The organism is Vibrio kyushuensis (genome assembly GCF_050337325.1).
In the GTDB taxonomy this organism is placed as follows: domain Bacteria; phylum Pseudomonadota; class Gammaproteobacteria; order Enterobacterales; family Vibrionaceae; genus Vibrio; species Vibrio kyushuensis.
In genome coordinates this window covers 230,687-288,357 of the sequence record NZ_JAKJSV010000008.1, presented here as the reverse complement: position 1 = coordinate 288,357, position 57,671 = coordinate 230,687, and the positions used below count along the sequence as shown (strand labels likewise).

Annotated in this window: 53 protein-coding genes, 1 pseudogene and 1 riboswitch (2 of these 55 running past the window's edge); of the genes and pseudogenes, 30 read left to right on the top strand and 24 right to left on the bottom strand. The window is 42.2% G+C overall.

What is annotated here, in order from left to right; all coding sequences use genetic code 11:
* A protein-coding gene (locus L4D20_RS18865) for a ParA family protein (RefSeq protein WP_428803132.1) crosses the window boundary here: on the bottom strand, positions 1-539 show its start. The gene continues 679 nt to the left of window position 1, outside the view; only the first 539 of its 1,218 coding nucleotides appear in the window; its start codon is at positions 537-539; its stop codon lies off the left edge, out of view.
* A gap of 1,296 nt (positions 540-1,835) precedes the next feature.
* Between L4D20_RS18865 and L4D20_RS18860 the strand changes: the two genes are divergently transcribed.
* Positions 1,836-3,806: a replication initiator protein RctB domain-containing protein gene (locus L4D20_RS18860; protein ID WP_428803131.1), complete on the top strand. Its 1,971-nt coding sequence runs from the start codon at positions 1,836-1,838 to the stop codon at positions 3,804-3,806.
* 428 nt (positions 3,807-4,234) lie between these two features.
* Here the strand turns inward: L4D20_RS18860 and L4D20_RS18855 are convergent, their stop codons facing one another.
* From L4D20_RS18855 to L4D20_RS18845, 3 genes are read right to left on the bottom strand one after another with little or no spacing between them, the layout of a single operon-like run.
* Positions 4,235-4,738 carry a transcriptional regulator gene (locus L4D20_RS18855; protein WP_428803130.1) on the bottom strand — a complete coding sequence of 168 codons (504 nt, stop codon included), beginning with the start codon at positions 4,736-4,738 and terminating at the stop codon, positions 4,235-4,237.
* Positions 4,735-5,667, bottom strand: coding sequence for an ATP-binding cassette domain-containing protein (locus tag L4D20_RS18850; protein ID WP_428803129.1), 933 nt, complete (start codon positions 5,665-5,667; stop codon positions 4,735-4,737). Before L4D20_RS18850 ends, L4D20_RS18855 begins: the two co-directional genes overlap by 4 nt.
* On the bottom strand, positions 5,664-6,548 hold the full coding sequence (locus L4D20_RS18845) for an ABC transporter ATP-binding protein (protein WP_428803128.1): 885 nt from the start codon (positions 6,546-6,548) through the stop codon (positions 5,664-5,666). Before L4D20_RS18845 ends, L4D20_RS18850 begins: the two co-directional genes overlap by 4 nt.
* A gap of 386 nt (positions 6,549-6,934) precedes the next feature.
* Here L4D20_RS18845 and L4D20_RS18840 point away from each other — a divergent pair, with 386 nt between their 5' ends.
* The 3 genes from L4D20_RS18840 to L4D20_RS18830 all read left to right on the top strand — a co-directional run bounded on the left by L4D20_RS18840 (position 6,935) and on the right by L4D20_RS18830 (position 8,336).
* Entirely contained in the window at positions 6,935-7,135 is a 201-nt protein-coding gene (locus L4D20_RS18840) for a PA3496 family putative envelope integrity protein (RefSeq protein ID WP_102402987.1), read from the top strand.
* 178 nt (positions 7,136-7,313) lie between these two features.
* Positions 7,314-7,523 carry a DUF3283 family protein gene (locus L4D20_RS18835; RefSeq protein WP_428803127.1) on the top strand — a complete coding sequence of 70 codons (210 nt, stop codon included), beginning with the start codon at positions 7,314-7,316 and terminating at the stop codon, positions 7,521-7,523.
* Between the two features lie 96 nt (positions 7,524-7,619).
* On the top strand, positions 7,620-8,336 hold the full coding sequence (locus L4D20_RS18830; RefSeq protein ID WP_428803126.1) for a YebC/PmpR family DNA-binding transcriptional regulator: 717 nt from the start codon (positions 7,620-7,622) through the stop codon (positions 8,334-8,336).
* A 199-nt stretch (positions 8,337-8,535) separates the two neighbouring features.
* Here L4D20_RS18830 and L4D20_RS18825 read toward each other — a convergent pair.
* Positions 8,536-8,781: pseudogene (locus L4D20_RS18825) on the bottom strand (DUF2798 domain-containing protein); the annotation flags it as partial.
* A gap of 99 nt (positions 8,782-8,880) precedes the next feature.
* On the opposite strand from L4D20_RS18825, the gene L4D20_RS18820 reads away from it, so the two are divergent.
* Positions 8,881-9,783, top strand: a complete 903-nt coding sequence (locus L4D20_RS18820) for a LysR family transcriptional regulator (protein ID WP_428803125.1) — start codon at positions 8,881-8,883, stop codon at positions 9,781-9,783.
* An 11-nt stretch (positions 9,784-9,794) separates the two neighbouring features.
* Positions 9,795-10,670 carry an NAD(P)-dependent oxidoreductase gene (locus L4D20_RS18815; RefSeq protein WP_428803124.1) on the top strand — a complete coding sequence of 292 codons (876 nt, stop codon included), beginning with the start codon at positions 9,795-9,797 and terminating at the stop codon, positions 10,668-10,670.
* Between the two features lie 132 nt (positions 10,671-10,802).
* On the opposite strand, the gene L4D20_RS18810 is transcribed toward L4D20_RS18815, so the two are convergent.
* From L4D20_RS18810 to L4D20_RS18775, 8 genes are all read right to left on the bottom strand, one after another.
* Complete coding sequence (locus L4D20_RS18810; RefSeq protein WP_428803123.1) at positions 10,803-11,417, bottom strand: DsbA family protein; 615 nt, start codon at positions 11,415-11,417, stop codon at positions 10,803-10,805.
* Positions 11,418-11,492: 75 nt separating this feature from the next.
* A complete protein-coding gene (locus L4D20_RS18805) occupies positions 11,493-11,795 on the bottom strand; it encodes a putative signal transducing protein (protein ID WP_428803122.1) in 303 nt (100 codons plus the stop codon).
* Positions 11,796-11,866: 71 nt separating this feature from the next.
* Positions 11,867-12,409 (bottom strand): DinB family protein, encoded by a 543-nt coding sequence (locus L4D20_RS18800; protein ID WP_428803121.1) that lies wholly within the window; start codon positions 12,407-12,409, stop codon positions 11,867-11,869.
* Positions 12,410-12,445: 36 nt separating this feature from the next.
* A complete protein-coding gene (locus tag L4D20_RS18795) occupies positions 12,446-12,859 on the bottom strand; it encodes a GFA family protein (protein ID WP_428803120.1) in 414 nt (137 codons plus the stop codon).
* A 151-nt stretch (positions 12,860-13,010) separates the two neighbouring features.
* Positions 13,011-13,331 carry a heavy metal-binding domain-containing protein gene (locus tag L4D20_RS18790; protein WP_428803119.1) on the bottom strand — a complete coding sequence of 107 codons (321 nt, stop codon included), beginning with the start codon at positions 13,329-13,331 and terminating at the stop codon, positions 13,011-13,013.
* Positions 13,332-13,536: 205 nt separating this feature from the next.
* Complete coding sequence (locus tag L4D20_RS18785; protein WP_428803118.1) at positions 13,537-16,719, bottom strand: discoidin domain-containing protein; 3,183 nt, start codon at positions 16,717-16,719, stop codon at positions 13,537-13,539.
* Positions 16,664-16,993, bottom strand: a complete 330-nt coding sequence (locus L4D20_RS18780; protein ID WP_428803117.1) for a hypothetical protein — start codon at positions 16,991-16,993, stop codon at positions 16,664-16,666. Before L4D20_RS18780 ends, L4D20_RS18785 begins: the two co-directional genes overlap by 56 nt.
* Positions 16,994-17,077: 84 nt before the next feature.
* Entirely contained in the window at positions 17,078-17,224 is a 147-nt protein-coding gene (locus L4D20_RS18775; RefSeq protein ID WP_428803116.1) for a hypothetical protein, read from the bottom strand.
* Between the two features lie 230 nt (positions 17,225-17,454).
* Between L4D20_RS18775 and L4D20_RS18770 the strand changes: the two genes are divergently transcribed.
* Together L4D20_RS18770 and L4D20_RS18765 are read left to right on the top strand one after the other, a co-directional pair.
* Entirely contained in the window at positions 17,455-19,224 is a 1,770-nt protein-coding gene (locus L4D20_RS18770; protein ID WP_428803115.1) for an SgrR family transcriptional regulator, read from the top strand.
* 139 nt (positions 19,225-19,363) lie between these two features.
* Positions 19,364-20,701 (top strand): helix-turn-helix transcriptional regulator, encoded by a 1,338-nt coding sequence (locus L4D20_RS18765; protein WP_428803114.1) that lies wholly within the window; start codon positions 19,364-19,366, stop codon positions 20,699-20,701.
* Positions 20,702-20,709: 8 nt separating this feature from the next.
* Here the strand turns inward: L4D20_RS18765 and L4D20_RS18760 are convergent, their stop codons facing one another.
* Positions 20,710-21,165 (bottom strand): DUF2141 domain-containing protein, encoded by a 456-nt coding sequence (locus L4D20_RS18760; protein WP_428803113.1) that lies wholly within the window; start codon positions 21,163-21,165, stop codon positions 20,710-20,712.
* Positions 21,166-22,281 carry an OpgC domain-containing protein gene (gene opgC / locus L4D20_RS18755; RefSeq protein WP_428803112.1) on the bottom strand — a complete coding sequence of 372 codons (1,116 nt, stop codon included), beginning with the start codon at positions 22,279-22,281 and terminating at the stop codon, positions 21,166-21,168.
* 254 nt (positions 22,282-22,535) lie between these two features.
* Here opgC and L4D20_RS18750 point away from each other — a divergent pair, with 254 nt between their 5' ends.
* From L4D20_RS18750 to L4D20_RS18735, 4 genes are all read left to right on the top strand, one after another.
* Positions 22,536-23,693, top strand: coding sequence for a DUF481 domain-containing protein (locus tag L4D20_RS18750; protein WP_428803111.1), 1,158 nt, complete (start codon positions 22,536-22,538; stop codon positions 23,691-23,693).
* A gap of 314 nt (positions 23,694-24,007) precedes the next feature.
* Positions 24,008-24,937: a hypothetical protein gene (locus L4D20_RS18745; RefSeq protein WP_428803110.1), complete on the top strand. Its 930-nt coding sequence runs from the start codon at positions 24,008-24,010 to the stop codon at positions 24,935-24,937.
* A 14-nt stretch (positions 24,938-24,951) separates the two neighbouring features.
* A complete protein-coding gene (adk, locus tag L4D20_RS18740; RefSeq protein WP_428803109.1) occupies positions 24,952-25,629 on the top strand; it encodes an adenylate kinase in 678 nt (225 codons plus the stop codon).
* Positions 25,630-25,807: 178 nt separating this feature from the next.
* Positions 25,808-26,812 carry a helix-turn-helix domain-containing protein gene (locus L4D20_RS18735; protein ID WP_428803108.1) on the top strand — a complete coding sequence of 335 codons (1,005 nt, stop codon included), beginning with the start codon at positions 25,808-25,810 and terminating at the stop codon, positions 26,810-26,812.
* Between the two features lie 117 nt (positions 26,813-26,929).
* On the opposite strand, the gene L4D20_RS18730 is transcribed toward L4D20_RS18735, so the two are convergent.
* The 3 genes from L4D20_RS18730 to L4D20_RS18720 form a co-directional block, all read right to left on the bottom strand.
* On the bottom strand, positions 26,930-28,408 hold the full coding sequence (locus tag L4D20_RS18730; protein ID WP_428803107.1) for an inorganic phosphate transporter: 1,479 nt from the start codon (positions 28,406-28,408) through the stop codon (positions 26,930-26,932).
* Positions 28,409-28,416: 8 nt separating this feature from the next.
* A complete protein-coding gene (locus L4D20_RS18725) occupies positions 28,417-29,094 on the bottom strand; it encodes a DUF47 domain-containing protein (protein ID WP_428803106.1) in 678 nt (225 codons plus the stop codon).
* 173 nt (positions 29,095-29,267) lie between these two features.
* Positions 29,268-30,845: an SLC13 family permease gene (locus L4D20_RS18720; RefSeq protein WP_428803105.1), complete on the bottom strand. Its 1,578-nt coding sequence runs from the start codon at positions 30,843-30,845 to the stop codon at positions 29,268-29,270.
* Positions 30,846-31,195: 350 nt separating this feature from the next.
* Between L4D20_RS18720 and L4D20_RS18715 the strand changes: the two genes are divergently transcribed.
* From L4D20_RS18715 to ribB, 6 genes are all read left to right on the top strand, one after another.
* A complete protein-coding gene (locus tag L4D20_RS18715) occupies positions 31,196-31,834 on the top strand; it encodes a hypothetical protein (protein WP_428803104.1) in 639 nt (212 codons plus the stop codon).
* Positions 31,835-31,843: 9 nt separating this feature from the next.
* Positions 31,844-32,326 carry a CYTH domain-containing protein gene (locus L4D20_RS18710; RefSeq protein WP_428803103.1) on the top strand — a complete coding sequence of 161 codons (483 nt, stop codon included), beginning with the start codon at positions 31,844-31,846 and terminating at the stop codon, positions 32,324-32,326.
* A gap of 185 nt (positions 32,327-32,511) precedes the next feature.
* Complete coding sequence (locus tag L4D20_RS18705) at positions 32,512-33,096, top strand: hypothetical protein (RefSeq protein ID WP_428803102.1); 585 nt, start codon at positions 32,512-32,514, stop codon at positions 33,094-33,096.
* Positions 33,097-33,222: 126 nt separating this feature from the next.
* Positions 33,223-33,801: a DUF4136 domain-containing protein gene (locus tag L4D20_RS18700; RefSeq protein ID WP_428803101.1), complete on the top strand. Its 579-nt coding sequence runs from the start codon at positions 33,223-33,225 to the stop codon at positions 33,799-33,801.
* Positions 33,802-33,866: 65 nt separating this feature from the next.
* Positions 33,867-35,291, top strand: coding sequence for a coniferyl aldehyde dehydrogenase (locus L4D20_RS18695; protein ID WP_428803100.1), 1,425 nt, complete (start codon positions 33,867-33,869; stop codon positions 35,289-35,291).
* 102 nt (positions 35,292-35,393) lie between these two features.
* Positions 35,394-35,548: riboswitch (FMN riboswitch) on the top strand.
* A 111-nt stretch (positions 35,549-35,659) separates the two neighbouring features.
* Complete coding sequence (gene ribB, locus L4D20_RS18690; protein ID WP_248009219.1) at positions 35,660-36,316, top strand: 3,4-dihydroxy-2-butanone-4-phosphate synthase; 657 nt, start codon at positions 35,660-35,662, stop codon at positions 36,314-36,316.
* Positions 36,317-36,412: 96 nt separating this feature from the next.
* On the opposite strand, the gene L4D20_RS18685 is transcribed toward ribB, so the two are convergent.
* Positions 36,413-37,300 (bottom strand): LysR family transcriptional regulator, encoded by an 888-nt coding sequence (locus L4D20_RS18685; RefSeq protein ID WP_428803099.1) that lies wholly within the window; start codon positions 37,298-37,300, stop codon positions 36,413-36,415.
* Positions 37,301-37,494: 194 nt separating this feature from the next.
* Between L4D20_RS18685 and L4D20_RS18680 the strand changes: the two genes are divergently transcribed.
* Together L4D20_RS18680 and L4D20_RS18675 are read left to right on the top strand one after the other, a co-directional pair.
* Positions 37,495-38,238, top strand: coding sequence for an SDR family oxidoreductase (locus tag L4D20_RS18680; RefSeq protein ID WP_428803098.1), 744 nt, complete (start codon positions 37,495-37,497; stop codon positions 38,236-38,238).
* A 164-nt stretch (positions 38,239-38,402) separates the two neighbouring features.
* Positions 38,403-39,218, top strand: coding sequence for a PilZ domain-containing protein (locus L4D20_RS18675; RefSeq protein WP_428803097.1), 816 nt, complete (start codon positions 38,403-38,405; stop codon positions 39,216-39,218).
* A gap of 69 nt (positions 39,219-39,287) precedes the next feature.
* Here the strand turns inward: L4D20_RS18675 and L4D20_RS18670 are convergent, their stop codons facing one another.
* Both L4D20_RS18670 and glgX read right to left on the bottom strand, forming a co-directional pair.
* The gene (locus tag L4D20_RS18670) at positions 39,288-40,991 is read right to left on the bottom strand and encodes a sensor domain-containing diguanylate cyclase (protein WP_428803096.1); all 1,704 of its coding nucleotides are present in this window, start codon (positions 40,989-40,991) and stop codon (positions 39,288-39,290) included.
* Between the two features lie 203 nt (positions 40,992-41,194).
* Positions 41,195-43,150, bottom strand: a complete 1,956-nt coding sequence (gene glgX / locus L4D20_RS18665; protein ID WP_428803095.1) for a glycogen debranching protein GlgX — start codon at positions 43,148-43,150, stop codon at positions 41,195-41,197.
* A 423-nt stretch (positions 43,151-43,573) separates the two neighbouring features.
* Between glgX and lamB the strand changes: the two genes are divergently transcribed.
* The 8 genes from lamB (at position 43,574) to L4D20_RS18625 (ending at position 52,714) form a co-directional block, all read left to right on the top strand.
* The gene (gene lamB / locus L4D20_RS18660) at positions 43,574-44,806 is read left to right on the top strand and encodes a maltoporin LamB (protein WP_428803094.1); all 1,233 of its coding nucleotides are present in this window, start codon (positions 43,574-43,576) and stop codon (positions 44,804-44,806) included.
* Positions 44,807-44,918: 112 nt separating this feature from the next.
* Positions 44,919-45,839 (top strand): MalM family protein, encoded by a 921-nt coding sequence (locus L4D20_RS18655; RefSeq protein WP_428803093.1) that lies wholly within the window; start codon positions 44,919-44,921, stop codon positions 45,837-45,839.
* Positions 45,840-46,050: 211 nt separating this feature from the next.
* Positions 46,051-46,944 carry a LysR family transcriptional regulator gene (locus tag L4D20_RS18650; protein WP_428803092.1) on the top strand — a complete coding sequence of 298 codons (894 nt, stop codon included), beginning with the start codon at positions 46,051-46,053 and terminating at the stop codon, positions 46,942-46,944.
* 125 nt (positions 46,945-47,069) lie between these two features.
* On the top strand, positions 47,070-48,446 hold the full coding sequence (locus tag L4D20_RS18645) for a DUF1254 domain-containing protein (RefSeq protein ID WP_428803091.1): 1,377 nt from the start codon (positions 47,070-47,072) through the stop codon (positions 48,444-48,446).
* An 87-nt stretch (positions 48,447-48,533) separates the two neighbouring features.
* Positions 48,534-49,697, top strand: coding sequence for an OmpP1/FadL family transporter (locus L4D20_RS18640; protein WP_428803090.1), 1,164 nt, complete (start codon positions 48,534-48,536; stop codon positions 49,695-49,697).
* Between the two features lie 449 nt (positions 49,698-50,146).
* Positions 50,147-51,178, top strand: a complete 1,032-nt coding sequence (locus tag L4D20_RS18635; protein WP_428803089.1) for a porin — start codon at positions 50,147-50,149, stop codon at positions 51,176-51,178.
* 49 nt (positions 51,179-51,227) lie between these two features.
* Positions 51,228-51,743, top strand: a complete 516-nt coding sequence (locus L4D20_RS18630; protein ID WP_428803088.1) for a hypothetical protein — start codon at positions 51,228-51,230, stop codon at positions 51,741-51,743.
* Positions 51,744-51,823: 80 nt separating this feature from the next.
* Entirely contained in the window at positions 51,824-52,714 is an 891-nt protein-coding gene (locus tag L4D20_RS18625; RefSeq protein ID WP_428803087.1) for a LysR family transcriptional regulator, read from the top strand.
* A 95-nt stretch (positions 52,715-52,809) separates the two neighbouring features.
* On the opposite strand, the gene L4D20_RS18620 is transcribed toward L4D20_RS18625, so the two are convergent.
* The 3 genes from L4D20_RS18620 to L4D20_RS18610 form a co-directional block, all read right to left on the bottom strand.
* Positions 52,810-53,592, bottom strand: coding sequence for a hypothetical protein (locus L4D20_RS18620; RefSeq protein ID WP_428803086.1), 783 nt, complete (start codon positions 53,590-53,592; stop codon positions 52,810-52,812).
* 82 nt (positions 53,593-53,674) lie between these two features.
* Entirely contained in the window at positions 53,675-55,111 is a 1,437-nt protein-coding gene (locus tag L4D20_RS18615; RefSeq protein ID WP_428803085.1) for a DUF1254 domain-containing protein, read from the bottom strand.
* 195 nt (positions 55,112-55,306) lie between these two features.
* Positions 55,307-56,194 carry a helix-turn-helix transcriptional regulator gene (locus L4D20_RS18610; RefSeq protein WP_428803084.1) on the bottom strand — a complete coding sequence of 296 codons (888 nt, stop codon included), beginning with the start codon at positions 56,192-56,194 and terminating at the stop codon, positions 55,307-55,309.
* Between the two features lie 161 nt (positions 56,195-56,355).
* Between L4D20_RS18610 and L4D20_RS18605 the strand changes: the two genes are divergently transcribed.
* Positions 56,356-56,562: a hypothetical protein gene (locus L4D20_RS18605; protein ID WP_428803083.1), complete on the top strand. Its 207-nt coding sequence runs from the start codon at positions 56,356-56,358 to the stop codon at positions 56,560-56,562.
* Between the two features lie 115 nt (positions 56,563-56,677).
* Positions 56,678-57,671 carry the 5' portion of an N-acetylglucosamine-specific PTS transporter subunit IIBC gene (nagE, locus tag L4D20_RS18600; protein ID WP_428803082.1) on the top strand. Its footprint extends 488 nt past the window's final position, so the window shows 994 of its 1,482 coding nt (coding positions 1-994); the start codon lies at positions 56,678-56,680; its stop codon lies beyond the right edge, outside the window.

The following is a 57,671-nucleotide window of genomic DNA, read 5'->3' as shown; positions in this document are numbered from 1 at the left end:
TTATCCAGCATAATATCGACAGCTGAATAAATATTCTCATGCTCCGCGATACTGATTTGAGGATTCAAAAATAGTCGCAAAGAGCCTTGTGGGTCTAAATCGATCAAACAAATACGGTAACGTTTATCCAAGTTCAATGCTAAACACGCAGCCAAATGAACAGCCGTCATCGACTTACCAGTACCGCCTTTTTGGTTCTGTACGTTAATAATCCATGGCTTGTTATCGCCATTTTTTTTACGTTGATGAAATTTAGCGACACCAGCTGCATCCATTAACATGTGTGCTTCTTGCAACGAAATTGAATAATGGTTAGCGTTATTTTTTGTAAACTGATGCCCTGCTGATTCTAGTTTGTTTATCGCTTCATCAAGTTTTCGTCTTGTTAATCCAGAGCGCGTTTCCATCAGAGCTTTTGACATAGCAGGAAAATGCTCATCACTTCTTTCTTCTAACACTATCTCAATACGGTCAGCTTGTACTTGCTGTGTTTGTTCAGCGAGCTGGTAGAGATTTTCTATCGTTTGTTCTCTTTTCATTGCTAAATTCCGTTATCAATTATCTAATTAACGAGTGTACAGCAATGTTTATTATACTCAAGTAAAAGGTGAACATTCACTTAAATATGACAATCACATCAACAAGACTATTATTGATGTTATTATTGATAATTGAAGTTTTTGATTGAAATATGCACAAATTTCTAGGGTAGCTACGTCAATAAATAACGCCAGAATAGAAGTGTTACCGCGTCACCTATTTACAATGTAAAATTAATATTTTGTTACTTATCAGCAATATTATGATTTAACACACGAAATATTGGCCATTTATCTCGGAACGATTATAAACATTGCTTGAATTACGGTCAGTGTCATTTGGATTTATCTCTCTATCGAAAATATCGATAGTTGTACAGAAAATACTTGGAACTGAAATGGAGTTCGCTATGGTCGACAGTGGTTGATGAACATTTAGCCAGTAACGGAAGAATGATCAAGACTATCATGGTGATCATTCTTCCGGTGATAAATTGAGTTTTCGGAATGATGATCAAGGGTAAACCATTCTGTCATTCACTATTGAATACGATCGTATATTAAGATCAATCAACGGAACGATGATCAAGTGATATTTACCATCGGAAGCATGTAAATTTGCTCTTACTTTACGGAAGAATGTAGATGGAGTAGTGCCTAACGCCATATATGGTCATTAATCCATGCTAAGCGTATCTTTACTGTCAAGCACGCGTTCAATCAGGAATACTCATGATCATGCTTTCAAAGATAAGAACTTATACCAACAATCACTCATAGTTAGAGCTAATCATGCAGTTCAACGCACTGTTGTATAAAAACCAAGCATATTAAGATGCTTTCGACACTTTCTTGATCATGTTTCCGTAGAGGGGAATTATATTTTGACCTTGCTTTGCATTGTTCAGAATGACATTTGGGCGAATGCTATCCAGTGCTTGTGGATAAGCTGTATAAAGATGATGATCATGCTTTCACTATTGCTTTGATCATCTATCCCTGTTGTTATTGATCATGCTTTGGTAATGGATTGATCATGCTTTCATGCTCAGTATGATCATCGTTTCGGGGTTCTTATGATCATGCTTTCAGCCACGTTTTTTTTATTTCGTTTTAATACAGTGGGTTACAAGCAATTTGTTGCCCGGATCATTAGATCATATAATCAATATAGATCATATTAATCAAATAGATCAGTTATTTAAARGCAATAAATTTTTCTTTATTTATGATCTTTTTTTCTTTATTCTTTTGGAACTATAGCAATATTACGGTCAGTGTGATCCGGATCTAATAATGAGTTCAGAAGAAAAACTATTGATTAAGGCTCCTCGAAGCCACAAGGGTGGGCACCTTTTTGAGGTTTCAGAAGCAGCAGTCAGCTGGGTTGAGCAGTATCAACATTTTAAAGGTGTGACTAAAAGTATTGTAGAGCTTCTGAATCTTATTTCATTGCAAGGTTTTCGTAGCAAGGATGGTTACGTATCAACGACTGAATTAATTGAAGCAACAGATGGCCAAATAACTCGCGCGGCGATACAGCAACGATTGAGAGCAGCAGTTAGTATTGGGCTTTTTAAGCAGATCCCCGTTCGCTTTGAAGAGGGGCTTGCTGGTAAAACGATGTTGCACCAATTTGTAAATCCAAACTTATTGATTTCAGTACTAGGTTCAACCAGTTTGGTTACTGAATCTGTTAAACAAAATGAAAAACAGAAACGTTCTAAAGCACTCGCTCAGACGCAAGTAAATAAACGATTATTGAATGAACATGGTTTGAACATTCCACCAACCATGAAAGATGAAGCGGATCAGTTTATTGTTTCACCAACAAACTGGGCTGGGATCATTGATCAAGCGCTCGCGCCACCAAGAACTCGTAAAAATTATCAAAAATCAATGGTTTCTATCTCTGGTACTCGCGCTGTCATCGAAACACGATCATCTAAAAATATTATGACCGTTGATGATCTGATGACTCTTTTTGCGTTGTTTACCCTAACTGTTCAGTATCATGATCATCATCGCGAAGACTATCAACTTGAAGCCGAGCAAGCACCGAACAAAACGCCGCTCTACATCACTGATATTTTATCGTTACGAGGCAAAAAAGACAGTGGCCCGGCACGGGACTCAATTCGCGATAGCATCGACCGTATTGAATTTACCGACTTCCAACTACATGAACTGACTGGTAGATGGCTCAGTGAGAACATGCCAGAAGGCTTTAAGAGCGACCGTTTCCGATTTCTTGCCCGTACTATCACTGCATCTGAAGAAGCGCCCACAGAGAACGCTGACGGCGAAATTCGTATCAAGCCGAATTTGTATATTTTGGTTTGGGAGCCTTCATTTTATGAAGAACTAATGACACGAGATTACTTCTTCTTGTTTCCACCAGAGATCTTGAAACAACATACTCTTGTTTTCCAATTGTACTCATATTTCCGTACTCGTATGTCACGTCGTCACACAGACTCAATGCTACTTACGGAATTAAATCAAAAGCTTGCTCGTAATATCGAATGGCGTCGATTCTCAATGGATCTGATCCGAGAGTTAAAAAAATTATCAGAAGGTAAGGGCGATGAGGATCTATTCGTGGTTAACCTTTGGGGGTATCATTTAACGATCACATCAATGATCGAGAAGGGAAAGATCACTGATTACCAAGTCGATATTAAATGTGATGCTGAAGAAGTTTTACGCTACTCGCGTGCTCGTACGACCAATGCCGGCAAACGCAATATGGCTCCAACATTGCCAAACCCATTAAGACACGAGATGGTGTCTAAACAGAAACTGGCCGAACTTTCTGAAATCATCGATGGTGAGTTTGAACCGATCCAGCGTAAAGCGCCATCGCCACGTGGTCGATTAGGTCGTCGTGTTAAGCTAAGAAAGCACCTAGTTGAGATTAATGCGGATGAAATAACGATAACGCTCTCTAAATATACCTCTGAGGAGGCCCTAGAGCGCGGTATAACCGCTTTAGCTGCTATGACAGGGCATTCACACTCTTCAATCAAAGAAGAGTGTACAGAGCTTCTAGACAAGCTTGACTGGCTTCGTGTTGGTGAAACACCACTCCCGTATGAAACGTTGAGTAAGTTGGTTGAGTTATATAACCAGCAACGAGAAAACAAACACTTGTCTATTGAGCGCCTTATCTCAGGTCTAGCGGTGAGAAGAAAAGTGTGCAAACAGGTCTTTGACGGTCATTTAGATGAAGCTGTCTTTAGGGCACTGGATGAAGTCGCAGTTTAAATTGCTCGCTATCGGACGTTAAGTGTAATCAGCTAGCATGATTATCACTTTGTTACGTTTGTTAAGCATTAGACATAATTAGTTAAATTTGGATGTAATTTAAACAGTTTTAAGACATTGAGCTGACGTAGTACTGACATTAGAGAGCAAAACCGAGGCTAGTATTAATCTCGAATAGACAACCTTTTGTCCCTTCTAATTAAATTAATAGATTGGCTCATATTGTTACATTCATTCTGAATTGTTTTGCGAGTTCTTATGGACTCGCATTTTTTTTGCCTAAAATTCAGTGGATCTTCTCTATATTCGAAAGCATGATCAAGGATGTTGATGATCATGCTTTCAGTGATCGAAGTTTAGGCCTCCATTCTTATTCACGAAAGTAGCAATTCAAGGAGGTTGTTATTCACAATTGTCGTTACTTGCGATCAATGAAAGACACTCGATCGACTTGTACCTTGATCATCGTTCTGTAAATTTGCATCATGATCATTCGCTGCCATGAAGTGTACATGTGCTTCAATTATTTGATGTGACTGAAGTTTCCAATCGCTTAACTCTTGTTTACTTGTCAAGCTCTGCTGATTACAAAACTCAAGCAGCAGTACCACCAAATGCTGTATTCGCTTCATTGACCAATCTTTTAGCTCGTATTCAGCCGTGGGATTGCAAACAACTTGTTGAAGCTTACTGTATGCGAGCTGAAGATACTGAAAGGCTTTTTCAGATGCTTCGTAACGATTGTTTTCAAATACTCGTAAACATGCATCTAACCAGCAGGCAATTGCTTTACTTTGTAGTGTGGTGATAGTTGGGCCCCATACTTGAGTTGGCGCTGCAATCACTAATGGTTCAAGAAGTTCCACTTGATCATGCTTTCGGAGTCCATACCAGGACTCCATTTGCTTAACCCAACTATCTAGTTCGTTCATGCTGCGTTATCCCATTGTTTTACGAAGTGATTATGTCCAATTTGTTGAGTGTCCGTTTGTAGTAAATTACAACGTTGGCGAACATTATCAGCGTCTATAGAGTAGTTTGGTTCACTTTGAACCAGTTTGCCAAACGGTAAGTCAGGATCGGGGACTGCTGAGATCAAAAGCTTTGTGTATGGATGTTGAGGGTTACTTAGAATGGATTGGGTGTCACCCCACTCAACAATTTGTCCTTTGTACATCACCGCTGTCTCTTCCGCGATATAGTGAGCCGTTGCGAGATCGTGGGTAATGTAAAGAAACCCGATACCCAGCTCTTTTTTCATTCTCTGCATAAGGTTGAGAACGCCAAGGCGGATTGAAACATCCAGCATTGAAGTTGGCTCATCCGCTAATATGACTTGCGCTCCAACCGCTAAAGCCCTAGCCAAATTGACCCTTTGTCTTTGACCACCACTTAATTCGTGTGGAAACTTTTTCAACGTATCAGGATCGAGTTCTACCATAGCAAGCAATTCTTGAAGTCGATCTGGAAGCTCATTGGCATGTTTGATCTGTTTGTGGATCTTTAATGGACGAGTTAAATGGTGCTCAATGGTATGAGTTGGGTTTAAGGATCCAAACGGGTCTTGAAACACCATTTGAACTTTACCTCTATATTCTAAGATCTCTTTTCTAGACGTTATTTCGTTGATATTTCTGCCATTAAATAGAATCTCCCCTTCCGTTGCCGGATACACTTTTGTCATTAATCGTGCACAAGTACTCTTGCCGCAACCAGACTCACCGACAAGCGCCAAAGTGCGCCCTGCATGTATATCAAAACTAATTCCTTGTAGAGCGCGAAAGATCTCTTGTTTACCAAACCCTCCACCAACAGTGAAGTCCTTGATAACATTCTTAACTTGCAAGATAGGCGGGTTCATAGTGATGTTCCTTGTATATGAGTCTCAGAGGCTGTGTGCGCGCTAACTTGACGGCTTTTAGGGCTTTCATGGATGTTAGGGAATGATGCCCACAACTTCTTCGTATAAGGGTGCTGAGGAGTATTTCGAATAGATTGAGAGGTATTCACTTCAACGATTTCACCATGGCGCATAATCGCAATGCGGTGGCATAGCTGACTCATCAGGGCCAAATCATGAGTAATAAACAGTATCGAGAAACCGAACTCTTCACGCAGCTGGTAGATTTGCTGCAATATTTCTCGTTGAACGACCACATCGAGGGCGGTTGTTGGTTCATCCATGACGATGAGTTTGGGGTTAAGAGACAGTGCAATGGCAATCACCAGACGCTGACGCATTCCACCACTAAATTGATGCGGATATTCGCCTAAACGTTCACGTGGAATGTTGACTAAATCCAATAACTTTTCAGCGCGGTCTTTCGCCTGCTCATCGCTCATGCCTTTATGATGGCGCAGTACGTCGCAAAATTGTTCTTTGATAGTGAGAACTGGGTTTAATGAGTTCATAGCACTTTGGAATACCATGGCGATCTCACTCCAGCGAAGGGTGTTAATTTCGTCATCAGACAATTTTAGTAGGTCTTGACCATCAAAGTGAATTGCACCACCTGAAATGAACGCCGGTGGCTTGTGTAAACGGTTAAGAGCAAAGGCAATGGTACTTTTACCGCAGCCAGATTCGCCCGCAAGTCCAAATATCTCGCCTTTTCCGATATCAAAGCTCACCGATTTCACGGCGTTAAAGTCACCGTTATCGGTAATGTAGTCAACGCATAGCTTACGAACGCTAATGATTGGGTCAGGGTGAAACGCATCATTTAAAAGAACTTTATCCATAACAGGTCCAAATATAAATTAATGAAATGATAATTATTATCATTAACATTTAATTCAGAACGACACAGTTAGCGGATAGAGAAAAAGTGAAGTGACTCGAAAAAATAAGCATGGCTCAGCGGTCGATCTGTTGGAAATTTCATCTTTTAGAAGGGCTGATGCTGATACTTGAGAACAGAAAATGGGATCGGGATCAAACCGACTTTGAAAAGGGTAATTCCTTAAAAGTACGACTACAATGAGAAGGGTGCAAAGGTTAAATGAGTGAAATATTAATTAGATTTTAGATTCATTATCTTTATCACATTCTGGCTCTAAAATTCTTAACAAGCTGAATACGGTTTGCTACAGATTACCTGTCCAAACATGGTTTATTCGGAGGAAATATGTCCATCAATTCTATTGACCATGATGATATGACTAACATTGCCAATAAGTGGGATCTTGAGGAAGAGGAGATCAACACTCAGCAGCCGGTTAAAAAAGTCAAATCCGCTGAAGCTCGTCGTCGCATTGAAGCATTACGAGAGATTCGAGAAAGTGGATTAACCATTGAAGAGGCGAGAGAGTTAGGCATTCTGCATTAACGGAACTTTGTTCTAATGGCAATTTGTACTAACGACATTAGCAATACACAGCAAGGGTGGCTTCATGCCACCCTTATTATTTTTGTGAGATAAATTGATCTGAATCGGGACAAATCCCCCAAAATACCTCATCTCTGTGCTATATTTCGTGCCCATGTGCTGACTACAACAAACCGTTATGACTATTAATCTCTCACTACTGCCTGCCGATGAAAAAAACAAGATTGAGCTTGATAAACAAGCGTCGTTCTTAGTTTGGAAACTCCGCGAGGCAAAATCGATTCCGAGCGAAATTATTGAACAAAAAAATAAGATTGCTGATGAGCAAGAAAGAGAGTGGTTTGAGCAGTCAGTTGCAAAGTACAAGCGAGTCATGGGCGTGATGTAGGATAGTACGTCTTTGTCTTTGCTGAGCTAAGAATTGAAATGGTTCAGCTTTTTGCTAAAATCCTTCGCGTTAAATTGAATTAGAGAGAAGACCCCGATGGGAAGAAGTTTTGAAGTGCGCAAAGCCTCAATGGCGAAAACAGCAGGCGCAAAAATTAAAGTTTATTCTAAATACGGTAAAGAGATTTACATGTGTGCGAAGAACGGCAGTTCTGATCCAGACATGAATCTACCTCTTAAGCACCTGATTGCTAAAGCAAAGAAAGATCAAGTACCGGCTCACGTTATCGACAAAGCGATCGATAAAGCTAACGGCGGTGGTGGTGAAGATTACGCACCTGCTCGTTATGAAGGTTTTGGCCCTGGTGGCACAAGTGTGATTGTTGACTGTCTAACAGATAACGGTAACCGTACATTCCAAGACGTACGCCAATGCTTTGTGAAAACAGGCGCGAAAATTGGAGTAGAAGGCACGGTTTCACACAGTTTTTCTCATCAAGCTGTATTCCAGTTCAAAGGCGATGATGACGAAATCATTCTAGAAACGCTAATGATGGATGATGTGGACGTTACAGACGTTGAAGTTGAAGATGGCGTGGTTACGGTATTTGCACCGCACACTGAGTTCTTCAAAACAAAGACAGCTCTAAATACTGCTTTCCCTGATCTTACGCTAGACGTAGAGGAGATCACTTTTGTTCCTCAAACGCATACACCGGTTGCGGAAGAAGATTCAGAAAAATTCCAGAAGTTCCTTGATATGCTAGATGATTGTGATGATGTTCAGCAGGTTTACCACAACGCTGAGCTATAATTTACATCTGATTGTAGATAACAAGTAGATGACGAAAACCGAGCCACCGGCTCGGTTTTTTTATTTCTGCTTCAACAGAAACATCCCTTGATCATTCTTCCGAAGTCGCACTGTTTTGCATTTGTATTCTTTGTATATACTTAGTGCAGTTGGCTGACGGAGCGCCTACAGCGATTGCGTTTAAAGGTGAGTCGCTGAATTCATTTAGCTCCAGTGCGGCCTTTTCTCTGGGTTTGGTAGCCCAGATAGAGAACTTTCTTACAAGTGGTAAAACGGTAAAGCCGAGCAATAAAGCCACTGGAAAAGAGAGTAAGAAACTTTGTAGCCATACTGGCGGCCAGTCTGAGCTAAATCCCATTTTCGTTCCTGAAATAAAGCCTGACATTATCGATGCCATGACTAAGCAAGATAAAATCGTATTTAACCACATCTGTTTTTTATTCATGATTCTCTCCTGTGACGTTAGTCGGCAATGAAGGGTTGAACTTCGATACAGAAAGGTTATAACTATCCATATATGAAATAAACAGGTAGATATAGAACCATGAATTCCATATTTGGAAACGTTGATGATCTCTTTCTATTTTGTACCGTCGTGGAAGAAGGATCTTTACTGTCGGCTTCGAAGAAACTTCAGTTGCCTGTCTCTACGATGTCACGCCGGCTGACTGCACTAGAAGCTCGGCTGGACGTCAGATTGCTTGAGAAGCAAGGAAGAGAGCTTGTGGCTACACAAGCTGGGGAAACCGCTTTTGAGGCACTCAGCAGCGGTATGGAGTCGATACAAGATGCCTTTATGGGACTGCTTACGGAGAGAGAAGCGGTTCAAGGAAGAATTAAGCTCGCGATACCTCACAACTTTTACAAAGGGTTTGTAGCAAAAATCATTGAAGCCTTTTTGACTGAGTACCCGAAAGTACAGCTCGATCTTGTATTAAGCCAAGAGCAGTTGGTGCCTGAAACCGATAGGGACTTGCTCATGACTTTTGATATCTCATCGCTGGAAGGCATGATCGCGCGTCCACTGTTTAAAGCAAAGCATGGATTTTTTGCAAGTCCGGAGTACTTAAAAACCCATTCGGCGATTACAACGCCTGCGGATTTAGAAGAGCATGAGTGGATTAGTGTTGATCATTTATTGCAGCTACCCGTTTATAAAGATGAGGAGCTTGTGCAAATGATATCGATAAAGTCCAAGTTAACGGTGAATGATATACATGCAGTTGTTCAGGCGACAGAGAAGGGGATTGGTGTTGCATCGTTGCCTTTTCGACATGTATCTCAAAAGATGAACCTAATTCAAGTGCTACCTGAGTATCATCGTAGTGACCGACAAGCGTATTTGGTGTACAAAGAGAGAAAATATCAGCCAAAGGCGTTGACGTTACTGATTGAAGCATTGATTGAAGGGGTTCAATTGGCGCAGAACGCAGTTCCTGTCAAATAAAGGAGAAAAGAATGAAAGTAAGTTTTATCGGGCTAGGTGTAATGGGTTTTCCTATGGCAGGTCACCTAAAAAATGCAGGCTTTGAAGTCTCTGTATTTAACCGCACACATACAAAGGCAATCGCGTGGGCTGAAAGGTTTCAAGGTAATGCTGCCAGCACTGTCGCGGAATGTGTTGCTGATGCTGACGTCGTACTTGTTTGTGTGGGGAACGACGACGATGTACGTAGTATGACAACCAGTGAGACAGGTGCGCTCTCATTTATGAAACCGGGTGCTATTCTAGTTGACCATACAACGACTTCTGCACTGCTCTCTGAGGAGCTAGAGCAAGCCGCGAAAGCCGCAGGCGTTCAGTTTATGGATGCACCTGTCTCTGGTGGTCAAGCAGGCGCTGAAAATGGTGTGCTTACTATCATGTGTGGTGGTGAACAGCCATTATTTGATTCTCTTCAGCCTATTTTTGAAGCTTACGGTAAATCGTCTGTTCTTATGGGCCGAGTAGGCCAAGGTCAGCGCGCTAAAATGGTCAATCAGATCTGCATTACTGGTATATTGACGGGACTATCTGAAGGTCTTGTTCTCGCTGAAAAAGCAGGTTTAGATATTCCAACATTGGTTGATTGTCTGAAAAATGGTGCGGCAGGGTCGTGGCAGATGGAGAATCGAGCAGTAACAATGGCTCAAGATAAATTTGATTTTGGTTTCGCTATTGATTGGATGATCAAAGACTTAGGTTTTTGTCTCGATGAAGCGAAACGTCAAGGTGTGTCGCTGCCATTGACTGAAAAAACCAATGAGCACTACAAAGCGTTAAGTGAAGCAGGGGATAATCGAATGGATACTTCTGTGTTAATGCGAGCCATTAAAGCACAATCAGAAAAATAGAGCTTTCAGAACGATACTTTCAAAGCGATGTATGCGTTGCGTTAGCCATTATTGTTAACCTTTTAATACTTCGCAATAGGTCAGTTACTATTCTGTAGCTGACCTATTTTATTGTAATTAGCTTAATTTGGCTTATCCGAGAATTTGCTTAATGGTGACTTCAGCATTTTGATAGTCGATCGGCAGCTCTACAGTTCTTCCTTGTTTTTCAAGAAATAGAGAAGGAAAGCTGTTTCCACCTATTGAGCGTGCAAACCCAATTTCTTTTAACAGTGCCTGCTGAGTCTCTTCGGCGGTAAGCGTTTGTTGAAACTGTTCACGATTAAGGCCAATGCTATCAGCGAGTTTGATTAAGACTTCGTTATTGCTAGGGTTCTGTGCATTTAAGTAGTAGCCATGCTGTATCGCCGTAAGCATTGTTTGTTCTTGCCCTTGTTCACGGGCAGCCAGCAAAGCACGACAAGCAGGGTAGGTTGAGCGCCTTGGTGTGTTTTCATTCCAAAAATCGTAATTAAATTGAGTGCCTAGAAAGCCTTCTATTTTTTTCCAATAAGACGCGATTTGTTGCTGCATCTCTTTGGGCATCGCGACATCACTATCTGGCGCTAAGCCGCCGAGTACATAGACAAGTTCGACATTGTCACCAACGCTATCTTTTATTTTTTGCCATGTTGGTTTGTATCCCCAGCACCAAGAGCACATAGGGTCATAAACATAATAAAGTTTTGGTTTGATAGATGAGGGCATAGTTTTTCCGTATTCGATTTCAGACAAGCTTTACACTGTAAATGTGTGCTACGTACCTGATTATATTTATGTTAATCAAGACTCATGTTGGCAGTTCCAGCACAGTTCAAATGAAGGATCATTCGTTTCTGAGCAGTTTGAGCAGACCCAAGTTGACCTGTTTATAGGTGTGTTAATGGATTTTATAGCATGGATAGCGTCATCGTAATCACTATCATCAACCACCCACAACTCTGGCCAGCAATCAAACGCTGATATCTCTCCTACTGCTCCTGTAGAGAACTCATTTTTGACAAACGTTTCAATGTCGAGAGCATCTAATATGTTCTTGGCATTAATGATAAGAAAGTGATTCTCACAGGTGTGAATTAGCTTCATACGCTTCCGTTAAATTATTAAGTTTTAAGACTTATTAATACGACCGGAGTTTTCAGTAAAAGTTTTCAAAATTAAGCATTTGAACCTTCGGGTACCACCATCGGTAGGTCAGTACAGCCATAATCTAAACCAAACTGGCTCAATAGGGTGGTTAGTTGACCTCGATGGTGTGTTTGATGGTTGAAAATATGCTGACAAAATTCAGCGACATTTTTTTCAATCGTATTGCCTTCAGTTGTCGTATAACGAACTATTTTGGAACATGTGTCGGAATCAAAGCCTTGGGTCATATCAATGTAGATGCGATCAACCTTTTCTCGAAGGGTCTTCAAAGAGTTCATATCTTCTGCAAAGGTGTCATGGATACGAGTGGCAATGGGCAAGCTTTGTTGAAGTTTTTCATCCAACTGTACGATTTGATTGCTCACAAGACGTTGAAGCATGATCAAGTCACCGAATAAAACATGATTCCAATGATTCATTACCGAAGGGAAAAAAGCATGGGTATCTTGATGTAGTTGCTCGTCAGTGAGATGCTCGCAGACATTCAGCAACAGTGTATTCATGCGCTGATTGTATCTTGCTAACATTCTAAAGTTAGAGGGTAAATCCATTTATTTCTCGCGTATGTAATGGTGTTAACGGTTTGCTTAAGGCTGCTTATCAAAGACTTTTACGCCTTGTGGAATGTCGTACCAACTTTGCTTTTCGCTCACCCAAACATGAACTGTTGGCTCGAATAGAGAATCGTCTTCTAAATCGGTTGGTTTCAACTTCAATTTTAGCGTTGAAAGATCGGCCGGGTTAAAGTGGTAAACGCGATTGCCACAATCAGGACAGAACTTAGCGCTGTTCTTATTGCCGCTGTCAGCAGGGCGAGTCCACTCTTTTAACTCCCCTTTAAATTCTATCGCGTCTGTTGGAAATACAGCGGTGACGCTAAAAGGGCTAGTTGATAACTTCTGGCACTCTTTACAGTGGCAAGCAAGCACAAGATTAGGGGCTTGCTTTATTTGGTAGGTGAGTTGCCCGCATTGGCAACTGCCCGAAATTGGGTATGTCATTATTAATTCCCTTTAATGAGTGATGTAGTGGTTGATTTTTACCCACTGTAGCACAGGAGAAAGACATTAAAAGCGGTTTCACCCTAAGATGATAGGACGTTAAATTGGTGGGAAGAAACCGAGTTATGAGATCATTATCGGGGAGTTACTGTTAATCGACGACGACTGCCGTGCCGCTTGCTGAAACCATTAACATGCCATTGGCTTGACCAAGGACTTCATAATCAATATCCACACCCACCACAGCGTTTGCGCCGAGCTCTTTCGCTTTCATCTCGAGCTCTTGGAAGGCAATCAAGCGCGCTTTTTCTAACTCTCTTTCGTAAGTGCCAGAACGTCCACCAACCATATCGCGGATACCTGCAAACATATCTTTGAATAGGTTGGCGCCTAGTATGGCTTCGCCAGCAATGACGCCCTTGTAAGCGACAATTCGTTTTCCTTCGACGGATTGGGTTGTGGTAACAATCATATTACTGTCCCTTTGTTTATGATGAATTTAACGTGTGAGTAGCAAGGTTAGGTTAGCTTAGTCGTGACGATCTGACTGTGAGGAGGTTTGTGTATTGGCTCTTCGATGGCTAAGCGCCTTGTTGTAGCAAGGCGCTTTTATTAGGCAAGTTCCGTTTATTCTAGACAGGCTTCGCCTATTTCAGTCGGTATTCGTTCAGACAGTATTAGTGAATATTTCGACCCCAAAGCTGAATTTCGTTGAAGTTATTCCAGGCATTTTCTCCATTTCCATTACAGACAAAGCGTACGTAACGAGCAGCAAGCTTATCGACAGGGTAGGTTGTCATTACTTCATTGGTCACAGAAGTAGTGACCTGCGCAACATCGCTGAAGTTGATGCCATCGGTACTAGTCTGAAGGGTAAAGTAATATGGTCTCTCATTGCCTTTCGTTTGTGACCATTGGATCTCGGTGAGCTCGTAGCGAGTATCTAGCTCTAGGGTATAGGTAACACCTTGACCTTCACCAGACCAACGAGTTTCTATATCGCCATCAATGGCATTATTAGTATCTCCTGTGCCGTTTGGATTTTCTTTGGAAGCTGTAGCGCTGACGGGAATTAACTGGTGTGGCAGTGCATCTGCATAGACGTAAAGCTCTGATAAATTGAGGTATTCAGTCGTAATAGGATTACTCTCTATACGCACATAACGAACAGGCAGAGTTGAGAAGTCTCTTGGTGCTCCTTCAAATAGGTAGTGGTCCTGTATTGGTAACGCATCTGAACGCCATAGCTCATTGCGTGAGGCATCCAGCAGAATCATGTAGCCACCCTCAAGTCGTTTACTGTCACTGGTGCGATTTTTGAGGTGTATGGCATTGATGTACACATCTTCAAGAAGGTCCACTTCAACCCACTCTTCGAGCTCTTTATTGGTTTTCATGTAGTTAGATGCATCACCGTCAACTAATCGGTCAGGTGTATACGTCCCCTTATTAACGGATGAAGCGATGGCTGGTTTTCCAAGCGCGACATTGGTCCCGAACAGTTCTTCTAGCCGCTCGGTGTTGATGCTGCGAAGGGCCATGTACTCTTCCCAAGTTAAAGGTTCAGCAAGTATGTTATTGCTGAGATCCAATTTGACGGCAGTGTCAGGGATCCATCCCCCTCCTATTGGGCTACCAAATTGAGCGGCAATGTAAGTGTTGTCTTTATCTAACCACTCATCAGATACGTCGCCAGCGTGGGTTTCAGAAGGGTAGGGGATATAGTCAGGTTGCTGCTCTTTTTCCATGTACACACGATAGGGCTGTGGCCATGAGTCGATATCAAGCAGCATATAAGAGGTTGAGCCTGCGTTAAAAACCTTGCCACCAAAGTGAAGGTCAAAATGTGTGCGTTCTCGGCCGTTGAGTGCTGTGTCAGTGAGTTCACCAAACTGTATATCACCTTGAACAATAGAGGTATGGGCGTAATTCCAACGTTTATGAAATTCAAAGTCGACCACGTTGTTTGAATAGGCGTTGGTGAGTATTGATGTCCCTTGGCGCTCGGTGAGTTGATAGCCAACTTCCATTCCCTCAATGTGCATATTGTCTAAACGTATTGAACCTGCATTACCAAATTTCTTAATGCCAATACCTGAAGGGTTGTCTAGGTCGCCGATCATGACAAAATTGCTGTAGTCGACGCCCCCAGCATACCAGCGGGTATCGCCAGTGCTTATGGTGTGGGCGACAACGCCATCGATGTCCCCTGATCCTCGTTCATCTTTGAGTGCTGTTGGTCCGCCATACACGATTAAGTTTTCATACAAGCCACGGACCCCACTTTTTTCTACTAAGGTGTACGCATCTACGTATTCTTGGTCATTGTATTTATCCGTGAGGTGCGCAATCGAGCGGGTATCAATTAAGTTATCGCCCGCATTGTCGATAAGCTCTTTCCATTGGTGGATACCCACATGAGCAAAACCAGAGGCGATATTACCGTCCATTCTAATCATGCGAGATTGAACCCAGAAGGCACTACCAAAGTGACCGAGATCTTTGCCTTTGCTACCAAGCCCGTGGCCTCTTACGCCCAGCCCTGGTGTTTTACTCCCAATGGAAAGCATGGCGATGTTGTCATCAAAGCGGCCTAACTCATCACCCGCTTCAGAGGCAAACCCTGCGCCCATCGTATTAAAGGCAACGTTATGTTCAAATTCGCCATAACTGGAGTGGTTTACAAAGCCCCAAGCGGTTGAACCGTCAACTGCACTCCCTAATACATAAGCCGGTTGTCCTGCACCACCAGCGCGGTGTAAATGGAAGGGGTATCGTGCGATTGGGTTAAGCCCAATGGTGTAGTTCCCAAGTTCATCAACGGTGGTATTGTTCTGGCCCCAACGTTTGTTGGTGCGCCCCATATTTTTAAATGCGGTGAATGCAACATCAATGGCATTAGAGTGCATCATCATGATGTGACCACGCTTGGTGAACTCTTTGGTGTTGTAGCTATCGGTGTGTTCAACAAAGACTTCTTCATTACCAGCAAAGGTTTTGAAGGTAATGTTACGAGTCAGGTTAATCACATGAGCGGTGAGCACGAGATTTTCTTTGGTGTGCCTTGGCAAGAGGTGGTCGTAAATCAAAGGGGCGTCTAATGTTAGGCTAGTTCCATCAACCGCCGCGATGGTGCGTTCTTCTTGCTGATTATTATCCTGTGTAATGCCCGCGACAACGATTCGGTCTCCTATTTTCCAATTGAGAGGGGCTTGTTCAAGGGCTATTACACTATCTCCAGCTAGCGCCTGTCGAAACTCCGCTACTGGTGATTTGTCTTCACCGTGTGTTCTAACTGCCCCCATTGCGACCAGACCAAGGCCAAGTTTATAGGGATCAAACCTCGGGTTGCTGGGAGTATCGGTAATAAACCCAAGATCGGCGTAATCTTTAAAGATGATCGTCGCCTGTTTATTCTGGGCGATCGGATCGCCATGATGGCCGATCTCAAGAAGACCGAGACGAGTCACTACGATCGTGTCGACGATCATCTCCGTGTCCGCTTGAGTTGCAAAGGTCAATACCCCGTCGATCCGAATTGTATCGTGTTCAATGCTGCTTTTTTGATTAAATTCAACGGTATGCCCAGCAGAAATAATCACTCGAGATCCACTGGTTGGAATGCTTCCACCCCATGTTTCAGGGGCGAACCAAGAACCTGATGTGACGGAAATATGGGTCGCTTGAGCGTCACTCACCATATTTAAAACGGCTTGGTGTTCTCGCATCATATCTTCACGCATGTCGTGTCTTTCATCGGGGACTAAACTTGCGATATGACGATGCTCATCAATACCGATTGCGTTAACGCTGAACGATATTATTAATATTATGGGTAGCCAACTGACGTGTATCTTCATCCTTTTCTCCTTGGATTTTTCGGTAGAGCTTTCCGTTATCTCTAGGTGCTTGAGCTGTTTGCCATCGCTGTTTTTCAGGGCAAGGGGAATCGTTTTCTAGAACGGCCGTAACAGATAAGCCTGTGTATCTTGTGAGGTCATCGAGAATATTGAAGCCACTCGACTGATATGAGTCTAGGTTGGTATTTACTAGTGGGTGATATAACAATTGAGGTATTTCTTTGAAAGGTAATCTACTGCCCAGAACCAATGTAATAACAGGATCTAGTTTCATAAAGAAAGCAGTATTGAGTAGACGGGTGGGGGAGGAGCGTGTCTGGCTCAATACTGCGTATTTGTGGGCGCCGTATTTCTTGGTTTATTGAAGCTCGGTCTGCTGCCAGTGACATAGTTCAATCAAGGCCATGATCATCGCCTTTTCTAACCAGTTATCACTTACCTTTAGTCGCTCGAAGTAGTGTGTAACTAAAGGGGCGTTATTTTGTTGATAAGATTTTGAGCACATCGCTTTTCTCCTTCTCTTAATGACCTCAACAGTTTGAGGCTCAAAGAGGAAATGAAAAACAGAGTAAATTTACATTTATTGTTCCTATTTTATCCGGTTTAGTTGGGTAACTGGTTGTATTTGGCGATTTTGGGATGAAATGAGGAACAACATGCAGGTAAGTGTTCTGCGTTTTTATGACAAATTTTCGCTAAAATAGGAGTATCAACCTAACTGATAAGGCTTAACTAGTGTCTGATTTGAATCTATTACGTTATTACACTCGTTTAACACCGCTTGGTGTGGGAGTGGAGATAAAAACAGCATTGGTCGATATCTCTGAATCGCTATTTACTAGTTTGCGCCACGCTCGAAATTTATTAAATCAAATGCAAGATTTAGGTTGGCTGACTTGGGAGCCTAAAGCGGGTCGTAATAAACGATCGAGCTTGATATTGAACCTAGAGCTCGACGTACTTAAAAAACAACTGGCCGCTGAGCGAGTTCGGGCTGGAAAATATGAAAAAGCACTCAATATTTTAGATAACGATAAAGTTGAGTTTGGCCGTTTATTACAGAGCACGTCAGGTGCTTCTATCCGTGAAGGGCAACTGCATATTCAGTTAACCTATAAACGGCCATTTGAACGTTTAGTCCCTCATCAATTGCAGCGCAGTAGTGAGCGTTATTTGTTGCGTCAGATCTATTGTTGTTTGGTGGCAAGTGGTTTTGATGGTCACGTAGAGCCCCAGTTGGCACACCACTGGGAGTATGACTCTGAACGCTATCAATGGACTTTTTATCTACGTCCAGGCCTGACATTTCATGATGGTTCTTCTATTGATTCTGATGCCATTGTCAGCTTATTTGCAAAGCTTTCTAGCCTTAAAGAATATCAAACAGAGTTAGCGCACTTAGAGAATGTGAATTCCCCACAGCCACTGAAAGTCGTGTTTACGTTATCAGAACCAGACCGAGGTTTTGCAGGCCTGATCTCGGGCGTTCGGTACGCTATTCAGCCAACGAGTCAGATCAACTCTGCAGCATCGTATTCCGTTGTAGGAAGTGGCCCGTTTGAGGTTGCTGAACACTCTCATGAAAAGCTACGTTTACAAGCTTTTGAACGTTACTACGCCTGCCGAGCCTTGACGGATAAGGTGACAATATGGCTGCTTAATGAACCCCAGACCAAGCCAAGCTTGATCGAAACAAATCAATTAGCGTCGATGAATGGCAAAGAGTGTCAACATTATGTGTCTTATCATGTTGGGGATGAACGTAATGATGAAAATGAGATACATCGAGGAATAAAGCACAGCCGAATTGAAGATGGCTGTATGTTTGTGTTGTTTAATCAAAGTACGAAGACTTTTTTAAATGAACAGCAACGGCGATACCTTTCTAGCGTCCTTTCTGCGCAGAATGTGTATAAAGAAATGCGCGAGCAAAAAAGCTTGTTCGGTTGTGAGATAGCAGGGAATTTACTACCGATGTGGCATACGACTCTACGCCCATTTCGAGTCGAAACCGCTCTTCCCAAATCATTGTCGATTGCTGTCTATGATTACACAGCGTTGAAAAGTTGTGTCTACGGTATACAAGCTCTTCTCGAGAAACTCGGTGTTAGCGTAGTAGCAAATACTTACTCATACCGAGATCTGGCTGAACGCTCCGCTGCGGGAGAGTTAACTGAAGAGCTCGTTATTACCAATATTAACTTGGACGATAATCGTCATGCCTCCGCCTTTGGTTGTTTATTCAATAACCCAACGCTGCACAACTCAATTGGATTGTTAGCCAGTGAATGGTTAAGTCAGTCGTTAACGGTATTACGTGCTCAAACAGAGTTAAAGGATTATCTCAATGCCCTTGAGCCCATCGCATCGACACTCATTTCTGAATGCTACTTGTTGCCATTGTTTCATCATCGGCAAACGCTCCGTTTTCACGGGGTGCTAAAGGATGTCGAGCTAACCAATTGGGGCTGGCCTGATATTCGAAATGTATGGTCTGCGAATTAAAATATTGTGGTTAGTAGAGAGCTATTAGGGTGAATGATCGAGCTGCTCGTCTTTATTTTGTTTCATCATCTTTTGAGCACTATCGAAAAATAGAAGCTTGATTTTGTAGTTTGATTATCTATCGGGCAATCTTGGGCGCATGAGACAGTTTACTTTTATCATGCGTATTGTTGATTCGATTGAATTGATGCTACCGAGAAAGCTCGATGTGACGAAACTAGCTCAGCAGCTGAATGTCAGTAAATGGCACTTACAGCATGAGTTTAAACGTTATACGGGAATGTCCGTAGGACACTACTATCGCGCTCGTTTACTCTCACTAGCGGCAATTGAAATTGCTAATAGTGATAAGAGGTTAATCGACATTGCCCTCGAGTTTGGTTTCGATAGCCACGAAGCCTTTTATCGTGCGTTTAAAAAGCAGTTTCATGTCTCGCCAAAGCACCTAAAATACTCATCACGATTTGCCGAATTCATTTTCGAGTTGCCCATTACGCCGGCTTACCTTACGTTTGTTTCAACGATGGAAGCTAGCCCTCCAGTACGTTCAGTGTTCTCTTCTACTCGGGTTCAGGGCGTACCTGAGGTATTTCTTTCAATTTCGATCTGTGGTGATGAGTTTAGTGTGCCATTGAAAAAATTATGGTCTGAATTTGAGCAAGCAACAGACGGCTGGAATCATCAAGATAGAAAGTACTACACATTAGAATATCGCAACAATTGCACTTATCTTTCAGGGCTATTTCAAATGCTAGTGGTTTGTGATGGACTACCAGAAGAAAGTAAGCACACGCTAACAGAAGTCACCTTACCTACCAGAGACATGTGGCAGTTTAGAGTAGAAAATGTCGAATCTATTGCTGTTTTTTTTCAATATCTTCATTTGGTTTTTATGCCCAAACATCAGTTTACGGTAAAAGCTTTACCTATTATTTGGCACCAACAACCCGATGGCGTTTTGATATGTTCTATTGAACTACTGGCGCAGCAAGAAAACACCTTACCGAAGAGTGTACTTGAATTGGGCACTAAGCTCGTTACACGGCCTTTGCAACAAGGGGCACTCGATTCTTATCAAATTTCTTCTCATTGTGTGCTTAAACATCAACGACTCTCTGAAGTCATTACCCATTTTAAATCTAAACAACAATTGATTAATTCGGGACTTGGGGCCATTTTGATTGGGCGAGATGAGCAAGGCGTGTTTGAGCCAAAACACGATTATGACAGCGCTTTTTTTGAGTTTTCACAAGGGAGTGGTCAAGTACTACCCGCAAGTTATTTGCAGTGTAAATTGCAAGGAACAGTCAGGGAAATAGGCGATGATCTTGAGATGCTCTATTACTACTATTTGAGCGAGTCTCCATTTTATTTAGTACGAGGCTATGAGTGGATTACATCATTGATCTCTATAGGTCCAAAAAGTGAGGATCAAGAGTGGCAAATGGAACTCTTGATCCCAGTTAAGAAACGTTAGATCGACTATCAATATCGATAATCGATCATCTGTATCTCTTGAGTATTATTTTCGGTAACCTCAAAACCAATCATCGCGAAAGTGGGGGGACCTTGAAGAATTGGGTTGTTTGAAAAGCCAAGCGGCTCTTGTGGCACAACACCAGCCATAGTGAGTTGTCCATTGTTATCAATGTCTTGATAAACATGTACCGAGTAATACCCTCCTTTCAAGTTTTGAAACATAATGGGATTAGAGAATTCACTCATATCTATGTTCCTCTCCTCCAGTATCTGATCATTTTGCTGATGCAGCTCTATTCGAACGATGCCACCTTCATCTGTGGTGTTGGATAGGTTTACTGCCAAAGTATGTAACTTTGAGCTATCGGCTAGATTGAGATTATCGAGGTTTTGTAGTTGCTGGGCTGACTGGTCACAGCCCATTAGCCCAATAGTGATCATTGGTAATAGTAAAAATTTCACTTATGTACTCCTGTTAAATGTGAATCGACGAATTGTTAAGTGTTTTTCTCTAATAAGAGGGGGGATAAAGAGCAGTAGAGCAACGGCTACCAGCATCAAGTTGTAATGGGTAGCACTTTGAATGAATAGGCGTGATAAAGGCGCGAGCGTAAAAATGACGACATAGTGCCAAGCAAACACGGGTAGAGAGTGACGACCGAGCAGTGCGAGAGGGCGAAACGTTAGATAATGAGGTTTATGGTGAATAACGTAGCTGATTAAATAGATAAGCATTGCTAGGTTTAATACTCTCAACCAACCGAGCGTAGGCTTGTTTGCGAGTTGATAAAGCGTGCCTTGATGAACCCCAAAGGCCTGAGCGAAAACATTATGATGCGTAAGAAAAATAAACGTCGCGATTATCGCTGTGACGATTAGCGCGCTTTTGTATTTAAACCATTGGATTGAAAGGTGGTGATGACTGTAGCCAATACAGACCCCCATGACGAATGGGAGTTGCCAAGCTAGCCAGCTAAAGTAACCAGTATTGATTGGTGTTAACGGTGCAACTTGAGCCGCCCAGACTGATGCGTCAACCCACGAACTACTCAACCACATGACAAGGCTTATAGCGACGACTAAGAGCACTTTCCCTCGGTATAATAGCGTGATAACGAGCGGTGCAAGCAGCATAAACGCGATGTACATGGGTAAAATGTCAAAGTAGGCGGGTTTGTGGATCATTAAAAGAATGAGTGGCGTTGCCAGTTCAGGCTGTCTGGTGAGAAATGGAAACATCGAGTGAATAAAAGAAGGATCGATTGACCATAAATAGGATAGGGAAAAAGATAGCATGATGATGAGAATCAGTGAGGCAACATGATAGCTGTAGAGCTGCTTTACCCGAGTAAATAGTGAGCGGGTAACCTGAGTAGCTGAAGGTCGACAATAGATCAGTCCAACCATTAGTCCCGAAATAAAGATAAACCCTTCTGCCGCTCCTACTTGACCGAAAGGCTGTAGCGTTAATCGCTGAACAACGGACCACCCTCCGGTTATCCAAATGTAATGATTGATGGCCATACAGAGCAGTAATAGCCCTCGAACTGAGTCTATGGCGTGGTTCCTTTTCATCATTTTCTCCGTCTATTGCAAAGCGAGATATGTCCTCGCTTATCTGTTACTGATAAGGCTAAAGAGATGAATAAAATAAAACTGACTTATTGTGTGGTTTCATCAACCTAGCGGATCTCTTGTCACACTTTTTACACTCTTCTGTCGGAGCATCTAGCGAATGTGCCAGTATGAGTTGGGATTGGGTACTTTTTGAACGTACGAAAGGGAAGGGTGATTTGGTCGAATTAGAAAAGGTTTATCGCTAGGTTTAATAGATGAAAAAACAACAGAGATACACATTTCAATATCCATTACTAAGTATGTTGCTTTGCGCCCCAGTTGTTGCGGAAGATAAACGTGTTTCAACTAACCTGCCCGAAGAGAGCGAGATATCTACCTCTGTTACACCTATTCAGCCAACGGTAACGATTGAAAAAGATCAAGGTTGGATGCAACTCACCTCGGGTGAGATTTTGCTTGGCAGCTTAACGGGAACGGTTCAGGAAGATCAGAATTCGTACGAGCTTGTTATTGAATTTGATAGTGATGAACTTGGTGACGTTGAAATCGATGTCGAAGATATTGCCGTTCTACAAACTGCGGATACTTTTCGAGTTCGTCTTGTTAACGGGGAAACTCACGAAGGACGCTTGACCATCGTTGGCGATAAGCTAACGATTCAAAATGAGAGCTTGCACGTATACCCTGTGAGTTTAGTTGTCTCAATCTATAGCAGCGTTGAATCAGAACTAGAACGCTGGGAAACGGACCTGTTCCTCGGTGCTAATTTTAGTAAAGGAAATACCGATGAGTTGTCGGTTTCAGGAGAGGTGAGCGGTAAAAGACAAACCGTCAGCTCGCGTACATTACTTAAATACATTGGTAATGTGACTCAATCTTCTGGCGAAAAAACCGCTCAGAATCATCAGTTTGATGGTTCTTACGATATTTACCTGAGTAATCGGCTGTTCTTTCGTCCAATCAAAGCAACGGTCAACAGTGACAAATTTCAAAACATCGATTACCGAATTAACGCCTCAATGCAGCTCGGTTACTTTATTATCACTCAATCAGATTTAGAGTGGGATGTCTCGCTTGGTCCTGGTTTTCAATACACGCAATTCGATACGGTACTGGAAGGGGAGAACGCCTCAGAAAACAGCCCAACAGTTGTGTTCTCTTCTGATTTGGAATACGAACTCACTAAAGACATCGACTTTAGTCACACTTACGACTTGAACTGGGCTAGTAATGCCTCGGGCGGGGTTCGCCACAGTAATCACTTTAGTATTGATATGGAGTTGGTGGACGATCTCGATTTTACCGTCAAATTCATTTGGGATCATAACTCAAACCCTAAGGTTGATTCTGATGGCAATATTCCGGATCGAAATGACTACAAGCTCAACTTTGGTCTGACATTCGATTTCTAAAGTTTCAATATCCATCCCCCTTTCTTATGTCAAAATACCTATTCATCACCTGATACTTTATCGTCATAAAGTATGCAAATTCCCGCTTTCCCTTAGGTTTAGTTCATTATCCCGAGATATCAAATCTTGTATGTATTTCTACGCTCAACATTTTCAATAATACATTTTTAAATAAAAGTGTCAGTTTAACTCAGGGTTTGAGATCTGGCTTTGAGTTTTCTATTAACCTTGTCATTAATATGGATAAAGAAAAATACACGACACAAGCCAAATGATAGGTGTTGTTCTTCACCGAAGTAGAGCAAGGAGTAATAATGGAAAATAATATTATAAAGCGAGCAGTAGAAGTCAGATGTGGTAGTTCAATATTGTCTACAGTGGTAATTTCGAGCTTTTTATTAACGACACTATTGATATCTAATGTTGCGGTTGCAAACCCTGAGGTAACATCGAGAGAGTACAAACTAATGCTTGATAAAAAGCAGTTTAATTTCTCTAACGAAACTCAGAAAGTCGATCTTTTTTTTCGTCAGATGAAATCTGCTGTTGAAGCGGCGATTGAACGGGAGGTCTCTGGAGAGCACGAACTCGCGAAAGTTCGTGAGGTTTCATTTTTTGATACCCCAGGCAGCTGCGTACTACGAAAAAATGGTTACTCTTACCGGGATCGTATTGATCACGGTGAGTCTACTACGTCATTAAAATTCCGTAGTCCGGATCGCTATATTGTTGGTTTTGAAGATGTATCTTCTATAGCCGATGGAGCGAAAAGTAAGTTTGAACTTGATATTGGTGCAAACCCTACTAATCCATTTGTGGGCGTCTACAGTGCTTCTACAAAACAGCCTAATAGTGAAACGGTTATGACGATGGGCGACATTAATCGTTACTTTACTGGCTTTGCTTCACGCTACGATTTTGATGATTCTCTTGTCTTGAGCCAAGTTAGTGACTTATTGGTTTATGAACGTGTATATCGAGGAGTTGAGATTGATCTTGGAAAATTCGATGCTGAAGTTGATTTAACTCTTTGGTACCAGGAAAACCCAACTAATGGCTCTAAACCAATCGTTGCAGAAGTCTCATTTAGTTATGAGGATAAGAAGGCAGAATATACGAGAAAAGTAGTAAATAGAGCTAAGACCGCTTTTGAGGCTATATCAAACATGAGCCCTTGGGTCGATGTTCACTCTCAAACAAAAACAAGCTTTGTATATAATTACGATGCAAACTTTTGTCATTAATGGAGGGTAAGCTAATGAAAGTAATGTTAATTGGTCCCCCGGGTTCTGGCAAAGGAACGCAAGCAAATGTGTTAGAGCAACGTTTTAATATCCCTCAAATTTCAACGGGTGACATACTTAGAAATGAGCTTAAAAAAGAGTCAGAACTTGCTTTTAAGTTAAGGCAACAAATGAATCAGGGCGAGCTTGTGGATGACGATACTGTCGTGTCTATTGTTAGATCCAGACTTATGGAGACCGATTGCCAACATGGCTTTATTCTTGACGGTTTTCCCCGCACTATTGCACAAGCTAAGAAGTTAGAGCAGCTTGGTATTAAGATAGACATAGTCGTTGAGCTAGATGTGAGTAGAAAGATTATTGTTGATCGCTTATCTGGCCGACGAATACATGAAAAATCGGGTCGTACTTATCATCTAAAATACAACCCACCTATCATTGAGGGTTTAGATGATAAAACAGGTGATCCGCTACTTCATCGAAGTGATGATCAATCCAATGTCATTCAACATCGCCTTTCTGTTTACCATGAACAAACATCACCTTTGGTTAAGTACTATCAACATATCTCAGATGAAACGGCGATGCCGTACATTCACATTGATGTCGAAGACTGGATGCTTAAAGGCGATGTAACCGCCCAATTGCTTGAGAAACTATATTGTATTGAAAACAAATACTGTCCGTATTGATTCGTTTTACTGTTCGAAGAGAGCGAATAATAAGCAGCCTAGCCACAATATAGGCTGTTTTTTTTTGTTTTTTGATTGAGTACAATCATTTAGCTTCAGTAAGCTGTAATATCATTTTCTGTAGAGTAAAAACTATCAATTGATTGGCGATAGTAATGTGAGGAAGAGCAGAGGCATAATGAAAGATGAATCGGTTCGATCAAAACTGGCATTTTTACGCTTGGCTGAAGAGCTAGGTAATGTATCGAAGGCCTGCAAGATATACGGCTATAGTCGAGATAGTTACTATCGACTAAAGAAACTCTATGAGCACGGTGGTGAAGCGGCTCTAGTGGAACAGGTTCGAGATAAGCCACTGCTCAGAAATCGAGTATCGAAAGAGATACAGAGTCAGTTGCTTGAGTTTACCTTTGAACACCCTGAACTGGGGCAAAAGAAAGTATCCGAAAAACTGAGTGAAATGGGTTTTGCTATCTCTCCAAATGGCGTTCGATCCGTTTGGTTGCGTTATGATTTAGAAACCAAGCTTAAACGTGTTACTGCTCTCAAAGTAAAAGCCGATCGAGGTGAGTTCATGCTCTCCTCTAAACAATTAGAAGCAATAGACTTACTGACAAACAGCCTGAATAATGAATCCGGACAGCTTGCCACTAGTGGTCCAGGCGATTTACTAATTCAAGATTGTATAAAGTTTGAATACTTCCCTCAATTTCCAACCATCTACCTACATATTGCTATTGATAGCTATAGCCGTTTTGTTATTGCTCAGTTTTCTGAAGATAAAAGCCCACGCTCAGCGCGCACATTTCTACGTACTAAAGCGCTCCCGCTAATGTCATCCCATGATATTAATGTTGAACGCATGCTTACCGATCGGGGAGCCGAATTCTTCACTGCAGGAGATGGCAATGAGTATCAAGATTACTTATTACAACACGACATTCAACACTTAAAAATAAAGGCTTATAATAGCTCTAAAATCAATGGATTGTGCTTCGAGTATTATCAGTACATTCTCGCTCACTTTTGTAGTCAAGCAGCGAGACAACACCGCATTGATACACTGAGTGACCTTGCTACTGTATTTGAGGAGTGGCTAGAGTTGGATAATACAACGCGCTCGGATACAAGTGCCTACTGTTTTGGCAAAACTCACTATGAGACTTTATTAAGTAACCAGTAAGCTATGAGACCTTATTAAGTAATCAGCAAATAGATATAAAGATACAGAGCCCATCAGCTAAGACTTATCTTATTGACGGGCTCTGTTAGTTTGGCGTTTAACATATTCTCAATAAAGCTATCGCTCAACGAGACTGTGTTGGAGTAAGGTTGTAATATCATGTTGTAGTTGTCGATTGTATTGTTTGTTGAGTACGGTATCTTCCGCAGCTTGCCACTTAGAACTAAGGCTACTCAACGCTTGGACTAACTGCCAAGTGTGGTTGAACTCATGACCATCTAGCTGTAATACCGCGTTATGTCGTTCAGGTTGCAGCGTATTGACCCACTCGTTAGGTATCGTATCGAGTTGAACTTTTGTCGGTTGTAACAACGAATGCTTAATGATCGCTTTCGAGAATTTACCATCAACACCAAGCTCATCTATTTTCATCTGAAACGACCGAATATCATTGAATGTTTGCTGATGAATGGTCTTTAGTTCATTACTGTGGAATCCAAGCTTATTCAATTGTGATTCAACCTGTTGATTGACTTGATAACTCATTGGCGAGTAAACAATCAAACTGAAAACATTTTGTAGGCAGAACAGCATAAATATACAGCAAGTCATGGCGATAGGGGGAGTGGTTACCCAGCCAGTGACAATCTTTCCTAATACTCTCCAATCAAGCTCTTGCCCTCCTTTTAGTAAGCCTATGCCAATAATTGCCCCTACAACAGCTTGAGAGCTAGAGACAGGAACAAGAGGAATCGTTGGAAGCCCGTTACTTGCAAGTACCAGCTCTAGCCCCTCAGAAGCAAATAAAAACAGCACAATAGAGTGCGCCATTACAACAATGCCAGCCGTTATTGGCGTGAGAGGCATCATGCTATTACCAACCGTTAGCATGACACGTTTGGAGTAGGTAAATATGCCAATTGCAATGGCGACAGCACCGAGAAAAAACAGTTGCTGGGCAGTATTGAAAGAGACAGCGCCAATGGCTAAGTCATCCAAAGTAATTGCGTTGACAAACACTCCCATTACGTTGGCGATATTGTTCGCCCCTAAACTGTATGACCCAAAAGCCCCCGCAACAATCAGTGCGGCTCTGGATGTCCAATCAAGATTTAAAATATGGGGTTTGACCGTATTTAACGTCCACTTCACTATGCCATGTAGTAGTACGGCCATGATTGCGGAAAGGATGGGGCACAGTACCCAAGTCAGCAGAATGTTGAGCAGTATACCCATGTCAGTTTCAATGCCGACAAAGATGTTCCAACCAATAATCGCACCGACGACGGCTTGACCGGTTGAAACGGGAAGTTGGCACTTTGTCATGACTAGCACAGTTAGAGCTGCGGCTAGCGAGACTACAAATGCCCCACCAAGAGCGTTTACTTCGCCAAGCTTCCCTAGTGTATGAGCCGCACCAGAACCGCTGAGCGTCGCCCCTAAAATAACAAAAATTGAGGAGATAATCGCAGCTGTTGAAAAGCGAACCATGCGACTACCAACTGCAGTACCAAACACGTTCGCTGCGTCGTTTGCGCCTAGAGCCCAACCAAGAAATAGACCACTCGATAAGAATATAAGTAAAAGTATGTCCATAATTATCCTTACAATGAGCGCTTAATGGCGTAAATAACCAGTGAATCAGCAATGTCTTCAGCATGATTTGCAACGTTATCAATACGTTCAATAAAGTAACGGATATGAATCTTCTGAGCTAAATCTAACTCAGATGAGAACACCTTCTGCTTCATTCGTGTGCTTACTCTATCTGCTTCACTTTCAACAAATATCACTTTGTGAACATGATCTCTGACCTGATTTTGATCTCGCATAAATGCGCGACATGCATCAATAAGGTGCGCCCCACACTTTGCAACGGTAGATTGCAACTCAATGAAATCATTATGGTATTCCTGAGGGATCTCCGGTCTTTCGTTGATGAGATTAAAGGCTGAGGCTTGTTGTAGGTTAATTAGCACATCTACGCCTTCAATTATTTTTAGTAAATCACTTCGAAGATCGGGAACGAGTGTTTTTTCATACAAAATACTTTCAATATCTCGACGTAATTGATCAGCGGTTAGTTCTATTCGGCTCAATTGTTCAAAGCGAAGCTCTATTTGTATTTCATTATCTTTAGAAGCCGATAAGCTATTATCGAGATAGAGACGAAGAATAATCTCAAATACAGATGTAGAGTCACCGAGTAGGTCATAGAAAGAATCAATATTATTTTTTAGTTGAATAGTATTATTCATGAAACTAAGAATGTTTTTTTTCATCGAATATCCTTAATAATGAAAGCTATATTTTAAATAAAGATAATTTTCAGATGGCAATACACGAATGCTATCTGCATTAAACTAGAAACAAAGACAAGAAGAGTGAGGAGTCAATATCAGGGATACTGACTCCTGTTTAGGGTTAATTTGGTGTGTGGGCTAGCGAGTTTTAATTAGAAGAAACCAGGTGAGATACCTATCCACACAAGCCATGTTTGGCCGGCAACTAGCATTAATAGCCAAGTGAAGATACTCGTCCATAAACCGTAGCGCCAAGTTTCACCCATAGTATACTTGTTAGTTCCATACAATAGAGCGGCAGGCTTTGAGTTAAATGGGAATGTCCAACAAACATTAATGCAAAGTGCCACAGGTAGAGCTAAAGATAGGATGTCGTATTCCATCGCTTGAGCAATACCAATAACAATAGGAATGAAGATTACGGTACGCATCGTTTTACTTTGAAATATCCAGTGCGAAGCAATAAAAATCCCCGTTAAAATTGTGTATAAAGAAAAGTAGCTCATGCTCTCCATACCCATCGCATTCATCATGTTAGTAATGGCTATTTCCATGATTTGCGTCTCTTTAAGCCCTGCGCCAATGGCGTATGCACCTGCTGAGAAAATTAATAAATGCCAAGGTAGGTCAACATCATTCCAAGTAATTAGTTTTGTTTGCGGTGCAAGCATGACGATAGAGCCAATGAGAGCGATCATTGTTGGGTGAACACCATGCAGCTTATCGGTGGCCCAAAAAGCAAGTACCGTTAAGAATATAATCGCGGCTTTGATCTCATTCCATTGAATTTTTCCTAAGCCATCGAGTGCATTTTTAATTGAGTCCATTCCACCTTCAAGTTTTGGCTGTTCGTCTTCTTTGGTCAAAGGGAAGATAAACTTCACACCGATAATGTAGGTGAAAATACCTAATGCAATAGTGATTGGTAGCCCGGCTAGTAGCCAATCAAAATAGTAAAGAGAAGCGCCGGCACCTACCATCATTCCCGCTGCAACTAGGTTTGCCCCGGAACCGGTTAAGAACGCGTTACAGCCAGCATTAATCATCAAAAGGTTATGTAATATAAGGTTTCGAGCAAAGTTGTTTGTTTTTGTTCCTGATGCACCATAAACGGCTGAAACAACCATAAAGATAGGCATGAGAAGTGCTGCTTTTGCTGCTGTCGCATTAATAAATGCACTGAGGATCAAGTTGACAGCAATAAAGCTGAGGAAGATCGACCCAGAGTTCTTCCCATATTTAACAATAAACAGTAGTGCTACCCTTTCAGCCAGCCTAGTTTTGACAAGGGCTGATGCGAGTATGAAAGCAGCGATATTTAGCCAAATGATTTGGTGGCCAAGAACAGATAGCGCTGCTTTTTGTGAGACGATATCAAGTAAAATAACGCTAACAATAAGTGCGATGGAAGTTAAGTAGTTCGGAATAGACTCTGTAACCCAAAGAACGATACAAGCAACGAATAACCCCAACATATATTGTGCTTTTTGATCCAGCGACTCAAAGTTAAAAATAAAGCTAAAAAGAACAAAACAAATAATAGAAGCAGGTAGCCCCCATTTTTTCATTAATAACCCCGTTTTTGTTGGTGGTCTCTCTATCACTTTCCCCATTTTGTACTGAGACATATCCAGGGGATCTTTCTCATTCTCGATGTCTACGACGGTAGGGGACAATTCTTTTTCTGGGCTTCCAGCTGCTCCGGGAGACCAATGGTTTACTTTTTCCATATCGATGTCCTTATTTAATTTGCGTAATTATTTCTATCGGTATCTAGAGTGACATTAGAGTAATTTTATTTGTTGATCTCAATCAATTTAACCATTTCGAGTCTCGACTAGTTATGACATTTTTGCTTTCCGTCACGAATCGAATAAATCCTCCAACTATGTATATTTTGTTATAGCCCTTTAATATCAATGATTGGCGAAGTTTTTTACCTAGGTCGACTTGTTTACGTGACCATGTGTGTCAGATTATGTTGGGGTTTATTTGAGTTTGATCACTTTTATTTTTTGTCGGTAGGGATAACGTAAAAAGACATCGAGTGACAAATTAATTATCTAAAAGGAGAATACTGATGAGCGAAAAATTAGTCATCGGAGAAGTGTCAAAGCCACGTTTTGAGTTTCGTACATTTGGCCAAGATTTTGATCAAGCAGCTAAAAAAATGGCTAGATTATCGGTTCCTGTTCCTGAAAAAGTATGGGAGCGAAAAAGTGATGAAGTTTATATTCTGTCTAGAACTAATGATGTGAATAACACTAAGATTAGAGATGGAAAAATGGACATTAAAACCTATGTTCAAACAGTAGATGGTCTAGAGCAGTGGAACCCACTAATGAAAGGGGAGTTTCCTATTCCAGCCGCATCATTAGAGGCTGAGGTTTTTCCAGCTTTCCAAGTAGAAATGTTACCTCTCACCCAAGAGAGCTACACATTAGAAGAGTTTATGGCAATCATTGAAGCTCATGAAGACTTGCAAGCGGTAAGAGTTCATAAGCATCGATTTGGATATATGGTAAACAATACTATTTGTGAGGTGGGTGAGGTGCTTATCAATGGCGCGAAGGTTCACACGATTAACTCTGAATCGACGGAAGTTGAAGACATTAAGAAGACGATGGCAGAGGTTGGCATTGAATCGGTAGAGAACATTAATTATCTACAAGCGATTAAACGTGTAATTGGTATGATTAATAAACCGTTGGCGAATTAGGAGTTAAGTATGTTAGAGATTGAACGTAAATTTTTAATTAAAAGTGATGACTTCAAAGTCGACGTTGTGAAACAAACACGTATTACACAGGGCTATTTAAGCTCAGTACCTGAGCGCACTGTACGTGTGAGAGTGAAAGGCGATAAAGGTTTCATTACCGTCAAGGGCATAGGAAATGAATCTGGTGCGAGCCGCTTTGAGTGGGAGCGTGAAATATCGGTTGAAGAGGCTCAATCACTTCTCAAAATTTGTGAGCCTGGCGTTATCGATAAAACCCGTTATCTAGTTCCGTGCGGTAAACATACATTTGAAGTTGATGAGTTTTATGGAGATAACCAAGGGTTAACGGTTGCTGAAGTCGAGCTTTCGTCAGAAAACGAAGCATTTCAAAAGCCTTCTTGGTTGGCTGAAGAAGTGACCGGACAAACCCGCTACTATAACTCTATGCTAATGAAAAACCCTTATAGCTCATGGGAGCTTGAAGCCGTTTAAAATAAGTCACGTTATCCTATTGGATTGCCCTCTAAGCGACTCGCCACTTAGAGGGCTTTTTTATGGGTCAATACTCTTAATTATGATTCTATCTTATTGATTGTAAATTGGAATTATCATTCGCTTAGAGCTACTGTTATAAGTCGGAATAGCTACATTAAAAAACAAATGTAAAGGACGACACGATGTTGAAACTTATTTTGCTAGGATTTGCATTATGGGTGCCTATTTCATTGGCATCCTCAGTACAAGAGCAAGAGCAAGAGCCAAGCTCATTCATCCAAGTTAATATCAGCTTAGATCTTCAAGGTATTGAAGAGTCTATTGATATGACGAGCCAATCATTAAACTCTTTAGCTGAATCATTAAATGCGATTGCGGAAAGCCCCGACCTCACCCCAACACAACAAGAAAATATTGAATCAACAATGAATAATGTTAATCAGCTCATTGACGTTTCAACTCGATCGCTAGAGCAACTTCCTGTCGCCTTCTCTCAATCTAAACAAGTGGTTGGCGACAAGACACAACGGTTTCTTGATGATGTGAAATTCAAACTTATTTTGATTTTGTCGGTGACGGTATTGGCACTGTTGGCCATCATTGGTTGCATCTATTGGCTACTTTTAAGGCCATTGCAGTCAACCGTATTGTCTGCCACTCACAATGTCTCTCAAATGGCGCAAGCGCTTCAAGTAACAGCAAAAGCAGTCGAAGTGTGCACTGAAAAACAACATGAAATTTCTCAGCAAATGTCACGTGACGGTTAACTCATGAGGTGTATTTGAGGCAATCATTGTTAGTTCTCAATACCGAAAGTTAACGCTTGTTATTATGAGTCAGTGCGCCAAAGTAGAGAGATAATCGATAGAAATTGATGACAGGGAAGTAGAATTATGAAGAATAAAGTCGTGTGCATGTTAGCAATATTGCTTGCTGGATGTACAACCTCAGTTGAGCCACAAAGACCGATGGATTTTGGTGTGGTGATTAGTGGAGACAGCCAACGGTTTCAATCTGTATCTACTTTTGCTTGGCATGAACGTTCTGGCACTGTACTGGTGAAAGATAAAGCACAAGCTCAAAAAGCATCACAGTTGTATCACTCGTTGGTTGAGCAGCAGATGCTAGAAAAGGGCTATCGTTTGGTTTCGCAGCCAATGGAGGCTAATGTACTGCTCGTGGTCGCTATTGCACAGCAATCGATGGTCAGTGATTCTGATATTTTTGCAAAAACACTCCTTTCAACGGGAATCATTACTGTTGATGAAGATGGTGACACGGTAGAAAAAGGGTCATTGTATTTGGCTGCTTTCCCTAATGACGCCATTGAACAGGCGGTGATTGAACAACCGATATGGAAGGCATTGGCTCAAAGACCGATGAAAGAGGGTGTTGATGAAGCAACGCGTCAAGCACTCGCCTCTGACTTAGTAAAACGAATGATGTCTTCTATTCCTGTGTCGAATAATTAATATAACTTGAACACTGTACAATTAGATTATATAACGTTGATTAACGTTATTTTGAGGGTAAGTGCATGGAATTAGTTTGTGGTAATGAAGAGCAATTAGCATTTGATCAAGAGCTGGACGCCACTTTTGAGCAAGCTCAGCGGAAATATAATCAAACGCCTTACCCCAGTTATGATGAACGTGTTGAGTTACTTCTCAAACTGAAAGCGGAGTTGATCGCCAATCAAACCGAGTTGGTTGATGCGCTTAACCAAGACTACGGTTATCGCTCAACGTTCGACAGCACCATTTGCGATCTTATGCCGACGGTAAATCATATTGAATACACGTTAAAAAAGCTTAAAAAGTGGATGAAGCCAGACACCCGTTCGGCAGGTTTACTACTTGCTCCTTCTAAAGCGCAACTTCACTTTCAGCCTGTAGGGGTCGTGGGTGTGATGGTTCCATGGAACTTCCCAATCGTACTGAGCCTCGCACCAATAGTAACCGCTATTGCGGCAGGCAATCGCGTGATGGTGAAGCTGAGTGAAGCTACTCCTCACACCAATGAAGCATTGAATAGAGTATTTGCTAGTTTAAGCGAGCATATCTACCCGATTGAAGGAGGCGTATCTCTTTCTGCTCATTTTAGTACTTTGGCTTTTGATCATTTGGTTTTCACAGGCTCAACGGCTGTCGGGAGAAAGGTTGCACAAGCGGCGGCTAAAAACCTGACTCCTGTTACGTTAGAGCTAGGTGGAAAGTCACCAGTGATTGTTGGTCAAGACGCTGATTTGAAAAAAGCTATTGATGCGATGATGCTCGGAAAATCGATCAACAGCGGTCAGATCTGTGTCGCACCTGATTATGTTTTTGTCCCTAAAGATAAAGTCTCGGAATTTGGTGCGCTCTATTTAAAGCGGTTTGAATCTCTGTTCCCAGTTAAGAAAGGCCAGCGAAATCTCACCAGTATCATCAATCAAGCTCAATACACTCGCTTGCAACGTTATCTAGAGGATGCAAAAGAGAAAGGCGCTAAGGTTGAAACCATAGAGTGTGACAAGCTTATTGAGCATCAAATGTTACCTCATATTCTGACTGCTGTGACTGACGATATGCTGGTGATGCAAGAAGAGATATTCGGCCCACTGCTGCCTATTATTGGTTATGATTCTATTGATGAGGTTATTCAGTTTATTAATCGACGCGAAAGGCCACTGGCTTTGTATCTGATGAGTGATGATAAGGAGCTTCAAGCGAATATCCTCGAAAATACCCACAGTGGTGGTGTCTGCCTTAATGACACGTTACTGCATGTCGCGTTAGATGACGCTCCCTTTGGTGGAAGTGGTGAATCGGGAATGGGGCATTATCATGGCATCGAAGGCTTTAAAGCGTTCTCGAATCAAAAAACAGTATTAATAACGCCAAGTTGGCTAACTCGTGGCCGAATGATGCTGAAGTGGCGAAATATTGCGCAAAAGGTTATTGGTAAACTGTTTATTCGCTAGTTTTAGCGTATCGATTGTAGTTTTAGCAAAAATAACACGCTAACATAGCCAAGCTTGAGTTTATGGCTAAATAGCCTAGGCAAAAAAGCACATACATTTATTTTTTATTCTCAGGGCGGGGCGAAATTCCCCACCGGCGGTAAATCTTATTTCTTTTTATTGATAAGATCAGCCCGCGAGCGCTCGATACGTCGAGGTCAGCAGATCTGGTGCAAACCCAGAGCCGACGGTTAAAGTCCGGATGAGAGAGAATGAAAACACGTCAGTAGGCAGCACTAACTTGATTGGTGATGCCTGCTGACGCATTTCGTTTTGGATATTTTATCCCTCATACAGCCCTGATTCTGGTGATATTTAGGAGTTTAACCATGAATCAGTCTTCAGTTCTTGCCGAATTTGGCAACCCAATCACACGTGTTGAAAACGCTCTCGAGGCTTTAAGAAAAGGCCAAGGTGTCATCTTGCTTGATGACGAGGATCGTGAAAACGAAGGTGATATTATCTATTCAGTCGAGCACCTAACGAATGCTCAAATGGCACTGATGATCCGCGAATGCAGCGGCATTGTTTGTTTATGCCTAACTGACGCACAAGCGACTAAGCTTGAACTTCCACCTATGGTTGTGAACAACAACAGCGCAAACCAAACCGCATTTACCGTGTCGATTGAAGCGAAAGTTGGCGTGACAACAGGTGTTTCTGCACAAGATCGCGTAACAACGATTAAAACGGCTGCTAATCCAAACGCGAAGCCAGACGATTTAGCTCGCCCTGGTCACGTATTCCCACTGCGTGCACGCGCCGGCGGTGTTTTGACTCGCCGTGGCCACACTGAAGGTACCGTTGATCTAATGCAGATGGCAGGCCTTCAACCGGCAGGCGTACTGTGTGAAGTGCAAAACGAAGACGGGACTATGGCGAAAACGCCAGAGCTGGTTGAGTTTAGCCGTAAGCACAACATGCCAATCCTGACGATTGAAGATATGGTGATGTACCGTACTGAGCATGATTTAAAGCTCGCTTAATGCCATAAGCGATTTAGATACGCCCTAGCTTAACGAAGAGTTGAGCTAGGGCGTTTTCTTTTCTGTTGATTTATCTTTAGGTATAGAGATAGGTGATTAATTAGAAAAACGCTCAATCATAAACTGTATGAACGCCTGCAAGCGTTTTGGTCGATATCTGTCTTGATGATACAAAATAGAAAAGTCGACACTGGGAATATGCCAATCTTCAAATACATCGACTAACTTCTCTTGCTCTAATTCAGCTAAACAGTAAAGCCTAGGCACCCGAATAATGCCGTTACCACTGACTGCACTCTGCATTAACACTCGTCCATTTTTACACTGTAAATACCCTTTAACCGACACATCAGCCTCGTGGTTAGCTGAGTTGAAAAAGGTCCACTTTCGCACCGAACCCGTTAAACAGCGGTGCTGACTAAGTGACTTAGGGCTATCGGGAGCACCATATTTTTTGAGATAGCTCGGGCTAGCAAAGGTGCCCATTTCAACATCGATTAGCTTACGTGCAACAAATCCAGCATCGTCAATCTTTCCCATACGAAAGGCAACATCAAAGTCGTCGCTGATAAGATCAATACGGTGACTACTAAAATCCAAATTGATAGTGACATCAGGATAAAGCTGCATAAATTCACTTGAATACTGCGCGACCATTTCCTCTCCTAAATAGCCACCCACACAGTTCACTCTAATTTCACCTTGAATGACGTCAATGTCATCAGACACGCCAAGAAGTGCTTGGTCTATTTGTACTAAGGCTTGTTGACACTGCTGATAGAAACGCTCGCCAGCGCTCGTGAGCTTGAGCGTTCGGGTAGTACGTATAAGTAATGTCGCACCAATCTGTTTTTCTAGATTACTAACTTGTCGAGAGACATGTGAACGAGAGACATCGAGTGTTTCCGCCGCCTTGGTGAAATTGCCAAGCTGTGCAATCAATACAAAAGATCGAATGTCCGCCAAATTGATGTCATTAATCATGTTCTTTCCTTCGTCATTTCGAGCCTGCGCACTATTGTCGTCTTATTGTTGCTGTATGACAACAGTGTTTTAACTATAGGGCTATATATCAACAATGCTGTCTCACTTAATATGGCGTCACTGCTTAGGGAGAGTGCTTCGAACTCTTCTTAGATTTTTTAAAGAATGGCCTGTCCAAATAAATAGGAAAAAAGATGAACACGAATACAACACAACAAACTAAAAATCTAATCGTTATTACTGGTGCAAGCTCAGGTATTGGTGCGGCCATCGCTCGTCATTTTAGCGACCAAGGCCACCCTCTTTTGTTGTTGGCACGTCGTGTAGAGCGTTTAGAAGCAATGAATCTTCCTAACACTCTATGTGAGCAAGTGGACGTGACAGACAAAGCGAGCTTTGAAGCAGCGATTGCTAAAGCAGAGCTTGAGTATGGCCCAGCAGATTGCCTAGTGAACAACGCGGGTACTATGCTGCTAGGGCAAATTGATACTCAAGATGCATCTGAATGGAAAAGCATGTTTGATGTGAACGTTCTTGGGCTACTTAACGGCATGCAAACGGTGCTAGCACCAATGAAGGCGCGTAACAGCGGCACAATTATCAACATTAGCTCAATTGCGGGTAAGAAGACGTTCCCAGACCACGCAGCGTATTGCGGGACTAAGTTCGCGGTACACGCTATCTCTGAAAATGTTCGTGAAGAAGTGGCAGCGTCGAATGTACGTGTCACCACTATTGCACCTGGAGCGGTTGAGACTGAGCTACTTTCACATACAACCTCAGAAGAGATTAAAGAGGGCTACGGCTCATGGAAAGAGTCTATGGGTGGTGTGTTAGCTGCAGATGATATTGCTCGTGCCGTTGTGTTTGCATATCAGCAGCCACAAGGTGTGTGTATTCGTGAGATTGCTTTAGCACCAACCAAGCAACAACCGTAGAAGATACATAGAGATAAGGTGATGTTGGTTGGGTACTCCTGACCTCACCTTTTCTTCAACAATCATAGGTTTTTGGCTAAAGGCCTAACTCAAAAACTTGATGAAATTGTATTCATATCTTATACCTATTTAAGTGCTAGCTAGATAAAAAAATAGGCTTAGATATGACGACAAATGTTGAAGAAGCGGAAAAAAAATCAATCGATTTATCTGATGATAATCACAAAGATGGTGCCCAAGGCAGCAACAGTGAGTCTAACGGTGATTCCAACGAAGGCGTAGCTAAAGTCAATGACGCTAGCAATATTGTCTACGGAGAGGACGCGTTTAGCCGTGTAAACCCGCTCAGTGATGTTGCTTTTGTTATCTCGACTCCAACGGGGAAAGCTTTAAAGTGCCGATCTAAATTTATAGGTATTCATCCTAATAATTTGTTGGTCCTTGAGAAACCAGGTGTGAGCCCACAAGAGTTTGCGGTGTTTTTTCAGCGAGGTTACGCAATAAAAGCGTGTGCTATTGCCCAAAAAGGAGAAGGAGCCCGAGTCTATTTTAAGAGTAAAATTGAATACGTTGTTGATGCTGGCCCTGAGTGTTTGGTGTTAATCACATTGCCAAAAGCAACGCAAATGGCAGCAGGGCTTCGTTCTGAAGCAAGATTGGAGATTGCATTGGAAGGGCTATTGGACCCTGATGGTCACAAGTATTTGTGTCAGATTCGTGATATTTCCAATACTGGATGCCAAGTGGTGACCGATAGAGATACGAACAATTACAAAGTGGGTAATGTTGTCGAGGTTAAGATTCTCGATACCGACTGCCCAGATAAGAGTGCGATTGTATCGGGTATCGTTAGAAATAAGAAGTTATCTAGCCATTATTGGACTTATGGTGTTCAATTTGATGAGACGAGTCAAGACGTTGCCAATGAGCTGTTAGATAAGCTGTCGTTTGATCACGCAAGGCATCAATTTTTACTTTAGATTATTCATTGAAGAAAGAAGGGCGTACTTAAGTGCGCCCTTTTTTTCAATTGACAATTTATCAGAAGATTAAGATTGAAAAGTATTTAAAACGACTTGGTTACGCCCTAGCCCTTTTGCCTGATAGAGTGCTTTATCTGCTCTTCCTATTGATGAATGTTGGCTTTCATTAACTGAAGTTATACCAATGCTTATTGTGTACTTAATTGTTTTCTGTTCGCACTCTAAAGACGTTTGCTCTACTCGATGTCTTAGCATTTCACACAAATCATAAGCATGGTTTTCATCGTTGGCCTTAAATAGAATTCCGAACTCTTCACCACCAAAGCGGGCCAAGCTGGTAGCCTTTGGTTTAGGGAAGCAAGCTTGCATCAATTTGGCAGTATGTATGATGATATTGTCGCCAGCCAAATGGCTGTATTCATCATTAATTGAGCGAAAATGGTCTATATCGACTAATGCTAAATAGACGTGTTCTTGCCCTAATTGATCATCTAATTGATTACGAATCGTTAGCTTATTATCCAAGTTCGTCATGACATCTTTACTCTGCATCTTTTGATTCAGCAGCAGGTTATTCAGTGCCACTTCCGCCGAGTTCCTAATCATTTGCAATAAGCTACGATGTGTGGGGAAGAACATCGGCATGTAAATAATGGCAATCAATCCTTGGGTATTAAACAGTGGAATCGTGTAATGGCGCGCATTGATATGCAGCTTTTTAGCTAGATCATCTCCATTACGCTTACCAAAATAGTAAATTTCATTTGAGTTATATAGTGTTCTGAATTTTTTATCACTATGAATGACCTTCTCATTACCATGAAAATCAATCGTTGATAACTGACCTGTATCTTGCTCATATAAACAAAACTGAACGCCTTGATGGTGACAGAATCGGTCGAGTATGGAGCGTAACTGGTGCTTATAATCCGCAATGGTCTCTTTAGTATTAAGCTTAGACAATGAGTTACTAAGTTGATAAATCAGATAATTAGTAGCAGCGATGATGAGCAGTAATGAGGCAATAACGACTGCAGCTAAGTTAAATTGGTAAGAGCTAGAAAGAATATCAGCTCGGTTAGTGCCAGAGACAAAAACTAAGTTTAAAAAGTTATCTGCATCATAAACAGACACTTTGTGCTGATTTTTATAGTAGTACTCAAAAGTTCCATAATTATTTCCCTGTTTAACTAGCTCTCGGATTCCACTTTGATAGCTGATTGACTCATCACCTATTCTCTGAGGATTAGGGTGAAAGACCAGCTTACCGGTCAGTCTATCTACTACAAATAGATAGCCATCATTGAGTGTTCTCATACCTTTAAGCAGGTTTGAACCATGTAAAAGATCAAATTCAACCCATAAGGCTTCGCGCTCATTTGGCTGATAACGCGTGGCGAAAACCCATCGGCCGTTAGTGGTTTTGTATATTGGGGAAATTGAAAAGTCAGAAGAAAGCCCCGTTATTGAACGCCACTCTAAATGGCTCAATGTGTCCACATCAGGCTCTGCACGACGAATTGATGTGTATTGATGAGCGTGTGAATCGACCAGCAAAATATCTGAATAGAGTAACGTGCTGCTAAGTATGTTTGTTGCTAAAGTTTCAAACGAGCTATTGCTACGCGCATCATGAAGCAGGTACAACTTACTCGCTGCAGCTTCAATATGCGAAGCAACCAGTAATGAGGCGGTGTGTATGTTTGCTTTTGATTGAATATATGCTTTTTCTTCAGAAGACTTAAGTTGTTGAAAGGCTAGGTATATCATCCCTATTATCAATAGGAATATGCACGGCCTAAGCGTGCGTATTAGTAGTTTTGGTAAAGCCATTTATTGAGCCAATTGATTTAATAATTATATTTTTATGGCGTCATACTAAATGGGATTAGTGAGCATATCAACGAATATTAATCCATACCCAATAATGATAAATGAGCGATATATATACTATATCGCTCACAGTTTTATGATTATTTTTTAAAATGAAAGATTGCTATCGAAGTCGGAGCGATAAGCACTTGCTTTTCATCGATCGTTTTATGCAGTTCGTGGGAGTCTGTATTGCACACCATCTTCCACTGCTGGCCATGATCCGTAGGAAGACTAAACCTAGCAGGTGCGTTTGTTTGGTTGATGCAATAGATCATCTCATCACCAGATTTACCAATACCAAGGTGCAGTGCAACGGAGCTTAGAGTATTCCAATCATCATGCTCCATATTAGTGCCATTAACGCGACGCCAGAATATACGGTTATCATTACGGCTATCACCACTAAACGCGTGCAGAAATGGCACCATGTAGGTATGTCTTGCCTGAATCATATCGGCAAGCCATTCTTGGAACGCCGATTGATGCTTGTCTTGCTCCCAATTTAGCCAACTCAGTTCGTTATCTTGGCAGTAAGCGTTGTTATTGCCTTGTTGAGAGTGAGAAAGAACATCTGCCGTCAAAATGTGTGGCATGCCAAAAGCAAACAGCAAACTAGCCATAAAGTTACGTTTCTGCTTTTCACGCAGCTCTATGATTGTTCTATTTTCAGATGGCCCTTCTACCCCGTAATTGTCAGAGCGATTATCACCATGACCATCTCGATTTTGCTCACCGTTTGCTTCGTTGTGCTTATGCTTATAAGAAACCAAATCTTGCATCGTGAAGCCATCATGGTAAGTGATGTAGTTGACGGTGAGGTTAAATGGCCAATTTGATGCACTATATAGATCGCGCGACCCCATAATGCGTGTGGCAAACTCTTTTAAATAGCCCTGATCACCGCGCCAGAAGCTGCGTGTGATGTCTCTTAGGCGATCATTACATTCATTCCAACCTAGTGGGAAATTACCCACCTGATAGCCGTTAGGGCCGATATCCCATGGTTCAGCAATAAGCTTCACTTGTTTTAAAACAGGATCTTGAGCAACCGCTTTGAAGAAAGCTGATTGATTATTGAAGTGATCCCCTTCACGGCCAAGCGTGGCGGCTAAATCAAATCTAAACCCGTCGATATGATATTCACTGACCCAGTAGCGCAGGGTGTCCATTACAAGGTTAAGCGAAGCTTGATGACTAATGTCGACGGTATTACCGCACCCGGTGTAGTTGGCGAAGTGCTGCCCATGTTTAAGGTAGTAACCAGAATCTAAAGGCTTCAAGTTAAAGACAGGACCGTCTTCTCCTGATTCTGCAGTGTGATTGTAAACCACGTCGAGAATGACCTCGATGCCTTGCTTGTGCAGTTCACGAACGGTGGTTTTTAGTTCGGTTACGGCGTCACTGTTTGCGTATCTAGGATCAGGAGCCATAAACAAATAAGGGTTGTAGCCCCAGTAATTGACTTTGTCCATATTCAGCAAGTGAGGCTCATGCATACATGCAGCGATAGGTAATAGTTGGATGGTATTGATGTGTTGCTTTTGATAAAAATCGAGCATCTCATCGCTGACTAGGCCCAAATACTTACCTTGCTGATTCTCTGGAACCTTTGGATTGAGTTTGGACACCCCTTTCACATGCGTTTCGAATATAACGGTCTCTTCTCTTGAGATTCGAGGAGGCTGTGTCTCTTGCCAATCAAATTGATCGCAAGTTACAACGCTCTTTGGCAGTTCGAAACTCGTTTTTGAAGTGAAAGGAGGTTGGTAGTAGAGCGGACCATCTATCGCTTTCGCGTATGGATCAGAAAGCAGGTGAGGCTCTTCATCGATTTCGATAAGAAACCCATACTTTTGCCCAACTTGAATGTCTTCAATAAAAATATGCTTAACACCTGCATAGTCGTTACTGATTTGATGAATCTGTTGATTGTTTGCCGCATCAAAAAGGACCAAAGCAATGCTTTTTTGGTCTGGTGCATAAATAGAAAAGTTGCATCCATGCTGGCTTAATGTCGCCCCTAAAGGGTATGGCTGTGAACTTATGCCTATCATTATTCTATATTTTTTGCTTTTTATTTAGGAGCTCTTAGTAAAAGACTTTGAGTAACAATGGTCAAGCTCCTTATCAATAAATTTTAGATGTAATTTTATTTCAGTTTTTTTGCGATTCGGTTAAAAAACTTGAGCTTGATATCGTTTTGAACTGTGAAAATGGATGCTATTTAGTCGTACTCCCCCTTAGTTGTGTGATCCAACTCTATTAAACAGCGTATTTTTCAGTTTCTCCTCCTTTCTCATCCCCCTTAAATAAGTCAAAGGTGGAGGACGCAGCACTCCTCCTCCCTAGGTAATCTAGCCACAGTCGAAACAAAAGGGATTCAATCCCAGCTTATCTTTTCTTAATTAGGTCCATTTCTGCCTTTATGGGTTTAGTTAAAGAGATAAGAAAAATAAAAACCCTAAATGGAGTTAATAATGAAAAAAGTAAGTTTAATTGCTGCTGCAGTGGCTGCGTCTCTAAGTGCTGGTGCGTTTGCAGCGGCTGTCGATTTCCACGGTTACGCTCGTGGTGGTGTTGGTCTTAGTGGGGAAGGCGAACATGTAACATACGAAAAGAACAAAGTAGGTCGCTTAGGTAATGAAAGTGACTTGTATTCAGAAATCGGCCTGAACGCTGAGCTGTACAACAACGATGATGTGACTTTCAAACTTGAGTCATTGGTTGCTTACGGTCAATCTGGTAACAACAACTGGGAAGGCGATGCTAGCGCACTTCGTGTTATGAACGTTCAAGCACAAGGTCTTTTCAGTGATAAAGAAGCGGTACTTTGGGCTGGTCAACGTTACTACCAACGTAAAGATATCCACATTACTGACTTCTACTTCCTAGACACATCTGGCGGTGCTGGTGGCGGTATTGAAAACCTATCTGTTGGTGGTGGTAAATTATCGCTAGCTGTTATGCATGATGATGGCGAAGATACTGTTGGCGATAAGGTGTCAGGCTACACGTTCGATGCGCGCTACGCTGGCATTGATCTGTGGGCTGATGCTAACTTAGAGCTAGCTGTGGCTTACGACTTTGCGTCTGAAGCAGAAGGTCAAAGTATTGATGCTGATAATGGCGTACTTTTAACGGCGGTTGTTGGCCAGGGGCTAGATAACGGTTTTAACCAAACGGTTCTACAATTCGGTACAGCATCTTACGGCGAACAAATGGCAACGTACGGTGGCGGTGGTTGGTACAACCGTAACTCTACAGATAACAATGATGGCGATGGTTTCCGTATCATCAACTGGGGTGTAGTAGGCTTTGGTGAATCATGGGAAGTTGGCCACACGGTAATGTATGCTCAAGGTGGCGATGTTGTTGCATCTCGAGATAGCTCTGGAGCATCTCAAGGTGTTGGTGATATAACTGCATATAATGCGGTAATTCGCCCAATGTACAAGTGGGATGACCACATGAAGACAGTCTTTGAAGCGGGTTACTTTGCGGATGAAGTTAAGCAGGGTGGAACAACGATGGATTCGTCAGGCTCTAAGCTAACGATTGCTCAAGCATGGTCTGCTGGTTCTAGCTTCTGGGCACGTCCTGAAATTCGCGTATACGGCTCATACTTCATGGACCACGAAGCAGACAGCTTTGCAAAAGGCACTGACGACACTGAGTTCAGTGTTGGTATCCAAATGGAAGCTTGGTGGTAAACATTCGTTGTCCACAATTGAATAGTTCATATTTAAATAGTCCATATTTAAGTAAGTGATAAATCAAGCCGGCTTCGTGTCGGCTTTCATCGTTGAGAGAAGTGAGGTTCATATGAAACGATTGGTTCTAGGTTGCGCGATCAGTATGGCATTATTAGGCTGTGCAACGACAGAAACCGTTGTCTTTGACGCCGAGAACATTGAGCAAGTGGCGCAGAGCTACGCTCAGATACATTGGGCGGAAGTTGAGCCAACAAAACGCATTAATTTCTCAATTGATGAATTAAATCAGAAGTTTGAGATATCTGAGGGCAAAAGCTATATCGCTGCCTTCGATATAGATACTCAAGGAAAAGAGCTAGAGTTAGAGATAATCAGCCATTTTAAGAAAACCGTTTTCTACCCAAATGCAGCACTACTGAATGAACAGAATCAAATCATTAAGACATTTGAAACCGATGACTTTGAATATAAACACGCTTATGGAATGGATGGCGATCGTTTAGTTTCTAAGGTGACTATTCAGCCCGTTGGAAAACAACGTGTTAAATTGCTCGTGTATACAACGCCTGAGTTAATTGAAGGTGAATCAGAGGTCTTGCACCCGGTTAAGCTTGATGCTATTGCTCGTGGGAACTACCCGCCGGACGTACCAAATCCAATGATTCCACACTCGCCATTCGGTGAACTGAGTATTGTTGCGAAGGTGGATGACGCACTGGTATTGGATGAACCTATTACGGTAGCGAGTTCCGATACCGCGCAGCAAAAGTTTAAAACCGATCTTGCAGAGCAACAACAGCAAGTTGCCGTAGATAAAAAAGCGGCAATAGCCACTGTCTCATTGAGTGACTCAAACAGTGATATCGCGACTCTAAGTTCCGCTCAGCAGCAGTTTTACTTAACCAGCATTGAAAGCGCAGTCAGTGTTGGCATGCTAGATAAAGCACTAGCTCTACTTGATGAAGCGAAAGCCTTGAACGTAGAAGGCGCTCAAGAAGCCTTTATAAAAGCGGTCAACGCTAGCAAGTAGCGATTTATACATCCAATATCAGAACTGCATTAGGCCCTCTAATAAGAGGGTCTAATTAATTGTCCGCTCGAGCACTTCCCCTAACTGTATTCGTTTCTGCATTGAACACTTGAGTTATCACCTCTATCGCTTACTTGTTAATAGCCTATTCATCTTGGATGTCTTACCCTAAAGGGATAGAACTTACGGCTCAATGGGCTCAATAATTTAGATGAACAAAGACTTTAACTTACTCCAACTTTTACTCGTTCTAAGTGAAGAGAAGCAGACGATATCTGCTGCAAGACGTTTGCACGTTAGCCAACCAACAATCAGCGTGATGCTTAGAAAGTTACGTGAGCAGTTTAATGATCCTCTGTTTGTCAGAGACAAAAATCAGCTTGAACCGACTGCTCGATGTAAACAGTTACTGGAACAACTCCCAAGTGTGCTTGATAGTTTAGAAGCACTCTATATTGACGAGAAGTCATGGGATATTAGCCAGCTACGAGGAGAGGTTTCTTTGATTTTCTCACCGCCTCTTATGCCAACTATTGCTACTCAACTGGTTCTAAAGCTGACTCAGTTAGCACCCAATGTCACCGTAGAGTGTTACCACTGGGGTTTTGATGCGCTGCGAGATTTAGAATTGAAGAGCCAATGTTGGGGCTTTAGTTACCTACCGATGGAAACCAATAAAAACCTCACTCAGATGGACATTGGGAATGACGAATTTGTGGTCGTAGCAAGGCACGACTTGCCGCTTGCTTCATTTAGCCTAACGGATTTATTGCAGTTTCCATTGTGTATCAACTTGATTCATGGAGAAACAGAAGCGTCTCGTAGTGAAAAGTTGATTAAGAAACTCAACTTATCAAAACACATCAATGTTAGGACCAGTGATATTAATGTCATGTTGAACTTGGTTGAATATGGTAATTACATTGGGGTTATCTCTAAGCATGCTGTCGCTAATCTTCCTGCGCATTTTCAATCTCTGGCGCTGCCTGAAGAGCTCACCAAAGAAGCGCAATTTAGGCCGGTATCACTGTTCACTCATCAACGTAACCGAATGGACCCTTTGACGCATTGGCTCTATCAAGAATCTAAAATTATCATCAGCTAAAATACGGCGTTGTGGTCACCTCTATTAAAATAAGTAATAGAGGATATCCAATCTATTCGATTTGAGCGGATAAACGCCTCTGATAGCCTGATCCAGTAAGTTCAATTACTGGATTAAGGTCTACCATGAAAAAATCATTTCTTGCCATCGCATTAGTCTCCGCTTTTAGTACCACATCGTATGCAGCATCCGAAGTTTCTGCCGAGGAAGAGTTAGCCTATAACCTAGGTATTCAAGCGTTTATCTATGGTACAGGGCCATTAACGGTCGCAGCAGTACGTCAGACATCAACATCGGTTGAAGCGCCAATGGATAACGCGATGGCACCACTGAATGAAATGGGGAAGACCCGTGTTCTAGCAGGGCCTGAAGACCGTATCGTGCCAACCGTTAATAACGACACATTATATTCTCAAGCACACTATGACCTTGATCTTTCAGGTCCGATGGTCATCGAGATCCCAAAAACCGATGATCGATACTACATCGTCCAGTTATTGGATGCGTACTCTGATTCGATAGAAGATCTTCATCGAAATAACGTAGGGGATAAGGGCGCAAAGGTGCTTCTAATGAATCAAGATTGGAATGGAGAGATCCCAGAAGGTATTGATGCGATTGTTGAGTCACGAACGCCTTATGTATGGCTGATTCATCGCACCGGTGTTGCGGGTGATCAAGATCTTGATGCGGCGTTACAAGTCCACGATCGTTTTATTAGCTATCCGTTAAATGAACTGGGACAAGATCATGGGCCACTTGAATTGGCCAAGTCAACTTCGAAGATCCCACCGATGGCTCGCCCATCAGGTCTTGAATGGTTCGCATTGATCGATCGAGAATTACGTAAGAGCCCGATAGCCGAAGATGCAGCGATTGTCGATCAATTTGAATACATTGGGATTGGCGGTGAGCAACCCTTCAATCCAGACAACCTATCTTCCGATCAAAAGAAAGGTTTAATGCGAGCACTCGCGTCATCTCAAAAAATAATTCAATACGCTGGCCGAAATGTAGGCGCAACAAACAATGGCTGGTCGATGATGTTTGAAGGTGGTCGCTACGGTAACGACTACTTAAGCCGCGCAAGTATTAACCTGCGAGCTGCCGGGTTAAACGTACCGGAACGCGCTCTGTATCCTAATCGCTATACCGATTCTAAGGGTGAGCAACTATCGGGCAAACATCAATACAGAATGACTATGCCTGCGAATACACCAGCAGAAGAGTTCTGGTCACTCACCATGTATGACGCAAAAGACTTGTACATGGTTGAGAATGATATCAATCGTTATTCGATCTCTACCAATCGTCAGGATGAGCTCAGATACGCAGAAGATGGCACGTTGCCTATCTGTATTCAGCATGACCGCCCTGCGGATGTGTCTTGTAACTGGCTTCCTGCCCCTGAAGATGACTTCTACCTACACGTTCGTTTATACGAGCCAACACAAGAAGTATTGGATAACCAATATCCAATGCCTCAAGTCGAGAAGCTGTAACTCTTCCGTATCTTTTAGCGCTTCTTATTGAAGCGCTTTTCCATTTTATGTTACCTGTCGATGCCGATGCATTGGCCTAGGACTTTTATGAAAAAACAAACCATTTCTCTTACAGCTATCACATTGGCGGTTGTCTCGTCATACAGTCATGCTGCTGCCACTCTTGTTTCTGAAATGAGTCACTTACATGTTAGTACGGCAGGCGCAGGGACTGCCGCCATTGCTGAAAATGCATCAACTGCTTATAGCAATCCTGCATCAATGTCTTACTTAGAAAGTCGCTCATTATCAATTAACTTAGCGATGATGGATCTAACCGTCCGCTACGATGATAATCGATCTGATGCTTTGAGCAGTGCTAATGCGGGAGGGTTACAGCCTTACGGTTCTCTTTATTATGTAGAGCCTATCAATGACTCAATCGCATTGGGAGTTACGCTTACCTCAACAGGGGGAAGTGCGTTAGATTATGGCAGTCAATATGCGGGTTCATTGGCGCTTAATGACCTTCAGTTAACCGTAATGCAGCTCAACCCTTCATTGTCTTATGAACTCACGGATAAAATGAATATCGGTGTGGGTGTACAAATTGATCACGCTACATTTGAACAAACCGCTTTGGCTAATCAAGCGACTTTGAACTCTGACTCGGTTGCGTTTGGTTATAACGTGGGGATGACTTATCAATTAAATTATGACCACCGCTTAGGCATGACCTATCGTTCAAAGATGGATCATCAACTGCAAGGCGATCTTCAACTCGTCAGTCATTCGAGTGAAGCGGAAGTTACTTTGGTCAATGCGGCAAGACTTGAGATATCGGGTCTTCACCAATTAAATGATCCAATCAGCTTAGTTTGGAGTGTTGGTCAAGAGTATTGGAGCCAGAACAAAGAAACCTTGATTGATATTGGCCAAACATCAGTGAATAAGAATCGGTCTTTTGACGATGTTTGGTTTGCCTCTTTGGGAGCTCGTTTTGAAGTTTCAAACGATCTTCGATTGGAAGCAGGCGTGGGCTATGTGAGTTCTCCTTTGGATGAGCCAAGTCTACAATCGCCTGATCTTCCTGTTGCAGAGCAGAAAAAGTATAGCGTTGGTGCTACTTATCAATGGAGTGACGCCACAACTCTTAATGCCTATTACAGCTATGTTGATTATGGAAATCCAGAGATTAATTCTGGTTTAATGAAGGGTGCATTCAACAATTCGAATCAGTTCTTTGGTATTGAGATAGGGTATAGATTTTAATAATGCTCCCCCTCATTTCTGTGTTAAGAGTGAGGGGTATGACGTCACAATAACTCTTCGTTTATGACGGCTTTGCCTTCACCCTTCACCCTTCAACTTACATATTGAAACATTATTCTTAAACGTCCGATCTTATAGTGAATATCGACAAACAGTAGAACCCTTATTGACCATATTGAAAGTAAGGGTTCCATTAAAACAGTAACTTAAATGATATTTCTTTGGCTGAAAAATTGGCTTAAAGATATATCACTGCAATTCTTAGTAGAAACAACTTCCTTGGTTGCAATATCTGCAACTTAACATTGCCCCTTAGCTTGTTCTATTTGCCACTCAGCACTCTAAAATTTGCCCCTCAAAATAGTAACAACTCGTTTTCTCATAGACAGGTAAGCAAAGTGAGTTGTTGCTTTGTATTCCAATAATTATTTTTATTTAGGAAGTTCTTTATGAAAAAGCACATTGCTGCATTGGCCGTTCCTGCACTGTTAGTTACCTCTAACGCAATGGCAATTGAGTTGTATAACGATAGTACCAATAGTTTTTCAGTCGGAGGGCGGTTGAATATTGCGTTTGAAAACAAAAAAACAGACGAGCGAAATACGACTGCGGAAGACATGGCTTCACGAATTAACTTTGTGTTTGGTCGTGATATGGGTAATGACTGGAGTGCAACGTCTGTACTCGAATATGGAATGGCAACACCGCAAAGTGATAACTTCAATAGTTTCTATAACCGCTTAGGCTATGTACAGATTGGTCATGAAGATTACGGACGCTTCTCATTTGGTAAGCAGTGGGGAACCTACTTTGACGTAGCAGGTGTTACAGATGTTCTTTGGGTATACGGTTCTACGGCGAATGGTACTCGTGAGAACGGCGGTGTAGCAGGTACGGGACGTGCTAACGATGCACTTATCTACCGCAATAATTTTGGTAACGTGAATGTATCAGCTCAATACCAAGTGAGTGATCAAAGTAATGGCCGTGACCGAGGGTATGCGGCAGCTATTGGTTATAACTTGGGTGATTTTACATTTGGTACTGTCTACAACGTGATGGAGCGTACCAATGCTGAGAAAGCGGATATAGGCGCTGACGATGCACAGATGTGGAACACGTCGGTTCGTTATATGACGAGCAACATCTACTCAGCGGTAAGCTATGGCATCTATAAGGATCACATATCGATAGGTTCTTTGTATGGTAATGGAGACCAAACGCTTGTTGCTGAAAAGGCTCACGGATTAGAAGCACTTTACATGTACACGCTAGGTTCTGGCATTCAACTTTACACTGCAGTGAACTCACTCAATGACGATAACAGTGACGCTCGCTGGCAATACTACAGCCTAGGGACCATGTACAACTGGAATGAAGTTCTGTTTTACGGTGAGTTGAAATTTGAAGACAGCAAAGATGAATTTGGTATTGATCGCAACGATAACATGGGTGCTATCGGTGTACGTTACCACTTCTAATTGATGCCTTAGTTAGCGTACTAGTTAAAGGTTTAATAAGGAAAATTAAATGCTTAATACAGCAGCACTATTCAACATTATGCAAAACAACCGCATTGTAGGTTATTTTTTAACGGCAATTCGTTGTTACTATGGTTACTCTTGGGCAAAAGCGGGCTGGGGAAAAGTGACCAGTGACTTTGATGTCGTCGGATTTTTTAACTTTTTTGTTCTACAAGATCACTCGAACGTTGTATTTCAAGCGCAACGTGGTGAGTGGGGGGCGACGATTTGGCAGTGGTTCGTTGAATCTATTTTTATTCCTTTAGCACCAGTATTGAACGTGTTTATCCCTTGGGCCGAACTTATTTTAGGTGTCATTCTGATATTAGGTTTGTTCCGAGTATGGGCTTGTGTCTTTGCCATCTTCTTAAATCTAACGTTTATTATGTCAGGCATTGTCTGGCCTGGAGTGCATTTCGTATTCTTCCAAACACTCATTGCCGCTTCTCGCAACAAACATGAAATATGCGTAGATAATGCGTTGGTAGCGAGAAAGACTCTGAGTCAAAGCACACAGAATTAGGTTATAGATCAACTACCCATCCTTAATACTCGGCTAGAGTGAGCGCTTTAATATTCCATCAATACGCGTAAGGAGTAGTGGTGAATAGCAGTGATTTAGAAGCGTTCGTTCTGGTTGTGGAAAAAGAAGGATATACCCTAGCTGCGAAGTCCTTGGGTATATCCTCATCGACCTTGAGTCGCAGAATAACCTCACTGGAAAAGCAGCTACAATCTAAATTGCTGATCCGAGACTCACACCGAGTGAATATGACAGCAGCTGGCAAAGTTTTATACTCCTCTGCACAGAATATTATTAGTGAAGTCAAACACCTGAAGTACACGCTTGATCAAAATAACGATTCACTCGCGGGTAAGCTAACGGTCCTGTCTTCCCTTGGAATGGCTAAAATTTCCAGCTCAACGATTGCGGCAATGGCCAAGCAAGATCATCAGCTTGAGGTTGAATGGGTCTTGAGTGAAGGTCGTCAGCATGAGATGGCGCGGATCAATTTTGATGTCATGCTTCATATCGACTATCCGCAAGATACTAGCCTAGTCGGTAAACTGGTTGGGCAACTTGAGCTCGATTACTATGCGACTCCTGAATACCTGACTAAAAATGGAAAAGTCGCTGAGCCTACTGATCTGAGCCGATTTAATCTGATTTATTCGTCAGTGAATAATCACTTACCAAAAGTTTGGACGATTCAACACAACCAACAATCTTTTCAAGTTGATATTGCCCCTCGTTTTGTCACAGGTAATCCAGAGGTGTCGTTAGAGTTTGTATTGCAACACCTTGGTATCGCCCGTTTGCCGAAGTTTTTAGCCAAAGAATATGAGGCGAAAGGAATTATATCCAAAGCGTTCATCCAGCCTCAGAAATTTAGTTTTCCTATCTATGCTATCTATCCTTGTCGCAAGTTCTTACCAAAGCGAACGCAATTGTTTATCGACTCTATAACTGATGTCTTAAGTAAGATGGATTAGATAAGTAGGCTTAACTGTTTTCAGGGACAAGCTACATAGAATTCAGGCGTCCTTGCCATGGTTATTATGGACTTTCTACGTATATAAAGTGGACGCTACAGTTGGTAGTTGAATTCGATACGGTGGTCGCCATCAGAGAAATCTGTGTGTTCGCTCCAGTTTGCAAAGTATCGAACATTGAATCGTGGTGTGAACTGGTAAGAAATCGCAAATTCATGCGTGAGAACACTGTCGTGATTTTCAAATCCATGTTGCTTATAGGTGTCTGAGCCCGATAAAGTGGTTAGCCACATAGGGTTGTAGTTCAACCACAGTTTGTCTGACAGATTCAATTTGGTGTATGTACCAACGACACCATACGTACCGGGTACTGAGTAGCCGCTAATCACGTCGCCATCATCACCAACCACGTTATTGCCAAACGCCACACCCGCGCCAGCTAATGGAAATAGGTTAATAGGCCCCATGGCTGGTAACGCTTGAATAACACTGTATGAAGCCATGCCAAAATCATTGTTCAGGTCGTAATTGACATCAATTTGTCTGGCGCGGCCTGTTTTCACGTTAGCGTTAAAGTTACGAAGTCGGATAGAGTCTACGCTGTTGTTGAGACGCTCTTCATTGTCATGCCAACCAAAAACGTCGCCACCCACTCCTTTAATTTCCAACACGTTCATACCCGCAGTATTTTCGATACCGGTGTCGTAGGCCTTGCCCATTTTAAGGTTGAGTCCCTTGTCTGTGATGCCTCCACCAAGTTGGGTATAGATCGCGAGTGGGTCTGACATGTCTTGTACTTCGCTCTCTTCAGCCATTGCAGGTAAGGAGAGACCTGTCATCGCCATGATTGAGAAGTAGATTGCTTTATGTTTGTTCATTGAGAACCTCTTATAAATTGAAAAATGGCGGGGCGGTATCGCCACTTTAGTGTTGAGCTAGTGTTGTGTTTACTATGATTTATCAGTGTTTTTGGGTAATACCTGGAACTGTCCATTCCATGTTGAGAACTTCTCCGGTTGGAATGTACAAACGAGTTAGGACGTAAAATTGCCCATTTGGTGTAGGGAGCCAGTTGCTTTCATCGACCTTATCTTTTGGAGCCTGATGAGATAAATGCAGTTGGAATGAACCATCTGATGCTTTGTGAAGATCAGATAGGTTGCTGATGTTGTAGCGAGCGATAGGGTTGTCGACGAGCATTTTTGTTTTTGCGTCATAGACAGTGACTGACCAAAAAGCGCCTACAGGTGGCTCTTTATCAAAGCTCATTGTGTAGTTATTCTTCCCCATTAACGGTTGACCGTTCACATCCATCGCAGCCATTGGGTAAATCGCTTCTTTTGGTCCTTGCCCGCCTAAATAAGGGTGAGCGATAAGCGATCGCATCGCGTTATCATCACCAAATGCATCCAGTGCAAAGGTGTATACCCAGCCGTCTTTCATTTCTAAGTTCGCAGGGTTTGCTTGTTGCGCCATCACGATTTGTTTGGCGTTACCGATAGAGCGAACTAATTCTGACTTTGCCGCTGCGTTCAGTACCGATGGGTCGAACCCTTTTTCTGTTAGTCCAATTTTTTTAAACTGACCTACCATTGCTTTTTGTCGCTCATTAAGAGGGTTCTGTTTTAGGTATTCACCAAGCTCAACAAAAAATCGGAGTGGATCGCTTGCCTTGCCAGGGCGTGGTGATAACTCTTGAGGCTTAACCTTTATCGACTTACCGGATTGGTACTCATTTAGCGGAGTCAATGTGTACTGATCTTGTACAGTGTGAGCGGCTGAATAATCTTGCTCATCAAACACTTGTGTGCGGCCCCAAAGCCATACTTTCGATGTCGGCGCTTCAATAATGGTGAGCTCTCGTGGAAGCTCTTCTGTTGGTTTCCAACCTGACTGAACGATTAGAAACTGTTTGTCTAGGCTGCCTGTTTCTCGAGTACCCACGTATTGAAATAGGTTGTGCCACATATCAAACATATTAATAACGAAGTAGCGATCCGTAACTTCTGGCGTCTCTAAAACGATAGGGCCTTGGCTAAGATCTAAAACGGCACTTGAATACAACGTATCGCGATTTGCGGTGGGCATATCGGCATCTTGAGGTGTGCTTAAACGCCTAGCATGTCCAAAAGTATTCAGTGGCGCACGATAACTGGTGTCTGCTTGTGGGGAAGAGACATCGGTATATTGTCGGCTAATCTGTTCCATACGAACGAGTGTCGAGCCCCAGAGGTAGGCGCTCACCCCTAAATTATGGGTTTCGTTCATTAGTGCCTGCTCAACGGGACTAAGTTGAGGGACGGGAGGTGTAGCTGCCGCGAAAGATGGAAACGAAAGGCTAGCTCCAAGAGCAATCACCAATGAAAGAGTTAAAGGTTTGAATCGAGTTTTAAACATAGGGCGTCTCCTCAGTTGCGGTCACTATACTGAAAAGACGAAAAACTATGTTCTATACCCTCTATTAAGATTATTAATAGAGGTTTATTGAGAGGAATGGATTATTGGGATGGTAATTTATTTTATGACGGGCGGATTGAATTTAGCACGAGCTCGGTGAAGAGCTAGCCGATACTCGTGGAAGTGGTTATCTATTTAAACCTCTGTGCTTTGACCAAACTCTTTGCGGTATTGCCTTGGGGTGACGTGTTTGTAACGTTTGAATAATCGGTTGAAGTTAGCTTGATTGTGATACCCCACTTTTTCAGCGATTAAATGGATTGGTAGGTCGCTGTGGGTGAGTAACTCCGCTGCATGGTTCAAACGTACTTTCTTTAGATGCTGGCTAAAACTTTCATGAAAGTGCGCTTCAAATATTCTGTGAATGGAGCTCTCACTTGTGCATAAGGATTTAGCCAAATCAGCCAGTGTTATGGACTCGTGGTAATTCTTTTCTATTAAAAAGCTCAGCTTTTCAATCTTGGCTCGATCGTATTTGTTATTGGTCGGCTCCCGTTCATCGGAGTGTTGTCTTTTGAAAGAGAGTAGTGTTGTGGCACTCTTGTCTTCCGCCACGATACCCAAAATCAATATAAGCGTTGATAAGCACTCGATATGGCTATCGACTTTAAGCTGAATGAGTAACTGGTAAATACGTTCTCCAGACTCTTTCGAAAGACAAATTCCTTTTTGAGCACGCTTAAGTACAGCGTCCAGCTTTCTAAGCTCAAGGCAGTTAAATATCATATTGGCTATCCACTCTCGCTTGAACCAAACACTATGACGTTCTGGAAGTGTATCTTCTGAGAGGGGGAGACATTCAAAAGAGTGTGGCGTATCTGGCGAGATTAGCCACAAAGTATTGTGCTCTAATTCACCTTGATAATGGCCAGCAAAGCCATTGCCTTGTGTATGTCGATGCAGTACTAGCTCAAACTCCTGATGATAGTGCCAGTCACACACACCCGAACAATTTTTCGTTTTTAAGTAGCGCCATGAAACCCCAGGTCGTTGGGGGATTTTTTCAAACTTCGCTTTTTCCATATCGATACTCAATTAGAAAGTACTGTAATTTGACTTAATAGTACTTATATTTTGGCTGAATCCTATTCATTGATGAAATAGTACTGAAAGTTGACGATTGAGCATTAGATGATGGTCACAAAAATTCTACTCTAGCATCATCAAGACAGAGAGGGTTTCACATGAAAAAGCTACTAGAGACAATGTCAGAATGTATCACTAGCACTCGAATGGATTGGATTGCATTAATGGTTAAAGGGTATGGAATGGACTACCCAAATATGTGGAAGCTATTAGGCTACCCATCACAGCAACATTATCAATTTGAGCTTACCGAGAGTGAAGCCAGCCTCCCTACCGCATTAACAAAGAATCAGCCCTTAAGTTAGGTTTTTCTCATAAAGGTATTGAGAGCCTGTTCTTTTAATCGTTCCCCCTATCTGGCGTCGTTAACTAGTCACTAGCGTCGCTGGATTTTTCAATTTTAATCATTAGGTGTTTATTATGTTTACGTATATTCAACGTTTGGGTAAAGCGTTAATGCTGCCCATTGCCACTCTTCCTGTTGCTGCGATGCTTCTCCGATTCGGTCAGCCCGACTTATTAGATATTGCGTTTATAGCAAAAGCAGGGGGGAGTATCTTTGACAACCTCGCGCTGATTTTCGCGGTTGGTATTGCGATTGGTTTATCAAAAGACAATTCAGGTGCAGCGGCGCTTTCTGGCATCGTCGGTTATTTTATATTGACTGAAGCAACAGTGGCGATTAACCCAGATATCAAGCTAGGGTTCTTTGCTGGTATTATCTCGGGCATCATTTCAGGTCATGCCTATAACCGTTTTTACCAGGTCACTCTGCCTGATTTTTTGGCATTCTTTGCTGGTAAACGATTAACGCCGATTATGTCCGGTCTATTCTGTCTGGTGGCTGCCTTTGTGTGTGGTGAAGTATGGCCGACGATTCAATCGGGTATTGATGCGTTCAGTTACTGGATTTCAGAAAGTGGCCCGGTTGGACACTTTATCTATGGCATTATGAACCGTGGTCTTATCCCTTTAGGTCTCCACTATTTCTTACACTCGGTTTTTTGGTTCAGTCTTGATGAGTGTGTGAGAGTGAGTTATGAAGTGGCTTCTTCGTTGCAGTTTGTTTGTCTAAACCCTGATGTAGTTGCGCCTTTGTCTATTGGTAATGCTCTTCCTGATGTTGATGGCTCTGTGATTACTGAAATTTCACAGAATGTAGCTCGTGGTGATTTGAACCGATTCTTCTCTGGCGATCCAAATGCTGGGGTTTACATGGCGTGGGCATATCCAATCATGATGGGTGGTCTTCCTGGTGCCGCATTGGCTTTCTATGTTGCAACTGAAAAAGCAAAGCGTCCTCTTATTTTAGGCATGCTGAGTTCATTGGCTCTGACGTCATTCTTAACGGGCATTACCGAGCCGCTAGAGTTCAGTTTCTTATTCATTGCTCCTGTATTATACGTTGTACATG

Excerpts from the sequence above, each read along its gene's own strand:
- L4D20_RS18860 (WP_428803131.1), top strand. The coding sequence starts at position 1,836 with ATGAGTTCAGAAGAAAAACTATTGATTAAGGCTCCTCGAAGCCACAAG.
- L4D20_RS18855 (WP_428803130.1), bottom strand. The coding sequence starts at position 4,738 with ATGAACGAACTAGATAGTTGGGTTAAGCAAATGGAGTCCTGGTATGGA.
- L4D20_RS18850 (WP_428803129.1), bottom strand. The coding sequence starts at position 5,667 with ATGAACCCGCCTATCTTGCAAGTTAAGAATGTTATCAAGGACTTCACT.
- L4D20_RS18845 (WP_428803128.1), bottom strand. The coding sequence starts at position 6,548 with ATGGATAAAGTTCTTTTAAATGATGCGTTTCACCCTGACCCAATCATT.
- L4D20_RS18840 (WP_102402987.1), top strand. The coding sequence starts at position 6,935 with ATGTCCATCAATTCTATTGACCATGATGATATGACTAACATTGCCAAT.
- L4D20_RS18835 (WP_428803127.1), top strand. The coding sequence starts at position 7,314 with ATGACTATTAATCTCTCACTACTGCCTGCCGATGAAAAAAACAAGATT.
- L4D20_RS18830 (WP_428803126.1), top strand. The coding sequence starts at position 7,620 with ATGGGAAGAAGTTTTGAAGTGCGCAAAGCCTCAATGGCGAAAACAGCA.
- L4D20_RS18820 (WP_428803125.1), top strand. The coding sequence starts at position 8,881 with ATGAATTCCATATTTGGAAACGTTGATGATCTCTTTCTATTTTGTACC.
- L4D20_RS18815 (WP_428803124.1), top strand. The coding sequence starts at position 9,795 with ATGAAAGTAAGTTTTATCGGGCTAGGTGTAATGGGTTTTCCTATGGCA.
- L4D20_RS18810 (WP_428803123.1), bottom strand. The coding sequence starts at position 11,417 with ATGCCCTCATCTATCAAACCAAAACTTTATTATGTTTATGACCCTATG.
- L4D20_RS18805 (WP_428803122.1), bottom strand. The coding sequence starts at position 11,795 with ATGAAGCTAATTCACACCTGTGAGAATCACTTTCTTATCATTAATGCC.
- L4D20_RS18800 (WP_428803121.1), bottom strand. The coding sequence starts at position 12,409 with ATGGATTTACCCTCTAACTTTAGAATGTTAGCAAGATACAATCAGCGC.
- L4D20_RS18795 (WP_428803120.1), bottom strand. The coding sequence starts at position 12,859 with ATGACATACCCAATTTCGGGCAGTTGCCAATGCGGGCAACTCACCTAC.
- L4D20_RS18790 (WP_428803119.1), bottom strand. The coding sequence starts at position 13,331 with ATGATTGTTACCACAACCCAATCCGTCGAAGGAAAACGAATTGTCGCT.
- L4D20_RS18785 (WP_428803118.1), bottom strand. The coding sequence starts at position 16,719 with ATGAAGATACACGTCAGTTGGCTACCCATAATATTAATAATATCGTTC.
- L4D20_RS18780 (WP_428803117.1), bottom strand. The coding sequence starts at position 16,993 with ATGAAACTAGATCCTGTTATTACATTGGTTCTGGGCAGTAGATTACCT.
- L4D20_RS18775 (WP_428803116.1), bottom strand. The coding sequence starts at position 17,224 with ATGTGCTCAAAATCTTATCAACAAAATAACGCCCCTTTAGTTACACAC.
- L4D20_RS18765 (WP_428803114.1), top strand. The coding sequence starts at position 19,364 with ATGAGACAGTTTACTTTTATCATGCGTATTGTTGATTCGATTGAATTG.
- opgC (WP_428803112.1), bottom strand. The coding sequence starts at position 22,281 with ATGATGAAAAGGAACCACGCCATAGACTCAGTTCGAGGGCTATTACTG.
- L4D20_RS18750 (WP_428803111.1), top strand. The coding sequence starts at position 22,536 with ATGAAAAAACAACAGAGATACACATTTCAATATCCATTACTAAGTATG.
- L4D20_RS18745 (WP_428803110.1), top strand. The coding sequence starts at position 24,008 with ATGGAAAATAATATTATAAAGCGAGCAGTAGAAGTCAGATGTGGTAGT.
- adk (WP_428803109.1), top strand. The coding sequence starts at position 24,952 with ATGAAAGTAATGTTAATTGGTCCCCCGGGTTCTGGCAAAGGAACGCAA.
- L4D20_RS18735 (WP_428803108.1), top strand. The coding sequence starts at position 25,808 with ATGAAAGATGAATCGGTTCGATCAAAACTGGCATTTTTACGCTTGGCT.
- L4D20_RS18730 (WP_428803107.1), bottom strand. The coding sequence starts at position 28,408 with ATGGACATACTTTTACTTATATTCTTATCGAGTGGTCTATTTCTTGGT.
- L4D20_RS18725 (WP_428803106.1), bottom strand. The coding sequence starts at position 29,094 with ATGAAAAAAAACATTCTTAGTTTCATGAATAATACTATTCAACTAAAA.
- L4D20_RS18720 (WP_428803105.1), bottom strand. The coding sequence starts at position 30,845 with ATGGAAAAAGTAAACCATTGGTCTCCCGGAGCAGCTGGAAGCCCAGAA.
- L4D20_RS18715 (WP_428803104.1), top strand. The coding sequence starts at position 31,196 with ATGAGCGAAAAATTAGTCATCGGAGAAGTGTCAAAGCCACGTTTTGAG.
- L4D20_RS18710 (WP_428803103.1), top strand. The coding sequence starts at position 31,844 with ATGTTAGAGATTGAACGTAAATTTTTAATTAAAAGTGATGACTTCAAA.
- L4D20_RS18705 (WP_428803102.1), top strand. The coding sequence starts at position 32,512 with ATGTTGAAACTTATTTTGCTAGGATTTGCATTATGGGTGCCTATTTCA.
- L4D20_RS18700 (WP_428803101.1), top strand. The coding sequence starts at position 33,223 with ATGAAGAATAAAGTCGTGTGCATGTTAGCAATATTGCTTGCTGGATGT.
- L4D20_RS18695 (WP_428803100.1), top strand. The coding sequence starts at position 33,867 with ATGGAATTAGTTTGTGGTAATGAAGAGCAATTAGCATTTGATCAAGAG.
- ribB (WP_248009219.1), top strand. The coding sequence starts at position 35,660 with ATGAATCAGTCTTCAGTTCTTGCCGAATTTGGCAACCCAATCACACGT.
- L4D20_RS18685 (WP_428803099.1), bottom strand. The coding sequence starts at position 37,300 with ATGATTAATGACATCAATTTGGCGGACATTCGATCTTTTGTATTGATT.
- L4D20_RS18680 (WP_428803098.1), top strand. The coding sequence starts at position 37,495 with ATGAACACGAATACAACACAACAAACTAAAAATCTAATCGTTATTACT.
- L4D20_RS18675 (WP_428803097.1), top strand. The coding sequence starts at position 38,403 with ATGACGACAAATGTTGAAGAAGCGGAAAAAAAATCAATCGATTTATCT.
- L4D20_RS18670 (WP_428803096.1), bottom strand. The coding sequence starts at position 40,991 with ATGATATACCTAGCCTTTCAACAACTTAAGTCTTCTGAAGAAAAAGCA.
- glgX (WP_428803095.1), bottom strand. The coding sequence starts at position 43,150 with ATGATAGGCATAAGTTCACAGCCATACCCTTTAGGGGCGACATTAAGC.
- lamB (WP_428803094.1), top strand. The coding sequence starts at position 43,574 with ATGAAAAAAGTAAGTTTAATTGCTGCTGCAGTGGCTGCGTCTCTAAGT.
- L4D20_RS18655 (WP_428803093.1), top strand. The coding sequence starts at position 44,919 with ATGAAACGATTGGTTCTAGGTTGCGCGATCAGTATGGCATTATTAGGC.
- L4D20_RS18650 (WP_428803092.1), top strand. The coding sequence starts at position 46,051 with ATGAACAAAGACTTTAACTTACTCCAACTTTTACTCGTTCTAAGTGAA.
- L4D20_RS18645 (WP_428803091.1), top strand. The coding sequence starts at position 47,070 with ATGAAAAAATCATTTCTTGCCATCGCATTAGTCTCCGCTTTTAGTACC.
- L4D20_RS18640 (WP_428803090.1), top strand. The coding sequence starts at position 48,534 with ATGAAAAAACAAACCATTTCTCTTACAGCTATCACATTGGCGGTTGTC.
- L4D20_RS18635 (WP_428803089.1), top strand. The coding sequence starts at position 50,147 with ATGAAAAAGCACATTGCTGCATTGGCCGTTCCTGCACTGTTAGTTACC.
- L4D20_RS18630 (WP_428803088.1), top strand. The coding sequence starts at position 51,228 with ATGCTTAATACAGCAGCACTATTCAACATTATGCAAAACAACCGCATT.
- L4D20_RS18620 (WP_428803086.1), bottom strand. The coding sequence starts at position 53,592 with ATGAACAAACATAAAGCAATCTACTTCTCAATCATGGCGATGACAGGT.
- L4D20_RS18615 (WP_428803085.1), bottom strand. The coding sequence starts at position 55,111 with ATGTTTAAAACTCGATTCAAACCTTTAACTCTTTCATTGGTGATTGCT.
- L4D20_RS18610 (WP_428803084.1), bottom strand. The coding sequence starts at position 56,194 with ATGGAAAAAGCGAAGTTTGAAAAAATCCCCCAACGACCTGGGGTTTCA.
- L4D20_RS18605 (WP_428803083.1), top strand. The coding sequence starts at position 56,356 with ATGAAAAAGCTACTAGAGACAATGTCAGAATGTATCACTAGCACTCGA.